At 61.0% G+C, this 56,631-nt stretch carries 53 protein-coding genes, 1 tRNA gene and 2 rRNA genes (2 of these 56 only partly in view); 31 read left to right on the top strand and 25 right to left on the bottom strand.

The features are described 5' to 3' along the window. Positions 1-255 carry the final stretch of an SDR family NAD(P)-dependent oxidoreductase gene (locus V9L13_RS04890; protein ID WP_338801678.1) on the top strand. It extends 441 nt beyond the left edge of the window, so 255 of the gene's 696 nt are visible here — the last part of the coding sequence; the start codon falls outside the window, past its left edge; it ends in the stop codon at positions 253-255. Positions 256-345: 90 nt separating this feature from the next. After that, positions 346-1,365: an AraC family transcriptional regulator gene (locus tag V9L13_RS04885; protein WP_338801677.1), complete on the top strand. Its 1,020-nt coding sequence runs from the start codon at positions 346-348 to the stop codon at positions 1,363-1,365. Positions 1,366-2,274: 909 nt separating this feature from the next. On the opposite strand, the gene V9L13_RS04880 is transcribed toward V9L13_RS04885, so the two are convergent. From V9L13_RS04880 to V9L13_RS04860, 5 genes are read right to left on the bottom strand one after another with little or no spacing between them, the layout of a single operon-like run. Further along, positions 2,275-3,297 (bottom strand): GlxA family transcriptional regulator, encoded by a 1,023-nt coding sequence (locus V9L13_RS04880; protein ID WP_338801676.1) that lies wholly within the window; start codon positions 3,295-3,297, stop codon positions 2,275-2,277. A gap of 50 nt (positions 3,298-3,347) precedes the next feature. Continuing rightward, complete coding sequence (locus V9L13_RS04875; protein ID WP_338801675.1) at positions 3,348-4,469, bottom strand: agmatine deiminase family protein; 1,122 nt, start codon at positions 4,467-4,469, stop codon at positions 3,348-3,350. A 47-nt stretch (positions 4,470-4,516) separates the two neighbouring features. Further along, entirely contained in the window at positions 4,517-5,620 is a 1,104-nt protein-coding gene (locus V9L13_RS04870) for an extracellular solute-binding protein (protein WP_338801674.1), read from the bottom strand. 2 nt (positions 5,621-5,622) lie between these two features. Beyond that, positions 5,623-6,531 carry an N-carbamoylputrescine amidase gene (aguB, locus tag V9L13_RS04865; RefSeq protein ID WP_338801673.1) on the bottom strand — a complete coding sequence of 303 codons (909 nt, stop codon included), beginning with the start codon at positions 6,529-6,531 and terminating at the stop codon, positions 5,623-5,625. A 3-nt stretch (positions 6,532-6,534) separates the two neighbouring features. Beyond that, positions 6,535-7,587: an agmatine deiminase family protein gene (locus V9L13_RS04860; RefSeq protein ID WP_338801672.1), complete on the bottom strand. Its 1,053-nt coding sequence runs from the start codon at positions 7,585-7,587 to the stop codon at positions 6,535-6,537. A gap of 135 nt (positions 7,588-7,722) precedes the next feature. Here V9L13_RS04860 and V9L13_RS04855 point away from each other — a divergent pair, with 135 nt between their 5' ends. Beyond that, positions 7,723-8,583: a LysR substrate-binding domain-containing protein gene (locus V9L13_RS04855; RefSeq protein ID WP_338801671.1), complete on the top strand. Its 861-nt coding sequence runs from the start codon at positions 7,723-7,725 to the stop codon at positions 8,581-8,583. On the opposite strand, the gene V9L13_RS04850 is transcribed toward V9L13_RS04855, so the two are convergent. Continuing rightward, positions 8,561-9,487, bottom strand: coding sequence for a LysR substrate-binding domain-containing protein (locus V9L13_RS04850; protein WP_338801670.1), 927 nt, complete (start codon positions 9,485-9,487; stop codon positions 8,561-8,563). The genes V9L13_RS04855 and V9L13_RS04850 overlap by 23 nt on opposite strands. Positions 9,488-9,609: 122 nt before the next feature. Here V9L13_RS04850 and V9L13_RS04845 point away from each other — a divergent pair, with 122 nt between their 5' ends. The 7 genes from V9L13_RS04845 (at position 9,610) to phnE (ending at position 14,742) form a co-directional block, all read left to right on the top strand. Continuing rightward, entirely contained in the window at positions 9,610-10,008 is a 399-nt protein-coding gene (locus V9L13_RS04845) for a RidA family protein (protein WP_338801669.1), read from the top strand. Between the two features lie 75 nt (positions 10,009-10,083). Continuing rightward, a complete protein-coding gene (locus V9L13_RS04840) occupies positions 10,084-10,641 on the top strand; it encodes a helix-turn-helix transcriptional regulator (RefSeq protein ID WP_338801668.1) in 558 nt (185 codons plus the stop codon). 77 nt (positions 10,642-10,718) lie between these two features. Then, positions 10,719-11,309, top strand: a complete 591-nt coding sequence (locus V9L13_RS04835; RefSeq protein WP_338801666.1) for an HD domain-containing protein — start codon at positions 10,719-10,721, stop codon at positions 11,307-11,309. A gap of 190 nt (positions 11,310-11,499) precedes the next feature. Continuing rightward, positions 11,500-12,363: a putative selenate ABC transporter substrate-binding protein gene (locus tag V9L13_RS04830; protein ID WP_338801665.1), complete on the top strand. Its 864-nt coding sequence runs from the start codon at positions 11,500-11,502 to the stop codon at positions 12,361-12,363. Continuing rightward, positions 12,360-13,157, top strand: coding sequence for an ATP-binding cassette domain-containing protein (locus V9L13_RS04825; RefSeq protein ID WP_338801664.1), 798 nt, complete (start codon positions 12,360-12,362; stop codon positions 13,155-13,157). Before V9L13_RS04830 ends, V9L13_RS04825 begins: the two co-directional genes overlap by 4 nt. After that, entirely contained in the window at positions 13,151-13,978 is an 828-nt protein-coding gene (locus tag V9L13_RS04820) for an ABC transporter permease subunit (RefSeq protein ID WP_338801663.1), read from the top strand. The genes V9L13_RS04825 and V9L13_RS04820 overlap by 7 nt, the downstream gene beginning before the upstream one ends. Next, a complete protein-coding gene (gene phnE, locus V9L13_RS04815; protein WP_003224391.1) occupies positions 13,975-14,742 on the top strand; it encodes a phosphonate ABC transporter, permease protein PhnE in 768 nt (255 codons plus the stop codon). Before V9L13_RS04820 ends, phnE begins: the two co-directional genes overlap by 4 nt. Before the next feature lie 10 nt (positions 14,743-14,752). Here phnE and V9L13_RS04810 read toward each other — a convergent pair whose 3' ends face one another. Next, the gene (locus tag V9L13_RS04810; protein ID WP_338801662.1) at positions 14,753-15,526 is read right to left on the bottom strand and encodes an AraC family transcriptional regulator; all 774 of its coding nucleotides are present in this window, start codon (positions 15,524-15,526) and stop codon (positions 14,753-14,755) included. A gap of 200 nt (positions 15,527-15,726) precedes the next feature. Here V9L13_RS04810 and V9L13_RS04805 point away from each other — a divergent pair, with 200 nt between their 5' ends. From V9L13_RS04805 to V9L13_RS04780, 6 genes are all read left to right on the top strand, one after another. Beyond that, the gene (locus V9L13_RS04805; protein ID WP_338801661.1) at positions 15,727-17,355 is read left to right on the top strand and encodes an APC family permease; all 1,629 of its coding nucleotides are present in this window, start codon (positions 15,727-15,729) and stop codon (positions 17,353-17,355) included. Positions 17,356-17,377: 22 nt separating this feature from the next. After that, a complete protein-coding gene (locus V9L13_RS04800) occupies positions 17,378-18,304 on the top strand; it encodes a 4-hydroxyproline epimerase (protein WP_338801660.1) in 927 nt (308 codons plus the stop codon). 49 nt (positions 18,305-18,353) lie between these two features. Further along, the gene (locus tag V9L13_RS04795) at positions 18,354-19,301 is read left to right on the top strand and encodes a dihydrodipicolinate synthase family protein (RefSeq protein WP_041072540.1); all 948 of its coding nucleotides are present in this window, start codon (positions 18,354-18,356) and stop codon (positions 19,299-19,301) included. Positions 19,302-19,359: 58 nt separating this feature from the next. Further along, complete coding sequence (locus V9L13_RS04790; protein ID WP_338801659.1) at positions 19,360-20,937, top strand: aldehyde dehydrogenase (NADP(+)); 1,578 nt, start codon at positions 19,360-19,362, stop codon at positions 20,935-20,937. 2 nt (positions 20,938-20,939) lie between these two features. Further along, complete coding sequence (locus V9L13_RS04785) at positions 20,940-22,205, top strand: FAD-dependent oxidoreductase (protein ID WP_338801658.1); 1,266 nt, start codon at positions 20,940-20,942, stop codon at positions 22,203-22,205. Positions 22,206-22,273: 68 nt separating this feature from the next. Further along, on the top strand, positions 22,274-23,242 hold the full coding sequence (locus tag V9L13_RS04780; RefSeq protein WP_338801657.1) for a Dyp-type peroxidase: 969 nt from the start codon (positions 22,274-22,276) through the stop codon (positions 23,240-23,242). Positions 23,243-23,269: 27 nt separating this feature from the next. On the opposite strand, the gene V9L13_RS04775 is transcribed toward V9L13_RS04780, so the two are convergent. The 5 genes from V9L13_RS04775 to mug all read right to left on the bottom strand — a co-directional run bounded on the left by V9L13_RS04775 (position 23,270) and on the right by mug (position 27,214). After that, complete coding sequence (locus V9L13_RS04775; RefSeq protein ID WP_003224378.1) at positions 23,270-25,258, bottom strand: U32 family peptidase; 1,989 nt, start codon at positions 25,256-25,258, stop codon at positions 23,270-23,272. Between the two features lie 217 nt (positions 25,259-25,475). Further along, positions 25,476-25,856 (bottom strand): RidA family protein, encoded by a 381-nt coding sequence (locus V9L13_RS04770; RefSeq protein ID WP_003224376.1) that lies wholly within the window; start codon positions 25,854-25,856, stop codon positions 25,476-25,478. A gap of 171 nt (positions 25,857-26,027) precedes the next feature. Next, positions 26,028-26,102, bottom strand: a tRNA-Gln gene (locus V9L13_RS04765). Between the two features lie 137 nt (positions 26,103-26,239). Beyond that, positions 26,240-26,623, bottom strand: a complete 384-nt coding sequence (locus V9L13_RS04760; protein WP_338801656.1) for a DUF1801 domain-containing protein — start codon at positions 26,621-26,623, stop codon at positions 26,240-26,242. A 72-nt stretch (positions 26,624-26,695) separates the two neighbouring features. Then, complete coding sequence (gene mug, locus V9L13_RS04755; protein ID WP_338802825.1) at positions 26,696-27,214, bottom strand: G/U mismatch-specific DNA glycosylase; 519 nt, start codon at positions 27,212-27,214, stop codon at positions 26,696-26,698. An 86-nt stretch (positions 27,215-27,300) separates the two neighbouring features. Between mug and V9L13_RS04750 the strand changes: the two genes are divergently transcribed. Then, positions 27,301-28,245: a LysR family transcriptional regulator gene (locus V9L13_RS04750; RefSeq protein WP_338801655.1), complete on the top strand. Its 945-nt coding sequence runs from the start codon at positions 27,301-27,303 to the stop codon at positions 28,243-28,245. Positions 28,246-28,289: 44 nt separating this feature from the next. Here the strand turns inward: V9L13_RS04750 and V9L13_RS04745 are convergent, their stop codons facing one another. The 4 genes from V9L13_RS04745 to V9L13_RS04730 all read right to left on the bottom strand — a co-directional run bounded on the left by V9L13_RS04745 (position 28,290) and on the right by V9L13_RS04730 (position 31,675). Then, a complete protein-coding gene (locus V9L13_RS04745) occupies positions 28,290-28,541 on the bottom strand; it encodes a DUF2790 domain-containing protein (protein WP_103485918.1) in 252 nt (83 codons plus the stop codon). A 367-nt stretch (positions 28,542-28,908) separates the two neighbouring features. Beyond that, the gene (locus tag V9L13_RS04740; RefSeq protein WP_338801654.1) at positions 28,909-30,177 is read right to left on the bottom strand and encodes a DUF1479 domain-containing protein; all 1,269 of its coding nucleotides are present in this window, start codon (positions 30,175-30,177) and stop codon (positions 28,909-28,911) included. A 117-nt stretch (positions 30,178-30,294) separates the two neighbouring features. Beyond that, positions 30,295-31,167: an AraC family transcriptional regulator gene (locus tag V9L13_RS04735; protein ID WP_103485916.1), complete on the bottom strand. Its 873-nt coding sequence runs from the start codon at positions 31,165-31,167 to the stop codon at positions 30,295-30,297. A gap of 55 nt (positions 31,168-31,222) precedes the next feature. Next, a complete protein-coding gene (locus tag V9L13_RS04730) occupies positions 31,223-31,675 on the bottom strand; it encodes an Lrp/AsnC family transcriptional regulator (RefSeq protein ID WP_045122414.1) in 453 nt (150 codons plus the stop codon). 179 nt (positions 31,676-31,854) lie between these two features. On the opposite strand from V9L13_RS04730, the gene V9L13_RS04725 reads away from it, so the two are divergent. The 4 genes from V9L13_RS04725 to V9L13_RS04710 all read left to right on the top strand — a co-directional run bounded on the left by V9L13_RS04725 (position 31,855) and on the right by V9L13_RS04710 (position 34,564). Beyond that, positions 31,855-32,472, top strand: a complete 618-nt coding sequence (locus V9L13_RS04725; RefSeq protein WP_098968506.1) for a LysE family translocator — start codon at positions 31,855-31,857, stop codon at positions 32,470-32,472. A gap of 25 nt (positions 32,473-32,497) precedes the next feature. Then, positions 32,498-33,340: a 3-methyl-2-oxobutanoate hydroxymethyltransferase gene (gene panB / locus V9L13_RS04720; protein WP_003224363.1), complete on the top strand. Its 843-nt coding sequence runs from the start codon at positions 32,498-32,500 to the stop codon at positions 33,338-33,340. 26 nt (positions 33,341-33,366) lie between these two features. After that, positions 33,367-33,840: a MaoC family dehydratase gene (locus V9L13_RS04715; RefSeq protein WP_098968367.1), complete on the top strand. Its 474-nt coding sequence runs from the start codon at positions 33,367-33,369 to the stop codon at positions 33,838-33,840. 361 nt (positions 33,841-34,201) lie between these two features. Next, positions 34,202-34,564, top strand: coding sequence for a hypothetical protein (locus V9L13_RS04710; protein WP_123588099.1), 363 nt, complete (start codon positions 34,202-34,204; stop codon positions 34,562-34,564). A 159-nt stretch (positions 34,565-34,723) separates the two neighbouring features. Here V9L13_RS04710 and V9L13_RS04705 read toward each other — a convergent pair whose 3' ends face one another. Continuing rightward, a complete protein-coding gene (locus tag V9L13_RS04705; protein ID WP_338801652.1) occupies positions 34,724-37,141 on the bottom strand; it encodes an arylsulfatase in 2,418 nt (805 codons plus the stop codon). A gap of 50 nt (positions 37,142-37,191) precedes the next feature. Then, positions 37,192-38,478 (bottom strand): anaerobic sulfatase maturase, encoded by a 1,287-nt coding sequence (locus V9L13_RS04700; protein ID WP_338801651.1) that lies wholly within the window; start codon positions 38,476-38,478, stop codon positions 37,192-37,194. A 349-nt stretch (positions 38,479-38,827) separates the two neighbouring features. On the opposite strand from V9L13_RS04700, the gene V9L13_RS04695 reads away from it, so the two are divergent. Further along, the gene (locus tag V9L13_RS04695; protein ID WP_338801650.1) at positions 38,828-39,808 is read left to right on the top strand and encodes an AraC family transcriptional regulator; all 981 of its coding nucleotides are present in this window, start codon (positions 38,828-38,830) and stop codon (positions 39,806-39,808) included. A 197-nt stretch (positions 39,809-40,005) separates the two neighbouring features. Then, positions 40,006-41,529 (top strand): EAL domain-containing protein, encoded by a 1,524-nt coding sequence (locus V9L13_RS04690; protein WP_338801649.1) that lies wholly within the window; start codon positions 40,006-40,008, stop codon positions 41,527-41,529. 133 nt (positions 41,530-41,662) lie between these two features. Here V9L13_RS04690 and V9L13_RS04685 read toward each other — a convergent pair whose 3' ends face one another. After that, on the bottom strand, positions 41,663-43,582 hold the full coding sequence (locus tag V9L13_RS04685; RefSeq protein ID WP_338801648.1) for a tyrosine-protein phosphatase: 1,920 nt from the start codon (positions 43,580-43,582) through the stop codon (positions 41,663-41,665). A 378-nt stretch (positions 43,583-43,960) separates the two neighbouring features. Here V9L13_RS04685 and V9L13_RS04680 point away from each other — a divergent pair, with 378 nt between their 5' ends. Both V9L13_RS04680 and V9L13_RS04675 read left to right on the top strand, forming a co-directional pair. After that, positions 43,961-44,437: a hypothetical protein gene (locus V9L13_RS04680; protein ID WP_338801647.1), complete on the top strand. Its 477-nt coding sequence runs from the start codon at positions 43,961-43,963 to the stop codon at positions 44,435-44,437. 57 nt (positions 44,438-44,494) lie between these two features. Then, a complete protein-coding gene (locus tag V9L13_RS04675; protein ID WP_338801646.1) occupies positions 44,495-45,019 on the top strand; it encodes an AAA family ATPase in 525 nt (174 codons plus the stop codon). A 104-nt stretch (positions 45,020-45,123) separates the two neighbouring features. Here the strand turns inward: V9L13_RS04675 and V9L13_RS04670 are convergent, their stop codons facing one another. Continuing rightward, positions 45,124-45,612 (bottom strand): ATP-binding protein, encoded by a 489-nt coding sequence (locus V9L13_RS04670; RefSeq protein WP_338801645.1) that lies wholly within the window; start codon positions 45,610-45,612, stop codon positions 45,124-45,126. An 88-nt stretch (positions 45,613-45,700) separates the two neighbouring features. Here V9L13_RS04670 and V9L13_RS04665 point away from each other — a divergent pair, with 88 nt between their 5' ends. Both V9L13_RS04665 and V9L13_RS04660 read left to right on the top strand, forming a co-directional pair. Beyond that, a complete protein-coding gene (locus V9L13_RS04665; RefSeq protein ID WP_045122746.1) occupies positions 45,701-45,982 on the top strand; it encodes a hypothetical protein in 282 nt (93 codons plus the stop codon). A 105-nt stretch (positions 45,983-46,087) separates the two neighbouring features. After that, positions 46,088-46,924: an SDR family oxidoreductase gene (locus V9L13_RS04660; RefSeq protein WP_338801644.1), complete on the top strand. Its 837-nt coding sequence runs from the start codon at positions 46,088-46,090 to the stop codon at positions 46,922-46,924. Positions 46,925-46,932: 8 nt separating this feature from the next. Here the strand turns inward: V9L13_RS04660 and V9L13_RS04655 are convergent, their stop codons facing one another. Together V9L13_RS04655 and V9L13_RS04650 are read right to left on the bottom strand one after the other, a co-directional pair. After that, the gene (locus tag V9L13_RS04655; RefSeq protein ID WP_338801643.1) at positions 46,933-47,373 is read right to left on the bottom strand and encodes a hypothetical protein; all 441 of its coding nucleotides are present in this window, start codon (positions 47,371-47,373) and stop codon (positions 46,933-46,935) included. Between the two features lie 171 nt (positions 47,374-47,544). After that, on the bottom strand, positions 47,545-49,749 hold the full coding sequence (locus tag V9L13_RS04650) for an OsmC domain/YcaO domain-containing protein (protein ID WP_003224337.1): 2,205 nt from the start codon (positions 49,747-49,749) through the stop codon (positions 47,545-47,547). Between the two features lie 238 nt (positions 49,750-49,987). Between V9L13_RS04650 and proP the strand changes: the two genes are divergently transcribed. Next, positions 49,988-51,490, top strand: coding sequence for a glycine betaine/L-proline transporter ProP (gene proP, locus V9L13_RS04645; RefSeq protein WP_003224336.1), 1,503 nt, complete (start codon positions 49,988-49,990; stop codon positions 51,488-51,490). Positions 51,491-51,538: 48 nt separating this feature from the next. Here proP and V9L13_RS04640 read toward each other — a convergent pair whose 3' ends face one another. Next, on the bottom strand, positions 51,539-52,405 hold the full coding sequence (locus tag V9L13_RS04640) for a LysR substrate-binding domain-containing protein (protein ID WP_338801642.1): 867 nt from the start codon (positions 52,403-52,405) through the stop codon (positions 51,539-51,541). A 99-nt stretch (positions 52,406-52,504) separates the two neighbouring features. Between V9L13_RS04640 and V9L13_RS04635 the strand changes: the two genes are divergently transcribed. From V9L13_RS04635 to V9L13_RS04625, 3 genes are all read left to right on the top strand, one after another. Beyond that, positions 52,505-53,473, top strand: a complete 969-nt coding sequence (locus tag V9L13_RS04635) for a DMT family transporter (RefSeq protein ID WP_338801641.1) — start codon at positions 52,505-52,507, stop codon at positions 53,471-53,473. Positions 53,474-53,525: 52 nt separating this feature from the next. Beyond that, positions 53,526-54,758 (top strand): MFS transporter, encoded by a 1,233-nt coding sequence (locus V9L13_RS04630; protein WP_338801640.1) that lies wholly within the window; start codon positions 53,526-53,528, stop codon positions 54,756-54,758. A 95-nt stretch (positions 54,759-54,853) separates the two neighbouring features. Then, entirely contained in the window at positions 54,854-55,783 is a 930-nt protein-coding gene (locus V9L13_RS04625) for an alpha/beta hydrolase fold domain-containing protein (protein WP_338802824.1), read from the top strand. Positions 55,784-55,865: 82 nt separating this feature from the next. On the opposite strand, the gene rrf is transcribed toward V9L13_RS04625, so the two are convergent. Together rrf and V9L13_RS04615 are read right to left on the bottom strand one after the other, a co-directional pair. Beyond that, positions 55,866-55,981, bottom strand: a 5S ribosomal RNA gene (rrf, locus tag V9L13_RS04620). Between the two features lie 155 nt (positions 55,982-56,136). Next, a 23S ribosomal RNA gene (locus V9L13_RS04615) occupies positions 56,137-56,631 on the bottom strand; it runs 2,397 nt beyond the window's last position.

The following is a 56,631-nucleotide window of genomic DNA, read 5'->3' as shown; positions in this document are numbered from 1 at the left end:
GCTTACGCTGCGTCGAAATCCAGCGTACTGCGCCTGACCGAAAGCCTCGCCGAAGAGCTCAAGGACATGAGCATCACGGTCAATGCCGTGCTGCCGAGCATTCTCGACACCCCGCAAAATCGTGAGGCCATGCCCGACGCCGAACATCAGCGCTGGGTGACACCGGCGCAACTGGCGGCGGTCATTCTGTTTCTGATCTCGGAACAAGCGTCGGCCGTCACCGGCACCGGCATTCCGGTGATCGGACGCATGTAGGGTCTATTGACGCCGCGCGCCTTGGCGACGTCGCTTTCTTCACCTTTCGGAAAAGCAAGATCACCGGATTACCGGACTTCCCCTCCCCCCATGCGACCCGCCACTTCCAGCGCTGCTTTCGTTAACCACGTCCTTGATGTCGCCGAACAATACGGCTGCGATGGCGATTGGCTGTTGCAGCAGACCGGACTCTCACGCGAGCAGTTGTCCGACTCGATTGTGCGCATTCCCATGCGCCAACTGCGTGCCTTGCTGGAACTGGCGGCACTCAGCAGCAACCTGCCGCATTTCGGTCTGTTGGTCGGCACCGCCGTGCGCCCGGGCACCTACGGTGTGCTGGGTTATGTGCTGATGACCAGCGCGACGCTCGGCGAATCGCTGAACATGATTCTGCGCTTCGGCAAGATCGTTTACGACAGCCCTGCCAGCCAGACCCGGATCGTCATCGGCGACGGTCGCGTGACCCTCGAAGATCAGCGCATCAGTGAACTGGAGCCTTACTGCGCCCTGCATCAGGAAGCCCTGATGGTCGGCTGGGCAGCGTTCGGCCGCTGGTTGATCGCGAGTAACCAGCCGATGCTGGAGGTCCGGATGATGCATCCGGCGGTCGGCGAACCGGCGCTGTACGAAGACTTTTTTGGCTGTCCGGTGCAGTTCGAGGCCGGGAGCAATGCACTGGTGTTTGCCGAGTCGACACTCTCGACGCGAATCCAGGGCGCCGACCCGCGCATGCATCGCAACATGCTGCTGGAGGCCGACTGGCAGTTGTGTCTGACGTACCCGGCATTTTCCGTAACCGATCGCTTGCGTGCATTGCTCACCGAACAATTGCCGACCGGCGATTTCAGCTTGAAAAGCCTGGCCCGGCAGTTGGCGATTTCGCCGCGCACCTTGCAGCGCAAACTGGCGGCCGAAGGCGAAAACTTCAATCAGGTACTGGAAACCATGCGCATGGAACTGGCCGACCATTACCTGCGCCGCACCGAGACCAGCATCATGAACATCGCCCTGATGCTGGGCTACTCGCAGGCCAGTTCTTTCAGCCACTCCTTCCGACAGGCACGCGGGATCTCACCGGTGGATTACCGCAAGTTGCTACGGGCCCGATGAAGCGTCACTGGCCTATAGCTTGATTGGCCTGCGCTAAACCAGTGGACCTGACACCACCCAATTAAACATGTGGGAGCGGGCTTGCCCGCGAAGAGGCCGCGTCAGCCACTTCATATGCTGAAGGACACACCGCTTTCGCGAGCAAGCCCGCTCCCACATTAGCCTGCGCTAAGCCAGTGGTTCTGACACCACCCAATTAAAACTGTGGGAGCGGGCTTGCTCGCGAAGAGGCCGCGTCAGCCAATTCATATGCTGACTGACACACCGCCTTCGCGAGCAAGCCCGCTCCCACATTGGTCTGCGCTAAGCCAGTGGTTCTGACACCACCCAATTAAACCTGTGGGAGCGGGCTTGCTCGCGAAGAGGCCGTGTCAGCCAATTCATATGCTGACTGACACACCGCTTTCGCGAGCAAGCCCGCTCCCACATTGGTCTGCGCTAAGCCAGTGGTTCTGACACCACCCAATTAAACCTGTGGGAGCGGGCTTGCTCGCGAAGGGGCCATGTCAGGCACTTCATATGCTGACTGACACACCGCCTTCGCGAGCAAGCCCGCTCCCACATTAGTCTGTGCTAAGCCAGTGGTTCTGACACCACCCAATTAAACCTGTGGGAGCGGGCTTGCTCGCGAAGGGGCCATGTCAGGCACTTCATATGCTGACTGACACACCGCCTTCGCGAGCAAGCCCGCTCCCACATTAGTCTGTGCTAAGCCAGTGGTTCTGACACCACCCAATTAAAACCGTGGGAGCGGGCTTGCTCGCGAAGAGGTCGCATCAGGCAATTCATATGCTGACTGACACACCGCTTTCGCGAGCAAGCCCGCTCCCACATTGGTCTGCGCTGAGCCAGTGGTTCTGACACCAACCACAGGGGTCGGTCTGTGGCTGGCAATAGAAACAGCGCGGGTTATTTGACCAGGCGTTTTTCCCTGGACGGTCGGTAGCCAAAGAACGCGCTGTAGCATTTGCTGAAATGGCTCGGCGAAACGAAACCACAGGCCACCAGCACTTCCATCTGCGACAGCTCGGTGTGTTGCAGCAGGCGCCGGGCTTCGGTGATGCGCAATTCCAGGTAATAGCGCTGCGGCGTGGTTCCCAGTTGCTCCTTGAACAAACGCTCCAGCTGACGCCGCGATCGGCCGGCATACACCGCCAATTGCTCCAGCTCCAGCGGCTCTTCGAGGTTGGCGTCCATCAGTTTGACCACCTCGCGCAAGGGCGCGCTGACGCAGAGGTTTTCGTCCGGTTTGATCCGCCGGTACCGCGACTCCTCGAACGCCAGAATATCCTCGATGCCTTCGACCAGCGCCTTGCCGTGCAGGCCCTTGATCCAGTCCAGCGCCATATGGAACGCCCCGGACGGACTCGACGCGGTGAGTCGATCACGATCAATCACATACGGCTCGCTGCTGACCTGGGTGGCTTTGGCAATCTCCGTAAGCGCCGGACGATGTTCCGGGTGGATCGCACAACGATAGCCATCAAGGAGCCCAGCGCGGCCGAGAAACCACGCACCGTTCCACAATCCGGCCAGACCGACACCGCGCTCTGCGGCGCAGCGCAACAGGCTGATCAACTCCTCGCTGGCCTTCAGCTCGGTGCGGTAGCCGCCGCACACCACCAGCAGATCCAGTTGCGCAAGACTTGCCGGGTCAATCCGCGCGTCCGGACGAATCACCAATCCCAGATCGCTGATCACCTCTCCCTCGCCCAGACCGAACGTGCGCGAGCTGAACAGTCCGCTGCGCAACAGATTGGCGGTGATGATGGTATCCAGCGCCTGGGTGAAGGCCGGCAGTGAAAAGTGTTCCAGCAACAGGAAACCGGTGCGGGTGATGCGGGTCTCGGCGGCTTGCTCATTCAGATAGCGGAGGTTTTTGCCCTTCATGCCTCCGCTGAATTGACGTCGTTCGATCAAGGTCTGGCCCATCGGTCATGTTGTTATCCGCCGATAGTTGGCTTGCCGGGCCAAAGAGTCAATCACGCTTGCGGCTGATGACTGGTCACGCAGTGAATCCCGCCGCCACCGGCAGCAATCGCATCGATGTTCAGCAACTCGACTTTGCGCTCCGGATACAGCTTCGACAGCAGGTCGTAAGCCTTCTGGTCGGCGGCCTTGTCGCCGAATTCCGGGGCGATGATCGCGCCGTTGATCACGAAGTAGTTGATGTAACCGGCAGCGAAATCCGGGTTGTTCTGATTGAACTTGCTTTTGCGCGGCTTGAGCGGCGGCGAAATCGTGTGGATCTGCAGTTTGCGACCATCAGCGTCGGTGGCTTTCTTGAGAATCTCCAGGTGCGCCAGCGTGACTTGGTGATCGTAGGATTCAGGGTCGCTGTCGAGGTTGGCGATCACCACACCGGGCTTGATGAACCGCGCATAGAAATCCACGTGAGCGTCGGTGATGTCCTTGCCCTTGATCCCCGGCAGCCAGATGATTTTGCGCAGCCCCAGACGCGCCTTCAATTCAGCCTCGACCTCGGCCTTGCTCCAGCCCGGATTGCGGTTGCTGTTGATCCAGCTGCTCTCGGTCATGATCCCGGTGCCGTGACCGTCGACTTCAATGCCGCCGCCCTCGCCCACCAGCTCGCTGCGCAGGTAAGTCGCCTGTGCGTCGGCGGTCACTCGCGCGGCGATTTTTGCATCCTTGCTGTGCCGCTGTTTGTCGCCCCAACCGTTGAAATTGAAGTCCACGGCACCGAGTCCGCCCCTGTCGTCGATGACAAAATTGGCGCCGATGTCACGCATCCAGATGTCGTCGAGCGCGGCGGTCACGTAGGTGACGTTGCGGGTGCCGCAGTACTCTTCGGCAAGGCTGCGTTCGCCGCTGCGACAAAACACCGTGAGCGGTTCATAACGGGCAATGGTGCGAGCAATGCGGCCCAGCGCAGCCTGCACATCCGCGGTGAAATCTTCCCAGATCGCATCCTGTGCGCCGAAAGCGATGAAGGCGCGCTCGTGCTTGTCGCCCTCGTCCGGCATGAACCAATCCCCCGCGCTGGCCGCCAGCAATTTGCCCGGCGTCAGGCCAAGGCCCATGACCGCGGCGCTGACACCTGCGGCGACTGATACCTGTTTGATGAACTCTCGACGCGTCGACATATCTGGTTTTCCTGAAAAGAGCCGGCGACCGGGCGCCGGCGGTTGAATCATGGCTGAGTGGCGGTTTTGAATTTGGTCCAGGTGCGCATCCGTGCACGCATATCGGCCTGAGGAATGTCCTTGCCCGGGATCAATCGAGCGTAGGTCACCTCATCGAGATAGATGTCCGGGTTGTTGCGCATCGCCGCATCGACGCTGGCCCGCGTCTTGACGTTGGAAGTCGGGTAACCGGTGAAGTTAGTGATCGCCGCCATGTTCTCCGGGCGCATCACAAAGTTGATGAATGCGTAGGCGTATTCCGGGTGTTTCGCATCGACCGGAATCGCCATCGTGTCCATCCACACCGTGGTGCCCTCGCGGGGGATGCGGTATTCGAATCGGGTGGTCTTGCCGGCGCTGTCCGAGGTGCGCTGGGCCTGGGTCATGTCACCGCTGTAACCCAGCGACAGGCACAGGTTGCCGTTGACCAGATCGGTCACCGGTTGCGACTGGAACTTGCGCACGTAAGGCCGCAGCTTCATCAGCACCTCACTGGCCGCTGCTAGATCCGCCGGTTTCGCGCTGCGCGGATCGCGGCCCAGATAATTAAGCACCACCGCCAGCACTTCATCCGGCGAGTCGATCAGCGAAATTCCACAGTCGGCAAACTTCGCCGCCAGCTCCGGTTTGAACAGCATGTCCAGGCTGTTGACCGGTGCGTCGGCCATGCGCTGCTGGATCTGCGCCGCGTTGTACGTCAGGCCGATGGTGCCCCAGGTGTAGGGCACGGTGGCCTGGCTGGAGTGTTCGTAATGGCTGCGCAATTTCTGCAAACCGGGTTCGATGTCGGCCAGCGCCGTCAGCTTCGATTGATCCAGCGGCAACAGGCTGCCGGCCCGCATCAGGCGCTCGGCCACGGTGTCGCCGGGGAAGATCAGGTCATAGCCGCTGCCACCAGAGAGCATCTTCGCTTCGAGGGTTTCGCTGCCGTCCATGACGTCGTAAATCACCTTGATCCCGGTTTCCGCGGTAAAACGGCTCAGGGTGTCTTCGGCAAAATAATCGGCCCAGTTGTACAGCCGCAGGGTTTTGTCCTCGGCGTGCAGCGACGGGATCACGCATGTCAGCGCCAGACCCAGCGCGCCCAGCAGTCTTTTGTGGTGCGTAGCCATGTTCAAACCCCTTGAGTGTTCCAGCGTGCATGGAGGTGGCGGCCGTCCTGACTGAGCAGCGCGCCGTACATGTCCGGCCGGCGGTCGCGGTAGATGCCCCAGCTCAGGCGCTCTTCGCGCATCGCGTCGAGATCGAGGCGGTGCACCAGCACGCCGCTGCTGTCGCGATCGGCTTCGGCGAGCAACTGGCCTTTGTGATCGCTGATAAACGACGAGCCGTAAAAGCTCATTTGCAGCGACGAATCAGTGGTTGCCACTTCTCGCCCGACCCGGTTGGCGGCTACCACCGGTAGCAGGTTGGCGGCAGCATGACCGCGCATGGTCATCTGCCAGTGATCGCGGGAATCCAGCGCCGTGCATCCCGGCTCGGAGCCAATGGCCGTGGGGAACAGCAACACTTCAGCACCCATCAATGCCAGACAGCGTGCGGTCTCGGGGAACCACTGATCCCAGCAGATACCCACGCCGAGGCGACCGAACGCGGTGTCCCAAACGCGGAAACCGCTGTCGCCGGGGCTGAAATATTCCTTCTCCTGATAGCCGATGGCATTGGGAATGTGGGTCTTGCGATACACCCCCGACAGACGCCCGTCGGCATCGGCCACGCTCAACGAATTGAAGTAGGCGTTGCCGGCCCTCTCGAACCAGCTCAGCGGCAACACCACGCCCAGCTCTTTGGCCAGGGCAGCAAAACGCTGCAGCACACGGCTGTCGCGGTATTCCTCGGCCAGCGCCAGATGTTTGTGGCTCTGTTCGATGCAGAAATACGGCGTGGCGAACAGCTCCTGCAACAGGATCACCTGCGCGCCCTTCGCGGCGGCCTCACGCACCAGTTGCTCGGCCTGATCGAGATTACTCGGCAGGTCCCAGGTGCACGGCATCTGGGTGGTGGCGATGGTCAGATGGCTCATTGCTCAACCCTCCACTGGCCAGGCGGGTTGCTGCTGGGTGATGCAATGCACCCCTCCGCCGCCATGGGCCAGATGATTGATGCGCACCGGCACCACTTCGCGTCCGGGGAACGCCTGCGCCAGCACTTTGGCCGCCACCTCGTCGGCCTCGATGCCGTAGGCCGGCATGATGATCGCGCCGTTGGCGATGTAGAAATTGGTGTACGAGGCGCAGAACACTTCGGCGTCGCTGTCCACCGCTTCGCTGGCTTCGAACAGTTCGATCAGCTCGAACTTGCGCCCTTGGGCGTCGGTCGCCAACTCCAATGCGCGGCGATTTTCCCGCACCACTTCGGCGTACACCGAACTCTGGTCATGCGTCGCATCCACCAGCAACACGCCGGGACGGGCGAAGGCGCAGACACCATCGACGTGGCCGTCGGTCATGTCGCCGGTGACGTAATCCGGATCGCCCGGCAACCAGATGGTTTTCTTCACGCCCAATAGACGGCGGAAGATTTCTTCCATCTCGGCCTTGCCGATCCCCGGGTTGCGATTGGGGTTGAGCAGCACCGATTCGGTGGTGATCAGCGTGCCCTCGCCGTCGACATGAATCGCCCCGCCCTCGTTGCTCAACGGTGTACCGAAGCATTCCAGCCCCAGATGATTGAGTGCGCGCCGCGCGAGGCTTTCGTCCAGCTCATGCGCCGACTTGCCGCCCCAGGCATTGAAGCGCCAGCTGACACCGGCCAGCCCTTGTTGCGGGTGGCAGACGAAGCTCGGGCCAGAGTCGCGGCACCAACTGTCGTTGACCGCCAGCGGGATCAGCTCGATGTTCGGCCCGCACAGGGCTTTGGCGCTCGCTACCGCCGAGGGATCAACGACCATTTTCACCGGTTCGAAGCGTGCGATGGCGTTGGCGACCCGGGCGAAATCCTCTTGCACCAGCGGCAAGGTCACGCGCCATCCCGATTCCCACAGCGCCTGGTTATGCGGCCAGACCATCCACGTCGCGGCATGCGTCACCCATTCGGCAGGCATCATCCAAGCGTTGTTGTTATTCTCGTTGCGCGGCATGACAAGCACCTCTCGATTAAGCCATTGTGTTCAATGGAAATTGCCGTGATTTGGCTTGAGGTGAATGCTACTGAGCTGAAACCGCGCCAACAAACGATGGATTTAGCGCACAACTGATTAGAGGAACTTATCGATATGCTCAAGCACTGGCCGCCGCTCAGCTCGCTGCGCGGCTTCGAGGCAGCTGCGCGCCTCGGCAGTTTTCACAAGGCGGCCGATGAGTTGAGCCTCACTCAATCGGCGATCAGCCAGCAGATCCGCAGCCTCGAGGCGTACCTCGAACAGCCACTGTTCTTTCGCAACGGTCGCAGCGTCGCCCTGACCGACGCCGGCCACGATCTGCTCAGCACCACCCAAGCGATGCTGCAGCAACTGGCGGTTGGCATCCGGCGTCTGGGGCAATATCAGAAGCCCAACCAACTGGTGCTCAACACCACGCCGGCGTTTGCCCGGCACTGGCTGCTGCCGCGTCTGGCGGATTTTCGGCGCCAGCATCCGCAGGTCGATCTATGGATTTTCAGCACCGACGAAGTGCCGGACATGGCCACGCAAACCATCGATCTGGCGGTGCGCGACGACATCAGCTCCCAGGCCGAATGCAGCTTCAAGGTGCTGCATGCCGACCGCCTGTTTCCGGCGTGTCATCCCAGCGTGTTGGCGCAACCTGCCGCGCAGCGCACCACCCTGCATGGTGAGCGGGAAATGGACTGGAGCCACTGGGCGGTGGAGGCTGGCGTCGATGTCGGGCAGCAGGATCAGGGGCTGAATTTTTCCGATCCAGGCTTGTTGCTCGATGCCGCTGCGGCGGGGTTGGGGATTGCGCTGGTCAGTCAGTTGCTCAGCCGTCAGGCGCAGGAAAACGGGCTGCTGCAACCCTTGGTCGAGCAAACCATTCGTGGCCCGAACTGGGCGCTGCTGACGCATCGCGACAGCGAGAATGACCCGATGGCGCGATGCTTCAGCGAGTGGCTGATCAAAAACCTCGGCGCTCGATGACCGGTGCATGCTGCGCCATCAGCTCGATGATCCAGTCGATGAACACCCGCAGTTTCAGGCTGACATGCCGGTTCGGCGGATATGCCACATAAAGCGGCATCGGTTCGAGTTGCCAGTCCTCGAACAGCGGCACCAACTCACCCCGGGCCTGATGTGCGTGCGACATGTACCTGGGCAACCACAGCACGCCCATGCCGGCCAGACCTGCCGCAAGGTAGGCATTGCCGTCATCGACTGCGAGGATGTGACGGCCCTTGATCTGCAGATGTTCGCTGCCGTTGTGCAAGGCGTATGGCACCGGTTTTCCGGTGCGCGCCCAGAGAAAGCCGACCACCCGATGATGCGAGTCTTCCAGCTCCCGTGGATGCAGCGGCGTGCCGGCGCGGGCCAGATAACTCGGCGCGGCGAAGACCCCAAGCTGAAGATCGGCAACCCGCCGCGCCATCAGTGACTGATCGAGCAATTCGCCGCCGCGCACCACGCAATCGACGTTCTCATCGATGATGTCGACGATGCGGTCGCTGACGCCCATGTCGATCTGAATATCCGGGTAACGCGCGTGAAACTCAGGCAACGCCGGCACCAGGATCAGCCTCGCCAGCGGACTTGGCACATCGACGCGCAAGCGCCCTCGGGGTAACGCCGAGGCGCCGGACAGACTGGTTTCAGCGTCGTCCATATCGGCCAATAACTTGATCACTCGCTCGTAGTAAATCGCGCCATCGGCAGTGACGTTGACCTTGCGTGTGGTGCGGTTGAGCAACTTGACCCGCAGCCGAGCCTCCAGTTGCTGCACCCGTTGCGTCACGGTGGTCTTGCTCATGTGCAAGGTCTCGGCAGCCTTGGTGAAACTCCCCGCCTCGACCACCCGGGCGAACGCCTGCATTGCATCAAAACGGTCCACTTCTCGCCCTCGGATTGTTTGGGTTTTGCAAACAGTGAACGCCAAGGTTGCGCGTTTATCGCGGCTGCGCAAGTCCCTAAAGTCACCCCATCGTCAATGACCAAACAATGATGGAGACACCCATGACCCAGCGCGACGTCGTTTTCCCGCCAGCCCGCCATGCGCTTTACGAGCGTCATCGCTATTCGCCGGCGATTCGTTCCAACGGTTTCCTGTTCGTCTCGGGACAAGTCGGCAGCCGTGAAGATGGTTCGCCCGAGCCGGATCTGCAGGACCAGGTGCGCCTGGCCTTCAACAACCTCAATGCGATTCTCGACGCCGCCGGTGGCAGCTTCGCCGACGCGGTCGACGTCACGGTGTTCATGGTCGATCCACAATCGACCTTCGAAACCATCTGGGAAGTGGTACCGGAGTTCTGGGGCAGCGCACCGTATCCGACGATTACTGCGGTCGGCGTGACCTGGCTGGCCGGGTTTCAGTTCGAGATCAAGGTAATCGCCAGGCTGCGCGAAACGGCCTGATCGTCTGGCGGATTTGCACCGGGGGTCGGCAGTCTTCAGACTGTCCGACCCGCCTACCCATTTTCCACAACCGCCATGTCAGACCTGTTATTGAAGCCCGCCCTGCCCGGTATCGCCTTGCGACGCTGGCGCCTGCTGCATCGCGTCAAACAGACGCATGCGGCGCAGTTGTTCAACGTCACTCAGTCGACCATTTCTCGCTGGGAAAGCGGTGTGCAGGCGCTGGAGCCTGTCGCGCAGCAACAGCTGGAGCGCTTGCTGGCTGCGCGCCTGGACAGCGCCGCCGATCAGGTATTGGCGCGTCTGGTCGGGGAAAGTCAGCGGCCGATGCACCTGATCTGCGACCTCACCCACCGTTTGCTGGCCTGCTCTCCTGCGCGTGCTGCCGAGTTCACCCAGCCCTTGAGTACGTTGCTGGGACAGTCGCTGTGGCACTTCGCAACGCCGGAAATTGTGCTTAGAGAGTCGGCCCTGACGAGCAATGGCTGGCACGAGATTCAGGCGCCGCCGGCCGTGGAATTCAGCACCGGCAGCAATGCCTCCGACCTCGTACCGATTCGTCCCAGCCTGTGCCGCTGGACGCGCATTGCGCTGTCTGACGGCAGCGCCGCGCGTCTGGTGGAAACCCTCTGAACGCATATTTTATGCGTGGACGCCAAGTGTCTTCAGTTCTAGGCTGAGCTTTTCGGCGTATTCAGCCAGGCAGACACATGAACCTCGAAATCATCAAGGGCCGCCTCGAATTTCTGCGCGAAGCAGAAAAACTCAAGGACGTCCTGCGCAGCGCGCACACCTCCAGCGGCCGCACCGAAAGCACCGCCGAACACAGCTGGCGCCTGTGCCTGGTGGCGATTGTCTTCGCCGATCAACTGGCCGGCCTCGACCTGCTCAAAGTCCTGAAGATGTGCGTGATTCACGATTTGGGCGAAGCCATCAATGGCGATATTCCTGCGGTCAATCAGGCCGCGTTCCCCGACAAGGGCGAACAGGAGCGCAACGACCTTTTGCTGCTGACCCGTTCGCTCGATGAAGCACTGCGCAACGAGATTCTGGCGCTGTGGGACGACTACGAAAATGCGCAGTCCGCCGAAGCCAAAGCGGTCAAGGCACTGGATAAGCTGGAGACCTTGTTGCAGCACAATCAAGGTTTGAACCCGGTGGATTTCGATTACGGTTTCAATCTGGGCTACGGCAAGAAATACACCAGTGCCGACCCGGTTTTCGCCACCCTGCGCGAGCTGATCGACCAAGACACCCGACAGCGCATCAGCGACCGCCAAAGCGGCACCGAGCGATACTGAATCAGTTGTTGCATCTCAGCCCCAACCGCCGGCATGAAACGTGGAGCAAAACATCCCCGGGCACCCGCGCTGGCCTTTGACTGCCCGGCTGCGTATAACCTCGCCGTTTCGTCTAACCTGATTGAGCGCCCGAGCGCGACACCTCGCGCCCTGGCACTTAGAATGCGACGCTCATGAAACGGAGATTTCCATGCTCAAACGAACCCTGGCACTGACTGCTGGTCTGGCCCTGTCTTTTTCTGCTCTGGTGGCGCATGCCGCCGATGTGTTGCGGGTCAGCGCGATTCCCGATGAAGCCCCGACCGAATTGCTGCGCAAGTTCGAGCCGCTGGGCGCGTATCTGGAGCAGCAGTTGGGCATGAAAGTGCAGTTCGTTCCCGTTGCCGACTATCCGGCGGTGGTTGAAGCGCTGGCGACCGATCGCCTCGACATGGCCTGGCTGGGCGGTTTCACTTTTGTTCAGGCGCGCCTGAAGACCGACGCCACCACCCCGGTTATCCCGCTGGTGCAGCGTGAGCAGGATGCGCAGTTCACCAGCAAGTTCATCACCGCCGACCCGAACGTGAAGAGTCTGGCCGACCTCAAGGGCAAGACCTTTGCCTTCGGCTCGGTGTCGTCGACGTCCGGCAGCCTGATGCCGCGTTATTTCATGCTGAAGAACGACAACATCAAGCCTGAAGCCTATTTCAGCCGCGTTGCCTACTCCGGCGAGCACGACGCCACCGTGGCCTGGGTCCAGGCCGGTAAGGTCGACGCAGGTGTGCTGAATGCCAGCGTCTGGCAGAAACTGGTGGATGCCGGCAAGGTCGATACCAACAAAGTCCACGTGTTCGCCACCACCCCGGCCTACTTCGATTACAACTGGACCGTGCGCGGCACCCTCGACCCGGCGCTGGCGGCGAAGATCAAGAAAGCCTTCCTCGACCTCGATCCGGCCAACCCTGAGCAGAAGAAGATTCTTGATCTGCAGGCGGCCAGCCGCTTCATCGACACCAAACCCGAGAACTACAAGGGCATCGAGGAAGCCGCTCGCGCTGCCGACCTGCTGAAATGACCCTGAGCCTCAAACACGCCAGCCTGCACCACGCCAACGGGGTCGACGCGTTACGCGGCGTTGACCTGCAGATTGGCGTGGGCGAACAGGTGGCGATCATCGGCCCTTCAGGGGCCGGCAAGTCGAGTCTGTTGAATCTGCTGGCCACCGCGTTGCGCCCCAGCAGCGGTGAAATCGAGGTGCTGGGCGAGCGTCCCTGGCACCTATCCGCCCATCAACGGCAACGCCTGCGTGCGCGCATCGGCCTGGTTCACCAAGCACCGCCGCTGCCGCCGCGCCAACGGGTGGTGACGGCGGTGCTGGCCGGCAAACTCGGGCAGTGGAGTCTGGGCAAAAGCCTGCTGAATCTGCTGCATCCCACGGACATTCCCGGCGCCCGTGCCGCCCTCGCCCTGTTGGATCTGGGCGATAAACTCTTCGCTTACTGCCAGCAATTGTCCGGCGGCCAATTGCAGCGCGTGGGCATTGCCCGGGTGCTGTATCAGGCGCCGGAGGTTCTGCTGGCGGACGAACCGGTATCGGCGATGGACCCGGTGCTCGCCGGGCACACCCTGTCGATCCTCGCGCAGCACGCGCGGGCGCACAACGTCACACTGGTGGCGAGCCTGCACGCGGTGGAACTGGCGCTGGCGCATTTCCCGCGGGTCATCGGCCTGCGCGACGGCCAGATCCTGTTTGACAGCCCAGCCGGACAGGTCAGCCGCGAAATGCTCGACACGCTGTACGCCAACGAGCAATTGCAAAGCCCGACGACGCCCAGTGCGCCGCTGATTGTGCAGATCCCGCGATGCTGAGGGCTGATTCACGCGACCCGGCCGCCGTGCCGCGATTAATGCTGACCCTGCTGGCGCTGGCCTTGTTGTGGCCGGGCATCCAGCTCAGCGAACTGGATCTGGGGGTGTTGCTGCACAGCGACAGCCAGACCGAAATGGGCCGCTTCATCTCCGGATTCTGGCCACCGGCGCATGACCACGACTTTCTCCAGTTGCTGTTCAAAGCCACTCTGCAAACCCTGGCCATCGCCACCGCCGGCATGGCTCTGGCGCTGCTGCTGGCGGTGCCGGCCAGCCTGATTGCCAGCCGCGCGCTGTCATTGTCGGCGGCATCCCGGAGCGGCATTCCCAGTCGGGTCGGGCGCTTGCTGCGCTGGCCGGTGCGCGGGTTGCTGATCTTCTTGCGCAGCGTGCCGGAGATCGTCTGGGCGCTGCTGTTTGTGCGTGCCGTGGGCCTCGGCCCGGCAGCCGGTGTGCTGGCGATCGCCATCACCTACAGCGGCATGCTCGGCAAGGTCTACGCGGAAATTTTCGAATCCACCGACCAACGCCCGGCGCACGCCTTGATGCAGGCCGGCAGCGGACGACTCGCGGCGTTCGCCTACGGGATTCTGCCGAATGTCGCGGCCGAGCTGCTGTCGTACACGGTGTATCGCTGGGAGTGCGCGATTCGTGCGTCGGTGGTGATGGGATTCGTCGGCGCCGGAGGCCTCGGCCAACAGATCGACCTGTCATTGCGCATGTTCGCCAGCGGTGAAGTGGCGAGCATGTTGCTGACGTTCCTGATTCTGGTGCTCGGTGCCGACCAACTCAGCCGCCTGCTGCGCTGGAGGCTGACATGAATCGCCTGATCAATCTGTTGCTGATCGTTGGCATTGGCGTCGCAGTCATCGCCTCGTTCGGTTACCTCGAACTCGACCTCGGTGAACTCGGCAGCGCCACCAGCCTCAAGCAGATGGGTGCCTACGCGCAGCGCTTTCTCAGCCCGGATCTGAGCGCCACGCATTTGCAGGCGATCCTCAAGGGCTCGCTGGAAACCCTCGCCATGTCGGCCCTCGGCACCCTGCTCGCGGCGGTGTTCGGCATTCTCCTCGCGCTGCCCGCGGCCGGGCGTTTCGGCTGGCCGTTGCAAAGCGCTTCGCGCCTGTTGCTCAACGGCCTGCGGGCGATTCCGGAACTGGTGTGGGCGGCGCTGATGGTGCTCGCCGCCGGCCTCGGCCCGAATGCCGGCACCCTCGCGCTGGCCTTGCACACCACTGGCGTGCTCGGCCGGTTGTTCGCCGAAGCACTGGAAAATACGCCGCCGGAACCTGCCGAAGCGATCCGTTTGCAGGGCGGCAATCCGGTGCTCGCGTTCTGCTACGGCACCCTGCCCAACCTCGCTCCGCAACTGCTCGCGTATTGCCTGTATCGCTGGGAAAACAACATCCGCATGGCCAGCGTGCTGGGCTTCGTCGGTGCCGGCGGTTTGGGGCAGATGCTGTATGTCAGCCTGAGCCTGTTTCAGGAAGCGCAGGCGAGTACGGTGATTCTGGCGATGCTGATTCTGGTGCTGGGCGTGGATTCGCTGAGCGCCTGGAGCCGGCAGCGCTGGGTCAAGGCCTGACGGGCAAACCTCACTGCGCCGTCGCCAACCGATACTGGCGCGGGGTAAATCCGGTCGACGCCTTGAACTGCCGGGTGAACGCGCTGTGATCGGTATAGCCGCATTGCAGCGCCACTTCGGTGATCGGCAACTCGCCGTGCAACAGCCGATGTGCATGCTCAAGACGCACTTTCTGGATCATCTGCCGCGGCGTCAGGTGGAACACGCGCTTGCAGTAGCGCTCCAGTTGCGCCACTGAAATCCCGGCGATGCGCGTCAGTTCGCCGAGGCTGACCCGGCGATTGAAATTCGCCCGAATGTATTCATCCACCGCCGCCAGTCGCTGATACGCCGGATGGGTTTCGCTGGCGGTTTGCAGGTCGACGGAAATTCCCGCCAGGCCAATGATCCGATTATCCCGGTTGTACAGCGGACGCTTGTGCGTCAGGCACCAGCCCGGTTCGCGGCTGCCGTACAGATGCAGCTCCAACTGATCCTCCAGCACAAACCCCTCTTCCAGCACGCGCCGATCCTGCTCGGTGTAGCCCGGGCCCAATTGCGCCGGAAACACCTCGGCGCTGGTCTTGCCCAGTAACGGTCGCAGGTCTTTCAAACCGCAGCGCTGCACCAAAGTCTGGTTGGCCATGACATAGCGCGCCTGCAGGTCCTTGATGAAGATCGCCGCGTTGGGAATCACGTCGAGCATGGGCAACAGCAGCGCCACGCTGGCGAGCAGATCGTCGAGACTCTGCGGTCGGCTCGCTTCGTTCTGCTGGCTCAGGATCGCAAACGCATTCTGCGTCATGACTGTCACTCCCCACGGTGCGCTTTGGCTTGCGCGCAGATTGCCCGATGGCCGACAGCCTGTCGAGCCGGGCCTTTGCCGTTGGCCATTGTGCTGATTTCGTCATCGTCACCGGCAAAAAACATCAATCGCGCATCGCCTGATGAGTTCACTGTAGCGCCACTGCACGCCCCTCCAACAACCAACAAGAAGGCGACGCTATGACAGGCCAAGGCAAGTTCAAGAAACAACTTTCACTGATAGACCTCACGTTCATCGGGCTGGGGGCGATCTTCGGTTCGGGCTGGTTGTTCGCGGCCAGTCACGTGTCGGCCATCGCCGGCCCGGCAGGGATCTTTTCCTGGCTGCTCGGCGGCTTCGCCGTGTTGCTGCTGGGCATCGTCTACTGCGAACTGGGCGCCGCACTGCCCCGTGCCGGCGGTGTGGTGCGCTACCCGGTTTACTCCCACGGCCCACTGCTCGGCTACTTGATGGGCTTCATCACGCTGATCGCGTTTTCCAGTCTGGTGGCGATCGAAGTGGTTGCCTCGCGACAATATGCGGCGGCGTGGTTTCCCGAGTTGACCAAGGTCGGCTCCAGCGACCCGACCGTGCTTGGCTGGTTCGTGCAGTTCGGGCTGTTGTGCCTGTTTTTCCTGCTCAATTACCGCAGCGTGAAGACCTTCGCCATGGCCAACAATCTGGTCAGCGTGTTCAAGTTCATCGTGCCGCTGCTGGTGATCGGCGTGCTGTTCACCTTCTTTAAACCGGCCAATTTCGAAGTGCATGGATTTGCGCCGTTCGGTCTGTCCGGCATCGAAATGGCCGTGTCGGCCGGCGGGGTGATCTTCGCTTATCTGGGCCTGACGCCGATCATTTCCGTGGCCAGTGAAGTGAAGAATCCGCAACGCACGATCCCGATTGCGCTGATCCTTTCGGTACTGCTGTCCACCGCGATTTACGTGTTGCTGCAAACCGCTTTCCTCGGCGGCATCCCGACTGAAATGCTCGCCAATGGCTGGGCCGGCGTCGCCAAGGAACTGGCCCTGCCGTATCGCGACATCGCCCTGGCCCTGGGCGTCGGCTGGCTGGCGTATCTGGTGGTGGCCGACGCGGTGATCTCGCCCAGCGGCTGCGGCAACATCTACATGAACGCCACGCCACGGGTGATCTACGGCTGGGCGCAGACCGGGACCTTTTTCAAGATCTTCACCCGCATCGATGAAAAATCCGGCATTCCGCGCCCGGCGCTGTGGCTGACCTTTGGCCTGTCGGTGTTCTGGACCCTGCCGTTCCCGTCGTGGGAAGCGCTGATCAATGTGGTCTCCGCCGCGCTGGTGTTGAGCTATGCGGTGGCTCCGGTGACGGTGGCCGCACTGCGCCGCAACGCGCCGGACATGCCGCGTCCGTTCCGGGTCAAGGGCATGCGTGTGCTCGGGCCGCTGTCGTTCATCATCGCCGCGCTGATCGTCTACTGGTCGGGCTGGGGCACCGTGTCGTGGTTGCTCGGTTTGCAGATCCTGATGTTTGTCATCTACCTGTTGTGTGGGCGCATGGTGCCGACCGCGCACTTGAACCTCGGCCGGCAAGTTCGCTCGTCGGCGTGGCTGATCGGCTTCTACGCGGTGACCATCGTCCTCTCCAAACTCGGCAGTTTTGGCGGTATCGGCGTGCTTAGCCATCCGTTCGACACCGTGATCGTCGCGGTCTGCGCACTGGGCATCTACTACTGGGGCGCCGCCACCGGCGTGCCGGCACACCTGATTCGTCTGGAAACCGAGGACGACGAAAGCGAAGCCGCTGAATCCTCCACCCATTCGGCACAGGGCCAGCGCCCTGCTCACGCCTGACTTTGATTGAAGGGACGCGTTCATGAAACGACTGCACATCATCGATTCCCATACCGGCGGTGAACCCACGCGCCTGGTGATGAAAGGCTTCCCCGAGCTGCCCGGCAACAGCATCGCCGAGCAGCGCGACGCACTACGCGAAAGCCACGATCAATGGCGCCGCGCCTGCCTGCTCGAACCGCGTGGCAACGACGTACTGGTCGGCGCGCTGTACTGCGCGCCGGTCTCGCCGGATGCCACTTGCGGGGTGATCTTCTTCAACAACGCCGGCTACCTCGGCATGTGCGGCCACGGCACCATCGGCCTGGTCAACTCGCTGCATTACCTGGGGCAGATCGAACCGGGCGTGCACAAGATCGACACCCCGGTCGGCCCGGTCAGCGCCACTCTGCACGAGGACGGCGCCGTGACGCTGGGCAACGTGCCGGCATGGCGCTACCGCAAACAGGTGCCGGTGGACGTGCCCGGTTACGGTCGCGTGGTCGGCGATATCGCCTGGGGCGGCAACTGGTTTTTCCTCGTCTCCGAGCACGGCCAGGACCTGCAGATGAGCAACGTCGAAGCCCTCACCGATTACACCTGGGCGATGCTCAAGGCTCTGGAAGCCCAAGGCATTCACGGTGAGGACGGCGCGCTGATCGACCACGTCGAGCTGTTTGCCGACGACGCCCACGCCGACAGCCGCAACTTCGTCATGTGCCCGGGCAAGGCCTACGACCGCTCGCCCTGCGGCACCGGCACCAGCGCCAAACTCGCTTGCCTCGCCGCCGACGGCAAACTCGCCGAAGGCCAGGTCTGGACGCAAGCGAGCATCACCGGCAGCCAGTTCGAAGGCCGCTTCGAATGGCATGGCGAGCGCGTGCGCCCATTCATTACCGGCCGCGCCTACATGACCGCCGACGCCACCCTGCTGATCGACGAGCAGGACCCTTTCGCGTGGGGCATCTGAGTGCCCCGCTTTTTTACCGATTGAATGAATGTCCCGAGGAGCTACAACAATGAGCGATAACATCTTCACTGGCTGCATTCCCGCGCTGATGACTCCGTGCACCGCCGCGCGCAAACCTGACTTCGACGCACTGGTGGCCAAGGGTCGCGAGCTGATCGATATCGGCATGAGCGCGGTGGTTTACTGCGGCTCGATGGGCGACTGGCCGCTGCTGACCGAGGCCGAGCGTCAGGAAGGCGTAGCGCGTCTGGTGGCCGCCGGGGTTCCGACCATCGTCGGCACTGGCGCGGTCAACAGCCGTGAAGCGGTCTCCCACGCTGCACATGCGGCGAAAGTCGGCGCCCATGGCCTGATGGTGATTCCGCGCGTCTTGTCCCGTGGTGCCTCGGCCACCGCACAAAAAGCCCACTTCGCCGCGATCCTCAACGCCGCGCCGAACCTGCCGGCAGTGATCTACAACAGCCCTTACTACGGCTTCGCCACCCGCGCCGAGCTGTTCTTCGAACTGCGCCGCGAACACCCGAACCTGATCGGCTTCAAGGAGTTCGGCGGTGGCGCCGATTTGCGCTACGCCGCCGAGAACATCACCTCGCAGGACGATGCCGTGACCTTGATGGTCGGTGTCGATACGCAAGTGGTGCACGGTTTCGTCAACTGCAACGCCACCGGCGCGATCACCGGCATCGGCAACGCCCTGCCCCGCGAAGTGCTGCAACTGGTGGCGCTGAGCAAGCAAGCGGCCAAGGGCGATGCCAAGGCCCGACGTCTGGCGCGCGAACTTGAAGCGGCGCTGGCAGTGCTGTCGTCGTTCGATGAGGGCTGCGACCTGGTGCTGTATTACAAGCACCTGATGGTGCTCAACGGCGACCGCGAATACGCCTTGCACTTCAACGAAACCGACGCCTTGAGCGATGCCCAGCGTCGTTACGCCGAGACCCAGTACGCGCTGTTCCGCCAGTGGTACAAAAACTGGTCCGCCGAACAGAACCTCGCCTGACCGCAGTCCCTGCCCCGGTGTGATGCCGGGGCTTCACCTCTTTTATCAAGGAAGCGCCATGACTCTGACAGGCCACATGCTGATCGGCGGCCAAGCCATTGCCGGCAGCCGTGAAGCGATCCGCGCGATCAATCCCGCCACTGACGCGGTGCTGGAACCGGCCTATGCCGGGGGCAGCAGCGAGCATGTCGAACAGGCCTGCACACTGGCGTGGCAAGCGTTTGATCGTTATCGCGAGACGTCCCTCGACGCTCGCGCCGAATTTCTCGAAACCATCGCCAATGAGATCGAAGCCCTTGGCGATGCGCTGATTGACCGTGCCGTGGCCGAAACCGGCCTGCCACGCGCCCGTATCCAGGGCGAACGCGGACGCACCTGCGGGCAACTGCGCATCTTTGCCCGCACAGTGCGTGCTGGCGAGTGGCTGGACGTTCGCGTCGATCAATCACAACCCCAGCGCCAGCCGCTGCCACGTTCTGATTTGCGCCAGCGGCAGATCGCGCTGGGGCCAGTGGCCGTGTTCGGCGCCAGCAACTTTCCGCTGGCGTTCTCGGTGGCGGGCGGCGACACCGCTTCGGCATTGGCCGCCGGTTGCCCGGTGATCGTCAAGGCGCACAGCGCGCATCCCGGCACCAGTGAACTGGTCGGCCAGGCGCTGACGCGTGCAGTGAAAAAATCGGGTTTGCCCGACGGCGTGTTCTCGCTGCTGTTCGGTTCGGGCAACGAAGTGGGCATCGCCCTGGTCAGCGATCCGCGCATCAAGGCGGTGGGCTTCACCGGCTCGCGCAGTGGCGGTCTCGCCCTGAGTAAAGCGGCACAGGCACGGCCCGAGCCGATTCCGGTGTACGCGGAAATGAGTTCGATCAATCCGGTGCTGCTGTTTCCCGCAGCGCTTGCCGCTCGCAGTGAGGCGTTGGCGCAGGGTTTTGTCGCCTCGCTGACGCAGGGCGCCGGGCAGTTCTGCACCAATCCCGGGCTGGTCATTGCTCGCCAAGAGGCGGCGCTGGACGCTTTCATCGCCACCGCCACCGAAGGGGTCCAGCGCAGCCCGGCGCAGACCATGCTCACGCCGGGAATCTTCCGCGCCTATGAAACTGGCGTCGGCGCGCTGGCCGAACATCCGCAAGCGCAACGCGTGGCCATCGGTCTAGCGGCTGAAGGGCCAAACCAGTGTCAGGCGCAGCTGTTCGTGACCCAGGCGCAGGACTTCCTCGCCGACGCACGCCTGCAAGGTGAAATCTTTGGTGCAGCATCACTGATCGTCCAGTGCGCCAACGACGATGAAATCCGTCAGGTCTGCGAACGCCTCGAAGGCCAACTGACCGCCACCCTGCACCTGGATGACGCCGATCTGGATCGCGCCCGGGCCTTGCTGCCGACACTGGAGCGCAAGGCTGGACGCCTGCTGGTCAACGGCTGGCCGACCGGGGTCGAGGTGTGTGATGCGATGGTGCATGGCGGGCCGTTTCCGGCCACCTCGGACTCGCGCAGCACCTCGGTCGGTACGGCGGCGATTCTGCGTTTCCTGCGTCCGGTGTGTTATCAGGATTTTCCCGACAGCCTGCTGCCGCCGCCGCTGAAACAGGCGAATCCGCTGCAATTACGACGCTTGCTCGACGGTCAGAGGGAAGCCTGACCATGCCCGACAACCTCACAGCGGACAACGCCGATATAGCGGTGATCGGCGCCGGCATCATCGGCGTCGCCTGTGCCCTGCAGCTGGCGCGTCAGGGTCAGCGGGTGGTGGTCATCGACAAGCAGCCGCCCGGTCAGGGCGCCTCGTTTGGCAACGCCGGGCATCTGGCCACCGAGCAGGTGTTTCCGATTGCCGATGCGTCGATCCTCATGCGTCTGCCAGCGATGCTGATGGACCCGATGGGGCCGCTGCGCCTGGACTGGAAGTACATGCCGCGCGCCGTGCCGTGGTTCAGCCGATTGTTGCTGAACCTGCGTCCGGCGCCGTTTCAGCGCACCGTGGCCGGTTTGCGCGCGCTCAACGAAAGCAGCCTCGATGCCTGGAAGCGACTGCTGCAGAGCATCGCCCGCCCCGACCTGCTCAAGGAGGACGGCTCGCTGCTGGTATTCGAGCGCGCCGAATCGCGACAAGCCGTCGAAGCCTTGCAGGCGCGCATGCGTCAGCAACAGGTGCCGGTGGATTTCTGGTCGGCCAGCGCCGTGCGAGAAAGCGCGCCGCAGCTCAGCGAACAGATTCAGGGCGGGTTGTTCTACCCGCGCACCGGGCATTTTCTCGACCCGTATCAAGTGGTGTGCGAACTGGTGAGTGCGGCCAAAACGGCCGGCGTGCAGTTCTTCCGGCAGGAGGTTCAGGGCGGCCAGTTGCAGGCGCATGGCGTGTCGCTGATCACCGATCAGGGGCGTTTCACCGCGCGGCAGGTGCTGATCGCCTGTGGCGCGCATTCGGCGAAGCTCACCACTGCACTGACCGGTAAACGCGTGCCGCTGGACACCGAACGCGGCTATCACCTGATGTTGCCGCATGAGCAAGGGCGCCTGCCGTTCGCCGTCACGTCGCTGGAGCGCAAGTTCATCATGACGCCAATGACCGGCGGCCTGCGCTTGGCCGGTACGGTGGAGTTCGCCGGCCTGCAGCGCCCGCCGTTCATGAAGCGCGCCTGGCAGTTGCATCGCTTGAGCAAAGGTTTGTTTCGCCGTGATTTGAACGCTGAAGACGCGACGCCGTGGATGGGCTTTCGTCCGTCGCTGCCGGACTCGCTGCCGATCATCGACAAGGTCTGCGACGGCAAGGCACTGCTCGCGTTCGGTCATCAGCATCTGGGGCTGACTCAAGCGGCGATTACCGCAGAGATGGTCGCGCATCTGGTATCACCCTCAGCGAACTCCGGCTTGCCGGCACTGGGTGCCTATCGACTCGGTCGCTTCTGAGATATCGATGAAACGTTTTTGGTTTCATACTGAGCGCCGACCTTGGCCCCGCGCATATGGAACCGACTATGACCTCATCAATGGATAACCAGACACCCGAGCCACAAGCAATCTGCAACCCGATCACCAGCAGCGCGATCTTCATCGTCGCCACGCTGCTGCCCGGGAGCGACGCCGCCAGTCAGGTGCGCGGCTGGTGCGGCGACATCGCCGCCCTCACCCGCTCTGTCGGCAAGCGTGTGCCCAACGGTAACCTGTCGTGTGTCTGCGGGTTCAGCGCCAACGCCTGGGACGCCCTGTTCGGCAGCCCACGCCCAGCCTCGCTGCATCCGTTCCGTGAGTTCGGCGTCGAGGGCCGTCGTGCCGTCGCAACGCCTGGCGACATCCTGCTGCACATCCGTGCTGACCAAATGGACCTGTGTTTCGAACTGGCAACGCAGCTGTGCAGTGCACTCAATGGCGCGATCACCGTGGTGGATGAGGTGCAGGGTTTCCGCTACTTTGACATGCGCAGCATCATCGGTTTTGTCGATGGCACCGAGAACCCGGTGGGCCGCAAGGCAGACCACTTCACCCTGATAGGCAACGAAGACCCGGCGTTCGAATCCGGCAGTTATGTGCTGGTGCAGAAGTACCTGCACAAGATGGACGCGTGGAATGCCTTAAGCGTCGAAGCTCAGGAGAAGGTGATCGGCCGGACCAAACTGGCCGATATCGAATTGGGTGAAGAGGTCAAACCGAGCAATTCCCACAGCGCCCTGACCACCATCACCAAGGACGGCCAGGAGCAGAAGATCCTGCGCGACAACATGCCGTTCGGTCGTCCGGGGGCTGGCGAGTTCGGCACCTATTTCATCGGTTACGCGCGTTCGCCGGAACCGATCGAGCAGATGCTGGAGAACATGTTTGTCGGCAAACCCGTCGGCAACTACGACCGTTTGCTGGACTTCAGCACCGCAGTCACCGGGGGATTGTTCTTTGTGCCGTCAGCCGACCTGCTCGAAGAGCTGGCCGAGCGAGAGCCCGCGCAGGCGTGACACCGTAGCGCCACGCCTGCCCGTCACTCAGTGTGGCGCGCGCGGGATGGTTTTCAGCAGGTCTTCCGGGCTGATGTGGCCGACCACGCTGCCCGGTTGCGGCATGTTGAGGATGTGGCCTTTCATCTTGCCGATGATGTGCATCTCGCACGGCTTGCAGTCGAACTTCAGGGTCAGCACTTCGTCGCCGTGAATCAGCTGCATCGGCGCGACCTTGGTGCGCACACCGGTCACGCCTTTGGCCTGTTTCGGGCACAGGTTGAACGAGAAACGCAGGCAGTGCTTGGTGATCATCACCGGCACTTCACCAGCCTCTTCGTGCGCCTCGTAGGCCGCATCGATCAGCTTCACGCCGTGACGGTGATAGAAGTCGCGCGCCTTCTGGTTGTAGACGTTGGCCAGGAACGACAGGTGCGACTCCGGGTACACCGGCGGCGGCGTGGTTTCAGCCTTGCGGCTGCCACGCGGATGCGCCGCGACACGGGCGGCGGTCAGCGCTTCGATCACTTCGCGGCGCAGGGCCTTGAGCTGCGAGTTCGGAATGAAGAACGCCTGCGGTGCATCGAGCTTGATGTCGGTGGCGTGGTACTGGGTGGTGCCGAGCTGACCGAGCAGATCCTGCAATTGCTCCAGCGCCTGCTCCGGCTTGTTGGCTACACCGAACGGACCGTTCAGGGTCACGCTGGCGCTGATCCCCTCTTCACTGGTCGCAGTCACTTCCAGCTGTTCTTCACGCAGGCGAGCAACCCAGCTCAGGGCCACACGACGCTCGGCAGACGTCTTCTGCAGCGCCTGTTGCCAGTTGTGGTCGAGGTTGCGGTTCAGCGGATGGTTCGGCCGCAGCTTGTACAGGCCTTCGGGCATTTCGTTCGGCTCGACACGGTAGCGATAGCGCTTCTCGCCGTCTTCTTCGAACTCGCCCTTCGGCTCGGCGATATTGGCGCGGAAACCCACGACTTCACGCTTGACCAGCACGTTGAGGCCATCGCCGTTGGACAGCGGCTCCTGAGTCACCACCTGCATGTCACGCTTGCCGACTTTCTCGACGGTGCCCACCGGCAGACCGGTGAAGGTCGGCGAGTCGAACGCGCCGATGTCGATCTTGCGATCAGTGACGAAGTAGTCGGTGCTGCCACGGTGGAAGGTCTTTTCCGGGTCCGGCAGGAAGAAGTGCGCGGTACGGCCGCTGGAAGCGCGGGCCAGGTCCGGGCGATCTTCGAGCACGTCGTCGAGGCGCTGGCGGTAATAGGCAGTGATGTTCTTCACATAGCCCATGTCCTTGTAGCGCCCTTCGATCTTGAACGAGCGCACACCGGCCTCGACCAGCGCGCGGATGTTGGCGCTCTGGTTGTTGTCCTTCATCGACAGCAGGTGTTTTTCGTAGGCGATCACCCCACCCTTTTCGTCTTTCAGGGTGTACGGCAAACGGCAGGCCTGGGAGCAATCGCCACGGTTAGCGCTGCGCCCGGTCTGCGCGTGGGAAATGTTGCACTGCCCGGAGAACGCCACGCACAGCGCACCGTGAATGAAGAATTCGATGGCCGCATCGGTTTCGTCGGCGATGGCGCGGATTTCTTTCAGGTTCAGCTCGCGGGCCAGTACCAGTTGCGAGAAACCGGCCTGATCGAGGAACTTCGCCCGCTCAAGGGTGCGGATGTCGGTCTGGGTACTGGCATGCAGCTCAATCGGCGGGATGTCCAGTTCCATCACGCCCAGATCCTGGACGATCAGCGCGTCGACACCGGCATCGTACAACTGGTGGATCAGCTTGCGCGCCGGCTCCAGTTCATTGTCGTGCAGGATGGTGTTGATGGTGGTGAAAATGCGCGCGTGATAACGGCGGGCAAACTCCACCAGCTCGGCGATTTCGCTCACCTCGTTGCAGGCGTTGTGGCGCGCGCCGAAGCTCGGGCCACCGATGTACACGGCATCGGCGCCGTGCAGGATCGCCTCGCGGGCAATCGCCACGTCACGGGCGGGGCTGAGCAATTCCAGATGATGCTTGGGCAAGGACATAGTTTTTTTAGTCAGGCTGTCACGGTTAAGGCGCGCATTGTAGCCGCGAAACGCCCGAGCGGCACGCCTGTGCTGCCAAGTGGCAGATGACCTCGCTCCAATCCGACACGAGAGTCTCCTGTAGGAGTGAGCCTGCTCGCGATGATGGTGGCACAGTCAACGTTGATGGTGGCTGATTTACCGCTATCGCGAGCAGGCTCACTCCTACAGGGGGCGGTCAGGCCTTGGCAGCCATCGCGGTGACTTCCACGCGCATGCCTTCCACTGCCAGCGACGCCACGCCCACAGCCGCGCGCACCGGCCATGGCTTGGCGAAGAAGCGCTTGTAGACTTCGTTGAATGCCGCACGGTCAGCCATGTCGGTGAGGTAGATGGTCAGGTGCATGACCCGATCCATCGAACTGCCGGCCCGCTCCAGCGCCACTTTCAGCGCCTGCAGGGTGCATTCGCTTTGCAGGGTGATGTCGCCCAGCTCCAGGCTGCCGTCGGCACGGGTCGGGATCTGGGTCGAAACCAGAATGCCGTTGAAACCGACAACATCGGAGGAAATCGAATCTGCATCCGGATCAGGGGTGAAGCTGAGGTCTTGATTAGCCATGAAAGTCTCTTGTCTGGAGAGATTGAGGGTCGCCGGCCAACGACGCACCGGGACTTTTGCGCGGGCAGTTTACATCAGTCCCCGCTCCGGCTCAGGCCACTGTCGATGCCAGACCCAAATCGCGCGCATAAAAAAACGCCAGCCCTTTCGGACTGGCGTTTTTTCTGAATATGGCAGGGGCGGCTGGATTCGAACCAACGCATGGCAGGATCAAAACCTGCTGCCTTACCGCTTGGCGACGCCCCTGTATCTCAAGCTCTGTAACAAGCTCTGCGAGAATGGGCCGCAATTTACCAACCTTTTTTTGATCTGGGAAGCCCTGAATGCAAAAAAATTTGTTTTAAAACAGCCAGTTATTTCTGAGCCAAGGCAAACGCCGCGATTCACTTCGACAAATTCAGCTTGATCGCCTCGCGAATCAGCGTTTTCAAGGCCTGCTCATCGACCGGGTCGCTCTCGTGAAAATCAATCGCCCGGCGGGTGTTGCCCTCAAGGCTGGCGTTGAACAACCCCGCTGGATCGGCCAGCGCCGCGCCTTTGGCGAAGGTCATCTTCACCGCCGCCTTGTAAGTCTCTCCGGTGCAAATGATCCCGCCCCGCGACCACACCGGAACGCCGCGCCACTTCCACTCCTCCACCACCTCGGGATCGGCCTGGCGAATGACCTTGCGAATCTCGCCGAGGATCGCGCCGCGCCAATCGGCGAGTTCGGCGATTCGAGCGTCGATCAGCGCCGAGGCGTCGATGTTTGGGTTTTCGGGCTTCATGGCGGGCGTCCTCCTCGGCGATTTGACTGCATCAATCGTAGCTGGCCAACCGAAAAACGCTGGACGCATGATTTACCCGCTCGCGATCAATGCCTCATGCAACTCCTGATATGCCGCGACCAGTTGCTCAAGGGAGAACGCCCGATTGCGCCCACTGGGATTGGGCAACACCCACACGTGCGCGCCGCCGAAGGTCCTTGCCTGCGGCCCCCACGCCACCACCTTCTGCCCCGACAACGCCGCATACGCAGCCTTGCCAAGAAACGCCACACAGCGCGGCGCATGGCAGCTGATTTTCTGCTCAAAGCCCAGGGCCGCTGCGGCAAACTCCTGCGCCGCCAACTGATCCGCCCGCGCCGTCGGCCGCTCGACCACCGCCGTCAACCCGCAGCCAAATTGCAGGAGGCTTCGATCATCCTCCGCCCGCACTTCATACGGGGTGAACCCGGCCAGGTGCAAGGTGCGCCAGAAGCGATTGCCGCGTCCGGCAAAATGATGCCCCTGCGCCGCCGCGAGCAACCCCGGATTGATCCCGCAGAACACCACCGAAAGCCCCGGCGCCAGAATGTCTTCAAGCCCTTCACCCGCCATGCGCCCGCCCTCGTTCGCAAACATTTGCAACACCACCCACGGCAAACCCTAGAATGGCCATCCCAGCCACAGAGCCAACAACAACGATGGACGTCATTCAGACCCTGCGCTGCTTCGTCGCCGTGGCCCAGAGCGGCAGCTTCACCGCTGCGGCCGACGTGCTCGACACCACCACGACCAACGTCTCCAAAGCCGTCTCCAGCCTCGAAGCCCGGTTGCACACGCGCCTGATCAACCGCACCACTCGCCGCCTCGCCCTGACCGAAGCCGGTGTGCGTTATTTGCAGCGTGCCGAAAAAATCCTCGATGACCTGCGCGAAGCCGACGAAGAAGCCGGCACCGCCCAGACCCTGCCGGTCGGGCGTCTGAAGATTCACGCCATGGCCGCCATCGGCAACCACTACGTGATCAATGCAATCGCCCGTTACCGCGAGATTCACCCCACGGTGATGTTCGACCTGACCCTGAGCAATCGCCTGCCCGACCTGCTCGAAGAAAGCTACGACATGTCGATCGTCCTCGCCCGCGACCTGCCCGATTCCGGCTTCGTCGCGCAACGCCTGGGCACCACCTACAGCATCCTCTGCGCCTCACCGGCGTACCTGGCCAAACGCGGCCATCCCGCCACACCCGCCGACCTCGCCGCGCACGACTGCCTGCGCATCGTCAACACGGTGATGCCTGCAGAAAACTGGGTGTTCGAAGGCCCACAAGGCATGGAAACCCAGAATATCCCCGACTCGCCCTTCCACATCAACACCGCCGACGGCATGGCCACGGCAATCAGAAATGGCATGGGCATCGGCATTCAGCCGCTGGCATCAGCCGTCGAAGGATTGGTCGGAGGCACACTGGTGCGGGTACTGCCGCAGTACCGCCTGGAGGAATACAACCTGTTCGCGATCTACCCGTCGCGCAAATTCGTCGACGCCAAAATCAAGACCTGGGTGGAGTTCCTGAAAACCGCCATCCCGCAACTGCTGGCATCCGATGAAGACATGGCCGGCGCCAGACCACTCGCCAACGCTTAGTGCCGCAGACCTGGAGTGTCGACCCTCCAGCGCTTGCACCGACATTAACCGTTGGAACAACCGCTACCCATCACCTGGTATTGCACGACATGCCGCGCACCGGTCGAGTCTTCATAAGTCATCTGCACCGGCACCGCGCCGCACTGATTGGCCGCTTCGGAGATCGACACCACGTGGGCGATGTCTGCTTGAGCGGCGGCGTTGTACGCCTCGACTTGCGCGGTTTCATCCGCCGCAAAGGCTTGCGCGCCGATACCACCGAGGACCAGAAGAAGAGCGATTTTTGCAAGTTTCATGATGTTCACCGTCTTGTGGGGAACCGTGTTGGGTCACGGGTTGCAGACGATGTTAGGGGTTCAGGCGCACGGCAAAAATCGGTCGGTTGGACAAACACTGTGTCCAAAAGGGTAATGAATAGACTTGAGTACCGTGGATATCCGATTCGCGAGCAGGCTCACTCCCACAGGTTTTGTGCCCGCCACCACATTCGCGAACACCGCAAGACCATTGTGGGAGCGGGCTTGCTCGCGAAGGCGCCAGCTCAGCCAACAAACTACCCGAGACCACCGCCAGCGATCAGACAACACAACACCCATGGCGAAAGGTTTAACGAAACATCACACCGTCCGAAGGGGCCGCGAATCGGCCGCAATTTCCAAATACCTACTCCAGCCCAAGTCCCGCGCGCCCCAACGGATTCAGACTCTCCACAGCAAAACGCTCCACCCACGAGCGCTCATAATCCTCCCGCGGAAAATCATCCGGCGAAGCACCCCGCTCAAACGCCCTGAACACATCCCGCGCATAGCGCAGATTCTTCGGACACATCGGCGCTGCCGGCACGTACATCACGTTGCCCCAGCCCTGCTGGTTCTGCACCGGCGCAACGCTATGGATCACATCGCAATGCCACCACACCGAATCACCGGCCTGCACATCCGGAATCGGACTCAGCCCCTCGATCAGCAGCGGATGCCATTGCCGCGACACCGGCAGCACCTTGCCCGGCGCCACTCCACACAACTCGTCTTCGGGCACATCATCGAGCAGCGGCCGCAACAGCAAGTAGGCCATCGCCTTGGGGATCGGCAGGGTGTGCAGCACGCCTTGATCGGCCTGCATGTCCGACAGCGCAGTCCAGCCCTGAAACGTGCGAAACGCCGAACACTTCACCGTGTCCTTGTAGGCGTATTCATCCACCTCGGTACGAAACGCCGCATCCCACGGGTCGTAGGCCGCGAAGTCGTTGCTGTAGATTTTGTCGAAGACTTTCAGATACGCCGGATGCAGCCAGCGCTCCAGCGCCCCGGAATCGGTGTGCGGGCCAAGGCCTTTCGAGTGCGTGCCCGGCGGACGCCGACGTACCCGATCCGGATACAGCGCGTTGATGTCCGGATTGAACCAGTCCTGACCGTGCGAATGAGTCTTCCACAACCGATTGAGAAACGCCTGCGCCGTGCCCATCCGCTCATGCTGACGCAACTGCATTTGCGCCGCCGACCAATAGATCGGAAAAATCTCCGGTCGCGAAGCCTCCAGGTTGCCAAAAAACTGGTCGACCGGCCCACGGTAAAACGCATCGAACCGGTTCTTGTCGAGGTAATCCAGTAACCCTTGGTCCCACTGCAGCACCTGCTCGCGGGGGAAGTGATTGCGGATCACCACGCTACCGCGACGCTTGATCAAAGCCAACTGCTCGGCAGTCACTGTGCCAGCGGCGATATCAGCGAACTCCAGCACCGGCCAGCCCGACCCGGTCTGCGCCTCCTGGGCTTTGACCGACGCAATCTCGCCGGCAATAAACTCACTGACCTCGGCGAACAGCCCCTGCACATCGCCGATCTGCGCGCGCAAGGTGCGTTTCATTTTTACGATACTGTCGCGGTAACTCTCCGGAAGCGTTGCGCTCTCGAATGCTTGATATTTGCTCATCGGGGGACCTGCAGACCTTGTTGTTGGTGCAGGTATGGGACCACTTCCGATGGTGTCGGCGGCAGCCTGAATTGCCGCGTCGAGTAATACGATTGTGGCGTTGTAGCGGCGCGCTGCTTACTGAAAGTGATGACCGTGCTGACGACGAAACTCCGAAGGCGTCAGCCCCTTCAACGCCTTGAACTGCCGATTGAACAGCGCCAGCGACGAATATCCCACTGCCTCGGCAATCAGCGAAACCGTCGAATGTCCCTGCATCAACAGCGCACAGGCATGTCCGACTCTTAGCCGTACGATGTAGTCCAGCGCCGTGCAGCGCGTATGCCGACGGAACATTCGATGAAACGCCGACACGCTGACGCATGCCATCTCAGCCAACGCCGGAATGCTGATGGCTTCGGCGTAGTGTCCATGCACGTAATCCAGAACCCGATGTATACGGGGATCCTCAACGATCTGACTGCCAATCTGAGAGTCCGGCGCCGACAGGATTTGCCTGGCATCAACGTCCCGTGTCAGTTTGCTCAACACGGTCAGCAGCGCGATCAAACGCTCGGGCAGCTCCTGCTCGACCATCGCCTCAATCAGCGGCCGAATCTCCCGCGACGCCGCCGCACTGAAACTCAATGCCTGCCGCGCCGCCACAAGCAATTGCCGCAGCGACCCCATCTCCGGAAACAACGTCACCAGCGACTCCGCCCACGCCGCCGAAAACCAGATCACCAACGCCACATGCGGTTGCCCGGCGTCGACCCGCTCCGCCGACGACCAGCTATGCGGCACATTCGGCCCGACCAGAATCAGATCGCCGTCATCGTAAGCCGCGACGTCATTGCCGATATAGCGATGGCCACGACTGTTCAAGGTCAGCGTCAGTTCGTACTCGGGATGGTGATGCCATTCAAACGGAATTGCCCCTGGCAGGCGCCGGTTCAGCAGCGTCCAGGAGGCAGTGGCTTCGGTGGGGATTTTTTCGAAACTGGGTTTCATGGTGGACGATTCTGCTCTGTGGCGTGGGAGGCACGCCCCGATCGTATCACTCTGTTTACAACGGCAACGGTCGATCCTGCACCACGCGCTTCATCACCAGCGTCGAGGTCAGCCGCTGCACATTCGGCAAAGTCGAAAGGCACTCGTCATACAGGCGCTGAAACGCTGGCAAATCCTGAGCGATGACGTGCAGCAAATAATCCGGTTCGCCGAACAACCGTTGCGCATCCACCACCTGCGGAATCTCCACCAGCGCCGCCTCGAACGCCTCCACCGCTTGCCGGTCGCCTTCGCGCAACGTGGCGAAGACCATCGCGGAAAAGTTCAGGCCCAGCGCGGCGGGGTCGAGTTTTGCCCGGTAGCCGAGCAGCACCCCGGACTCTTCCAGCGCCCGCACGCGGCGGTGGCAGGGTGAAAGGCTCAGGCCCACGCGATCGGCCAGTTCGGTGACCGACAGGCGACCATCCTTTTGCAGCTCAGCAAGAATCTTCCGATCAGTTCTGTCCACGCAATAAAACCTTCTAATCTGATGCGCCATGACGACCATCTTTGGAAATATATTCTAGCCGAGTTTGCTTATTCTCCCTCAACCAAAAACTGCCGCACCGCTGCAACCGGCGCGGCACTTGATTGATGGAAAACCAACATGAGCAAAGCAACGCCACGTCAACGGCCATGGGTGACGCCATGACCTTCAGCGTATTCGCCGCTTTCTGGGCGGTATCGATTCTGTTTGTGATCACCCCCGGCGCCGACTGGGCCTACGCGATTTCCGCAGGCTTGAAGCACCGCGTCGTACTCCCCGCCGTGGGCGGTCTGCTGTCCGGGCACTTACTCGCGACGCTGATTGTGGCGGCCGGGGTAGGCACGCTGATCGCCGGACATCCGCTGGCCCTGACAGCACTGACCGTAGCCGGCGCCGGTTACCTGCTGTGGCTGGGCGCCAATCTGTTCGCCCGCCCTTCCACTCCGCACGCCGCAGCGAGCCAGACCAGCGACTCATGGGCGCGCTGGGCCTTGAAGGGTCTTTGCGTGAGCGGGCTCAACCCGAAAGTGTTCTTGCTGTTTCTCGCCCTGTTGCCGCAATTCACCGACGCCGGCGCGCCGTGGCCCGTGCCGCTGCAAATGGTCGCGCTCGGCCTGGTGCATACCGCCAGTTGCGCGGTGATCTATCTGCTGGTCGGGTTTGGCTCACAGGTGGTACTGCGCGCCCGGCCTGCAGCGGCACGCAGGGTCAGTCGAGTTTCAGGGCTGATCATGATTGCGATTGCGCTGGGGCTGCTGATCGAACAGCTGCACGCCTGATTCTTCCTCCTGACGAGATCTGCCAATGACCGAACACACCTCACCCTACGACACCACTGCCCTAACCAAGCCGGCAACACGCCTGCGCATCCCGCAGCTCAAACAGATGAAAGTCGAAGGGCGCAAATGGGCGATGCTGACCGCGTACGACATGTACAGCGCAGTAATTTTCGAGGACGCCGGCATTCCCGTCCTGCTGGTCGGCGACTCAGCGTCCAACAACGTGTTTGGCAACGACTCGACCTTGGCCGTGACCGTCGACGAACTGCTCCCGCTGGTGCGCGCCGTCACCCGATCAACCCGGCGGGCCTTGGTCATCGCCGACCTGCCCTTCGGCTCGTACCAGGTTTCACCCGAACAATGCCTGCAAACCGCCGTGCGTTTCATGAAGGAGGCTGGCGCCCATGCGGTGAAGATCGAGGGCGGTGTCGAATTGCTGCCACACATCGCCAAGCTCAGCGTCTCGGGCATCCCGGTCATGGCCCACATCGGTTTCACCCCGCAGATGGAACATCAATTGGGCGGCTATCGTGTACAAGGCCGGGGCGAAGACGGGCAGCGCCTGATCGACAGCGCCAAAGCGCTGGAAGCCGCCGGCGCGTTCGCCCTGCTGATCGAAATGGTGCCCGGCGACGTTGGCGCAGCGATTACTCAAGCGGTGGCGATCCCCACTGTGGGCATCGGCGCCGGCAATCAGTGCGACGCGCAAGTGCTGGTCTGGCAAGACATGGCCGGCCTGCGCCAGGGACGTCTGCCGCGCTTCGTCAAACAGTACGCCGACCTGCGCAGCGTCCTGCAAACGGCGGCCAGAGACTTCGCCGACGACGTACAGGCCGGCACCTTCCCCGGCCCCGAACACACCTTTTAACCAACCGCCAGCAGCAGGAGGCCCCCATGCAAACCCCGAGACAACGCGCCGCCGAAGGCCTCAAGGTGGGCGACCGCTTCAACGTCGTCCGCCGTTTCACACCCGACGACGTCCATCACTTCGCGCAACTGTCCCGCGACTACAACCCCGTCCACTGCGACGCGCACTATGCGCAACTGCGAGCATTCAAAGCGCCGATCACCCACGGCCTGCTCACGGCCAGCCTGATGACCGAAATCGGCGGCCAGATCGGCTGGCTCGCCACCGGCATGAACCTCCAGTTCAAGCGCCCCGTCTATCCCGGCGAAACCATCACCTGCCACTGGCTCATCACCAGCATCGACGAGCGAGGCCACGCAACAGCCGAAGTCAGCGTCTTCAACGAACAACACATCACCGTGCTCGAAGCTATCACCACCGGCGTCCTGCCCGGCGCGCCAGAACGCGAATACATGAAACACATGCTGGCCGAGGGCGACCCTACCAATGGCGCGCGATGACGCGTTTAAACAGAGTTGTTTATATGACACCCGGTGTTACGTCCCCAAGGCTACAACGCCTTGCGCCATTGCCTACGACTACGCCAGAATCCGCCGGCTTGTGCGCCCAGGGTGCGGGTTCTATCGTGGGTCGGTCGCTGAAAAGCAGCGATCGGGTTTGGTAGCCCGGTTTCACACATGGCGCAAAACGTCACCTTACGCAGATGCTTTCTGGCGCCTGTGTTTTATGGTGGCCATGCGCAGGGCGCTTTCGAGCGCGCCGGTTTTTCCATGTGTGCCGGTCTACCAACCTTCGTAATGGCCACCACCCTCGTTTGGTAGCGAATGTGATGGTTCCCTTAGCCACATATGGAGCGTCACTATGTTCAAGGTCACACCAAACCCACCCGAAACCGAAACGGTCTCCCCCTACGAATCCCCCGATTCCCGAAAACTCAGCGAAGCCGCCGAACGCGCCCTCGACCACTACCTGAACCCCGCCAGCCAAATCATGGCCACGCCCTACACACCCAACGCCATGTTCCTCGCCAACCCCAAAATTGCCACCGAGGAATTATTGGCGAACGCCAGTGAATCACTGGGTTCGGCGACGGTGATGTTGGGGGATGTCGCGGCGCTGGTTGAGGGGCCGATTCGCAAGACGCTGCTGGGCATTGCGCAGGTGGTGATGCTGGGGGAATTGGCGGTGAATCAGGCGTTGGATAATGTTGTGCCGATGGCATAACGAACGCTCTCTCCTTGGCGCTCTATGGTGAGCGCCCAAGGAGGGATCTGCCAGAAACCGAAACGCGAGAATCGACTGCTTTCGGCCAGAAACTGCCATCCGCATTTAGAAATAACGGAACAAACCGAAGCCTGACTCAGGCTCCGGTATAACTGCTCCTTATTGCGTAGCGATGGCTGCGTCACGTTCCAGCTTTTTAGTTTTTTCTTGAGCCTCTGCACTTAACTGCTGTGGCTGGATGTTGATGTCCACTTTTTCGAGAGTGCCGGTAAACGGGAACGGCCCCTCGTAGTCGTTGGAGACTGCTTCGCCAGTATCGCGACCAATGTCGAAGGTCTCGGTTGCGCTGTAGCGGATCGGCGGCACGTGGGCAAAATGGGCGCGCCCGACCTCCTTGCCATTGATCAGCAGCACACCAGTACCGCCACCGCCAAAGGTCTTGTCTTCATGCGTGTACTGGAATTCGGCGACCACCTTACCGGCAGGCAGTTTTTCCGGGGATTTGATCTGGTCGCGTTCCTTGCCAAAGAAGTTGTTCTCGTACACCAGGTAACCGTCCTTGACGAACAGCGTGTATCCCGCGCTGCCACCTTGGGCGACGATGACGCCCTCGGTTTTCGCGTCGACTTCAAACACAGCTGTCACCGTGTGAGAGCGAGCCTTGACGTTCGGCGCGGTCCCTTCCGGCACACGCACAGTTCCTGGATAGAACGTGAAATGGTCACGCCCGCGTGAGAGGCTCGGGCGGTCCGGAACATTTCCACGCTCCACGAAACGGTCGTCCAGCGGCAGTACGTTGTACTTCCTGGCCTCGGATTCGAACAACGCCTGAAGCTGTTTGAGTTTGGCCGGATTCTTCGCCGCCAGGTCATCCGCCTGACTGAAGTCCTTGCTCAAATCGTAAAGCTCCCACTTGTCGTTCTCGAAGTCACCCTTGCGCCCCAGCAATTCCCACGGCAAACCGTGGCGGGCGGCCGCTACCCAGCCGTCATGGTAGATCGCGCGATTGCCCATGATTTCGAAATATTGGGTGGTGTGCCGGGTCGACGCTTTGGCATCGTTGAAGCTGTAGAGCATGCTGACACCCGCCAGCGGAACCTGTTTCTGCCCGTTGACGGTCTCCGGCATTTTGATACCGGCCGCCTCGTAGATGGTCGGCGCCACATCAATCATGTGATGCCACTGATTACGCACCTCTCCATGCGCTTTGATACGTGCAGGCCAACTGACGGTGAAACCGCTGCGCGTGCCGCCGAAGTGACTCGCCACCTGCTTTGTCCACTGAAACGGCGTATCCACAGCCCATGCCCAGCCCACTGAGAAATGGTTCTCATGTTTGGGGCTGCCGATTTCGTCGATGACTTTCAGCATGTTCGGCACGTTGTCCGGGATACCGTTTTGCGTGGCCATGTTGTTGACCGTGCCATTCAATCCGCCTTCGGCAGAGGCACCGTTGTCACCCAGTGCCAGCATGACCAGAGTGTTATCGGCATTCGGGCTTTTAGCCACGGCATCCAGTACTCGCCCTACTTGCTCATCAGTCTGAGTCAGAAAACCGGCGAAGACTTCCATCTGCCGACTGTACAAGCGCTTTTGATCGTCGGATAACGTGTCCCAGGCCGGCAGTTCTGCGGGGCGCGGGGTGAGCTTGGCTGAAGCAGGGACAATCCCCAGTTTTTTCTGTTGGGCAAACACCATCTCGCGATAGCTGTCCCAGCCCATGTCGAACTTGCCTTTAAACGGTTCTATGTAGGACGCAGGAACTTGATGCGGCGCATGCATGGCACCGGGAGCGTAGTAGACGAACCAAGGTTTTTTGGGGGCTACCGATTGTTGCTCGCGCAGCCAGTTGATCGCGTGATCGGCCAGGTCTTCGTTGAAGCTGTAGCCCTGTTCCGGAGTTTTTGACGGCTCTACCGGCACGGTATTTTCAAAAAGCTGAGGGTAGAACTGACTGGTTTCGCCCCCCTGAAAACCATAGAAATAACCGAAGCCCTTGCCCGTTGGCCAACGATCAAAAGGCCCGGCCGAGCTGGTCTCCCAGTCCGGCGTGTCATGCCACTTGCCGAACGCAGCGGTGGTGTAGCCGTGATCTTTGAGCACTTGACCGATGGCGGCGTTGTTGTCCTCCCAGACGCTGTTGTAGCCCGGGAACCCCGTTGCGCCTTCAGTGATGCCGCCCATCCCGACCTGATGATGATTGCGCCCAGACAATAACGCGGCGCGAGTCGGTGAGCACAACGCGGTGTTGTGCATCTCGTTGTAACGCAGGCCTTGCTCGGCCAGTCGATCAAAGTTGGGCGTTGGCGTCAGGCCGCCGTAAGCCGAAGTACCGGCGAACCCGAGATCGTCGATCAGGATGACCAAAACATTCGGTGCATCCTTGGGCGGGGTCACAGGTTGCGGAAAGTCGGACTTGGACGTTTTGTAGGTTTCACCGACGGTGCCACCGAACGGTGCTGTCGGCAGCGGCAGGCTGGCGCCCGCTGTTGCGGGGGCGGCTTGGGCGGTCAGCGAGCCGACACTGCCAAGTAACGCGGTGGCCAGCATGAATGACGGTTTACTCGGTTTGGACATGCATCAACTCCCTTTGCATTCAAAAGTCTCAGGCAATCAGCTGATAAAACTCAGCCAAGCCTGGTAATCATCAACGTGGCACCCACGATCTCGCTGGGTGAACGGCCTTGAGCAATCAATCCGGACATGGCTCGCAGATAAGGCGCTGTATGGGCAAAGAACTGGTAGTAGCCTTTACACAAATAGTTGAGCCCCGGTTCGCCTTCATCTGTTTCGATGAAACGATGTTTTGGGCAGCCGCCCCAACACCCTTTCAACATGTTGCACTGCTGGCACTGCTTGGGGAGTGAGGTCAGCTTGTCCTGGCCGAACTTCTGTTGCTCCGGGGATTGCAGCAAAGTGGACAGGGACTGCTGGGTGAGATTGCCCAAGCGGAATTTTGGATACACGTAGTGATCACAGGAAAAAACATCGCCGTTATGCTCGACGACCACCGCCCGGCCACAGGTGGGCTGGTGGTGACAGGCCGCGCCGGGCTCGCCCATGTAGTTCGCAAGCGCCCACTCGAAATTCATGACGTAAATCCGGCCCACATCACGCTTGATCCAGACATCGAAGATCGCGTTGAGAAACGTGCCGTAGTCTTCCGAGCCAACAGACCAGGAGGTCAGATTTGGTTCGGCCTTGTGCGAAGCACTCAAAACCAGATCACTGTCCGGACCGTGCAAGGTGAAACCCATGGCGGCATCCGCCACGTCGGGAAGCCTTTCGACGATGGGGATGAACTGGATGTACTCGACGCCGAGCTGACGGAAGAACTCGTACACCCTGAGGGGATCCTGGGAGCTGCGTCGGTTGACGCATGCGAGGATGTTGAAACGAACCTTATATTTTTTCAGCGACTCAAGGGCACGCAGGACCAAGGCATGGCTTGCATGACCGCTGGAGGTGACACGGTACTCATCGTGAATATCGGCCGGACCATCTAGTGACAAGCCCACTAAAAAATCATGCTCGGCTAAAAATTGACTCCACTTGTCGTCGATCAATAACCCATTGGTCTGGAAGCTGTTGGTGATCTTGCGGCCAGCGCCATGAACCGCCTGCATTCTTATCGCATGCTGGTAGAACTCCAACCCCATCAGTGTTGGCTCGCCGCCCTGCCAAGTGAACGCTACTTCGGTCTGGTCGGTGTGCGAAGCGATGTAGTTTGCGACGTAACTTTCCAGCACATCCAGATTCATTCGGTGACGACGCTCGTCACGATACAGCGCGGCCTTTTCTAGATAGAAGCAATAATCGCAATCCAGATTGCAATCAGCCCCGCTGGGCTTGGCCATAACATGAAACGCGTAGGGTGGCGCAGGAACATTACGAGCGTAGAAGACTGCTGACATCGACTTGACCTTTCTACCTGTGCGAAATGCAGCATTGACTATAGACGGGTTTCTCGAGTGGGCAATTGACAAGAGTGTCGATCAAACGGACAGATTTGCGAGCAGCAATAGCTGACAGAATCTGATCATGTCCTCTATCCCGTTCGGTGGGAAACCACTGCTGCTACGACGCATTACTTTCAAAGCCGCGGAATTGAGTCCGATCAAAACTTGGCTGAAAGGCTGCTTTTGGCCGAAAGCGTACCTATTTCCAGTGACTCATTTTCGGTCACAAATCTGTCACCCCCAAACTGCTAACATCCCTCCGCCTCCCTTATCCAAGAGCCCCCAACCCAAGGTGCCCCCCAAGGTGTCCCCAAGCCCCCACCAAAAAATCATCCTCCGCTCCGAAAACCTCCACTGCGAAGACTTCGGCGCCCTCTTCTCCCGGCTCTTCGGCAATCGCTACGCCGACACCCCGCCGATCCCCTCCAACATCATCATCAGCGGCGTCTACGGCAGGCACGACGGCGTCAGTTTCCGGCGCATGCATTACCACGGTGATTTCACCGTCACCTTCCCCGACCCGCAGGATGAGATCACGTTCGTGATTCCCACGGCGGGCAAGATTGTGTTCAACCACCGCACCGAGTCCGTCGGCATGGCCCAGGTGGGGTTGGCGATTGATAAGGCGGATATCCGTTCGATGCGGTTTCTCGACAATCATGCGCAGCACGGGATTTCGGTGAATCGGGGGCAGCTCACGGAGCGGTTGGCGGCGTTGTTGGGGCGGCCGATTGTGCAGAAGATTGTGTTTGAGCCGGCGGTGGATCTGCACTCGGCGGCGTTTCAGGGGATCAAGGCGTTGATTGATCTGGCGACGGGGACGGAGTTTGATTTGTTGCTCAACAGCGGCACGCTGATGCCGTCGCGGTTGCGCGAGATGTTGATTGATGCGGTGCTGGAGGCGTGGCCGCACAATTTTACCGAGGTGTTGCGCCAGCCCGCGCCGAGGGTGGCGCCGCGGCATGTGAAGTTGGCGATGGAGTTTATTCAGGCGCATCCGGAGCAGTTGGTGAGTGGCGTCGAGTTGGCGCGGTTGAGCAATGTCAGTCAGCGCGCATTGCAGGATGGGTTTCGGCGGTTTGTCGGGACGTCGATTGTGGCGTATCAGCGGCAGGTGCGATTGGAGCGCGCTTTCGAGGCGCTGAGGCAGCGGCATTCGGCGTCGGTGACGGAGGTGGCGCTGCGCTTTGGCTTCAGTAATGTCGGGCGGTTTTGTCAGTATTTTCAGCAGGCGTATGGGGTGAGTCCGGCGGATTTGCGCTCGGGCACGCACCCGCGACGCTGACAGGCGTGGGCGGCAGAAATATTGATCTGCGGCAAGATCGGTCGACGGCGCCAGCGCTAATCTGTGGTCGCTGATTAACAGCCGTGCAGCCGCACGTCACGGGCCGTGGGCCAAGGTGGCGTCAAATGAACAAAAAACGCATTGTCTGGGGGAGCATTCTCCTGGGCCTTCCGTGTGTCTTGCTTCCAGTACTTTTGATGGGTTACGTCGCCTGGGTGTTGAACCTGGCAGCGGCGCAGCAACGTCTCGAATCGCTGGCGTCCGTGGCCTCCAGCCGCGCCAACAATACCTTCCAAGAAGCCGCCGGAGTGCTGAAGAGCGTCGCCGCGTCGAGCCTTGCGCCATGTACGCCGGAGAGCATCGACGAGATGCGTCTACTGACGATCAACACGTTTGCGGTGAAGTCGATCGGCTATGTCGAGGAAGAGATTTATGCCTGCGGTTCGTGGGGTGCGGTGGGCCATCGGGTGACGCCGTGGAAGGAAGATTTTGTCACCGCTGACGGGGTGCGCGTGTCGCTCGGCGTGCAGGCGCGGATTGTGCCGGCCAAGCCGATGATGGCGCTGCAGTATGCGGCGTTCAATGTGCTGGTCGACCCCGAGCAGTTTTTGCAGGTGATGGTCGAGGACGATGTGCACTTGATGGTCGGCACCGCTGCCGGGCAACTGGTCGGTGCGTCGCGGCCAGGGGCGGAGCGTTTCATGAGTCGCGTGCACCTGGGCCCCGCTTCGGCGCTGGAGGACGGTTATTTGTATACGCTGGTGCACAGCGGTGATTGGGTGGCGATTGCAGCGGTGTCGCGCCATGAGTTGCTGCAAGGTCTGGTGCGCCGGGAGATGCTGTTGCTGCCGATCGGCGGGTTGATTGCCGGGATGCTTGCGCTGGTGATTGTGCGGCGTACGCGCAAGCGTCTGTCGCCACTGGCCGAGCTGGAACTGGCGGTGCGTAATCGTGAGTTCATCGTGCACTATCAGCCGATCATTGATTTGAGCGATGGCGCCTGTGTCGGGGCCGAAGCGCTGGTGCGCTGGCGGCATCCGGACGGCAGCCTGGTGCGGCCCGATCTGTTCATTCCGCTGGCTGAGCAGAGTGGGCTGATTCTGCCGATCACTGATCAGGTGATCGATCACGTCATGCAGGATCTCGGGCCGCTGCTGGTAAAAGAACGCAGCCTGCATGTGGCGATTAATCTGGCGGCGGCGGATATCAGCAGCGGGCGGTTCCTGCCACGGCTCAAGTCGGCCATGAGCAAGGCTGATGTGTGGCCGAGCCAGATCTGGCTGGAGGCCACGGAGCGCGGTTTTGTGCAGATCGAATCGGCGCGGCAGACAGTGAATCAGGCACGCGAATTGGGGCATCTGGCGGCCATCGATGATTTCGGCACCGGGTTTTCCAGCCTGCAGCATTTGCAGCAGCTGCCGCTGGATGTGTTGAAGATCGATAAGTCGTTTGTCGACACTATCGGGCGTGATCCGGAGGCGAGTTCGGTGACCGCGCATATCATCGACATGGCCAAGAGTCTGCGCTTGAAGCTGGTGGCTGAAGGGATTGAGACGGAGGCGCAGCTGGATTATTTGCGCAGTCGTGGCGTGGATTTCGGGCAGGGGTGGTTGTTTGCGAAGCCGATGCCTGCAGGGGAGTTTGTGGGGTTTGTTGGGGAGCGGTATGGGGGGATTGCGGAACTGCATGGTCAGGTCGGTGAGCTGGTTGGGTGTGTTTGACAAGGCTTGTTTTTAGGGCTGCTTCGCGGCCCAGCGGGAGCAAGCTCCCTCGCCACAGGTTGGGGGGGCACCTTCTGTTTTTGGGGTGCCTTGAGGATTGAGGTCATCCTTGACCTGTTAGTCCTCCCCTTCTTTAGAACGCGTAACTGGCCTTCAGGCTGCCACTGAAACCGTGGCTGTCACCGCCGCCGCTGGCGCCGACTTCTGCGCCGACGCTGACGGCGCCGAGGCTGGCCATCAGGTTGACGCCACCGCTGAACTGGTCGCGGTTGTCGAAGGCGGCGCGTTGTTCGATGTCGAGGCCCAGCAGGTGACTTTGGCTGTTGACGTCGTTGTTGCCTAGCGTGCGTTCGTAGCCAACTTGCACGCCCGGCACCAGTTGCCAGGCGCCCATCGCGACCGGGGCGAACGCCACGTTGAGGTTGGCGACGGCGCTGCGGCGGGTGGCGGTGTTGTCGTCGACGTCGAGTGACAGTTCGCTGCCCTTCTCTTTGAAGCCTTTGAGGTCGAGGTGGCTGACGCGCAGGCCGAGGCTAGGTTCGAGGACCATGCCGTTGACCGGTGCGCGGTAACCCAGCGCCAGCGTCGCGCCGGTGAGGTTGCCGTGGGTGTCGCCCTTGGCCGTGCCGAGGCCGCCGCCCAGTTCGCGTTTGCTGTCGTAATCGACGTAGCCGGCGCTGGCGTTGGCGTCGACGAACAAGCCGCGTTCCAGGCTGGTGAAGGCGTAGCGCGCGCCGAGGTTGAAGAAGGTGAAGTCGGTATCGGCCTCGCCACCCGCGCCGCCGACGGTGCCTTTGCTGTAGCCGAAACCGCCGCGCGCGCTGAGTTGTTCGGAGAAGCGCTGGGTGACGCCGACCATCAGGCCCTGGCTGTGTTCATTGCTGCTCTCGGCGTGGGATGAGCCGTCGGTGCCGAGGTAGCCGGCCAGCGCGGTGGTCCACAAACGGTATTGGCCGACTTTCAGATCGGAGCCGCTGGCGTAGGGTGCGGCGGCTTGTTCGATCATTGCGTTCTGGCGCAGCAGGTAGCTGGCGGCGTCAGCGTGAACCTGACCGCCGACTTGGGATTCAACACCGCCGAGGGTGCCGGCGTCGATCGCCGATTGCAGGTAATAGTTGTAGGCGCTGTAGGTGCCGGACAGGCTGGTGTTCTGCAACTCGCGCAACAATTCGGCACCGGCAGCGGCGTTGCCAATCAACCCGGCCTGACCCGGCAGGCTGTTGTACTCAACCAGTTTGCCGCGCAGCACGTAGATAGTTGCCTGCGACAGACCGAGGCCTTGTTTGAGGTAGTTGTCCATGCTGCCGTATTCGGCGGTGACTTCATCGAGCCCGGCCTGCAAATAGCTTGCCTGCACGCCGAGCAACGGCGCGTAGACCGAGGCCATGCTTGGCGGCATTGCTTTAAGAGTCGCGGCGACGCGGGCGGCGGTGTAGTCATTGGTCGCCAGATAGTTGGCCATGATGGTCGCATTGTCGACCCCGGCGATGCTCTGCAACACAGCGGCGGTCCAGCCGGTACGGTCCTTGCCGGCGGTGCAGTGGAACAGTTGCGCACCGTCGGTGCTGGCCAGTTCGTTGAACAGCTTGCCGAACTGGCCGCGCATCCCCGCATCGCTGACGAAGGCACGGTTGGTCTGTTCCATCATGGCGATGGCGTCGGCCGCGCTTTTGAACGACACGGTGGTGATGTTCGCACCCGAGGTGGTGCTGCCGATAATGTCGATGTTCTGGTAGGTCGCGCCGGTCAGCAGCGTGTCTGGCGTGGCGGCGATTTCGCTCGGGGTGCGCAGGTCGTAGACGGCTTTGATGCCCAGGCTGTTGAGAGTCGCCAGATCCGCCGCCGACGGCGTGATCGCGTTGGAACGGTAGAACACACCGCCGCGCATCGTGCCGTCATGGGCCGTGGAGTACGCGGTGGTGAGGCCAGCGACATCACGGAAGTTGTCGATACTTTTCAGGCGTGGCGTGTCGAGCGCGACGGGCTCGGCAGCGTGAGCAGCAGCGATGGACAGGCTCAGAACGGACAGCGAACACACAAGACGTTGGAACACAGTGCAGCCTCATTGGAATTAGCGTTGGGCTGGCTAATATCTGCAATCAACTGATACTGAATATGACAGAACGACTGCGCACGCAAATGCCTGCGCGATTGGGCCGTGGGCTGCGTTTTTTGTCCGTCATGGATCAGTTTGTTTCGCGAATTGCGGGAGCAACAGATAACCCTGTGGGAGCTGGCTTGCCAGCGATGGCGGTGGATCAGCCGGGAAGGATGGAGACTGACACGGCCCCATCGCTGGCAAGCCAGCTCCCACAGTTGTTTGTGTTGGCCACAGGAATGATGTCTGCCGGTGATGAGTCTGGAGTTTTCGGTTGAAGGAGATTCCGTCCATAATCCCTCCCCCTAAATGGACTGACACAGGAAATGTGAAATGGACACCACTCAATGGCTCGGTTTGTTCGAGCGCGCCTTTCGCGGGATGGAAAAGAATCTTGAGCAAGTGCTGCAACTCAATAGTTGCCGCGAGCATTGGATTCAGGCCCAGATCAGTCTGCAAGCCTGGTTCGAAGATGAGGTCGAGATCTGGACGGATCTGCCGATAGGCGACCGACGCAAGGCGGACCTGTACTCATTGGACGACAACGGCGCGGCAAGGATGGTCGCCGAAATCAAATGTCTGGGCGATGTCTCGCAGGCCAAGTGCCTGGAAGGCGATTGGTCGGTGCGGGCCGATGTTGATCGGTTGCGCTCTTTCGAGTGCCCTACCCGCCTGTTCGTCCTGGTCATCGCCAAAGGCGAGCGCGAAACCAATACCGGACGCCGTCTACGCGAAGATGAATGGGTGGATGGCCGGACATGCGTCACTGTGGATCTGCAATTTGCCCTGATTCGGATGTGGGCGTTGTAAGTCAGGTCTTCATCCACTTCTGCGCACGACCTGGGCCGCTGCGAACAAGGACTGCCAATGCTAATTGTCTTCAGCGGCCTGCCGGGAACCGGAAAGACCACGATCGCCAGATCACTCGCGATCCGGCTGGATGCGACCTGTCTGCGTATCGACACGATCGAACAAGCCATCCGCAACGCCGGGGTTCTGGCCGATGATGTCGGTACCAGCGGTTACCGGGTCGCCAACGAGCTGGCCGTGAACAACCTGCGTCCTGGCCACAGTGTCGTGGTTGATTGTGTGAATCCGGTCGCTGAAAGCCGGCAAGCGTGGGCCGACATCGCGGCTCGCTCGGGAGCGCCGTTGCTCAACATCGAAGTGATTTGCTCGGATCGACGTGAGCATCGTCGTCGGGTTGAGCATCGGCAATCAGACATAACGGGACTGACTCCCCCGAGCTGGTCTTCTGTTGTGAATCACGAATATGAAGCCTGGACGCAGCCGATCCTTCGGCTCGACACCACGAGTCTCTCCGTGGATCAGGCGGTGGAGATCATTGTGGGAACTGGCCTTTTGGCGATTGGGGCGAGCCTGCCAAAGTGATGGAGACTGACACGGCCCTATCGCTGGCAAGCCAGCTCCCACAGTTTTTTTGCGGTGAGCTCAGGATTGGCGGCTGCCAGAGATTCAAAGTGGGAGCTAGCCTGCTAGCGATTTCGGTGCATGACGATCTCAAGCTCCTCGCCCGATTCCGGCACCTGAAAGTAGCTGGAGATCAAATCAAACTCTGCATCCGAAGCGGCAAACTCATGCTCCGCCAACGCGTTGCGTGCATGCAGCCGGGCGCGGCAAGTATCGTCATCCACCGCGAGATAGTGCAGGCAATGCGGCACTTTTGCAGTATCCGCCAGCCCTCGCAGCCATTGCCGATCCGCCACGGTATTGGCCGGAAAATCCAGCACCACACTCACCCCGGCCGTCAGCACATCGATCACCAACGGCCCCAGCACCCCGCGAATCTGCCGCGCACATCGAACGTAATCCGCCACGGATTTGATCTGCTCTGGATACAGCCGCGACAGCCACTGATCTTCACTGAGCACAAGCGCGCCGTGCTGCTCAGCCAGAGATTGGGCCAGTGTGGATTTGCCCGAGGCGATCTTGCCGCACATCAGGTGTAGGGTGGGTGCACGCATTGGGGACGCTTCCTTATGTCGATTGCTGGATAATGCCCAACGCCTGACAGACAGGCAATCAATGCGCCTGACCCAACGGGGAACCGTGATGACTGCAACAAACGTACGCCGATGCACCTCATGGCTGCTGCTCACCCTGCTCGCCACCACCCTGGCGCTGACCGCGGGATGTTCAAGCAAGCGCTACGCCACCAACGGTTCGAACTGCTACGCCAAAGCCGTACCCACTTCCGGCGAAGGGGGTCTGGCCTGGGGCGATACCTTGAGCATGGCGCGCAAGAAATCGCTGAATAACTGCATGCGTTACGCGAGCCGCTCCGGAGGTACGCCGAACACCTGCCAGGTTGTGCAGGCGCAGTGCAAACGCTGAGGGCAATTGATGAGTTCTGCTCATGAGCCCTAGCAATCAAAGCCGTATTGTTGAGCAATGAGCCGCCCTATAAGGTGACGCATCATCTGAAAAGAGCTGCCCACCATGAAAAATCCTGCGCAAGTGATCGTCGTCATTGGTCCCGGCTCTATTGGCCAGGCCATCGCCCGCCGGGTCAGTGCCGGCAAGCATGTGGTGCTGGCCGATCTGAAGCAGGAGAACGCCGATGCGGCGGCCAAAGTCCTGTTCGATGCAGGGTTTGAGGTCACCGCGACGGTTGTCGACATCGCCTCTCGCGAATCGGTGCAGGCACTGGTGCAGACCGCCACCGCCATCGGCGAAATCAGCGGCGTGATCCATGCCGCTGGCGTTTCCCCCTCGCAGGCGCCAGTCGCGACGATTCTTCGGGTGGATCTGTATGGCACGGCGCTGGTACTGGAGGAATTCGGCAACGTAATCGCCAACGGCGGCTCGGCGGTGGTGATCGCCTCGCAGTCTGGCCATCGCCTGCCGGCTTTGAGTGTCGAGCAGAACAAGGCGCTGGCCACCACGCCGGTGGAAGAACTTTTGGCGTTACCGATGCTGCAGGCCGATCAGATCAGGGATCCGTTGCACGCCTACCAGATCTCCAAACGCGGCAATTCCTTGCGGGTGATGGCCGAGGCCGTACGCTGGGGCAAGCGCGGGGCGCGGGTCAACACCATCAGCCCGGGCATCATCTTCACCCCACTGGCGCGCGACGAACTGAGCGGCCCGCGTGGTCCAGGCTACCAGCGCATGATAGACCTCAGCGCCGCCGGACGCGGTGGCACGCCGGATGAAGTCGGCGCGGTCGGTGCGTTGTTGATGGGGCCGGAAGGCACGTTTATTACAGGTAGCGATTTCTTGATGGATGGGGGTGTGACGGCGGCGTATTGGTACGGCGATCTGGCGCCGCAATAGACCAACGGCTAAACACCGCGCTTGAGCACCGCTGTCGAAACCCGTGGCTGGATCGACTTTTCGATCAGTGCAACGATGTCCTTCGCCCCATAACAACGGAACAGAATGCTGCCAGCATCCGTATCCAGGCAGACGATTTTGGTGATGAAGCCACCTTCAAGCGTGACCTTGCGGATCATCCCCAGCGGCACTCTGATGTCCAGTGTGCCGTCCTGAACCATGCGGTTCATGGCGTTGGCATTCAGGTACACAGCGGTATTGGTCAGGGTCATTTTGCCGCCGACCCACAGCCCGCCGTACACCTCTTTGAACCCCTCCAGCACACCGGCCAACGCGCTGACATGGCCACTGCCGGCAACATCATAGAAATCGCCGACACCTTCGTAATCCACCTCGACGTCAGCCACCAGAAAGTTGACCAGCTTCGACTTCACGACCTTCTCTTCCATCCTTGTATCTCCATGTCCCCAGAACACTCACCCGTGGCGAGGGAATTTGTCCCCGATGGACTGCGCAGCAGGCCGCTTCTTGATCGGTTGAAGAAGCCGGGCCCGCTTCGCGCGCCATCGGGGATAAATCCCCTCACTACAGGTTTACTCAGCAAAAGTGATCGTGTGCTATCAGCGATTCAACGCCGCCGCATTAGCCCGCGCCGCGTGCAGCTTCTTATAGCTGTCGATCAGACGCAGGTGACGATCCAGCCCTTCGAGCTTCATGCTGGTCGGCGTCAGGCCGTAGAAACGCACACTGCCGTTGACCGAACCAATCGCCGCGTCCATGCGCTCGTCGCCGAACATGCGGCGGAAGTTGGCCTCGTAGTCGGCCAGTTCCAGGTCTTCGTCCAGTTCCATTTCCAGACACACGTTTACCGCTTGATAAAACAAGCCGCGCTCGACGGTGTTGTCGTTGTACTGCAGGAAGGCTTCGACCAGATCCTTGGCCTGCTCGAATTTCTGCAGGGCGAGGTAGATCAGCAGGCGCAGTTCCAGAATGGTCAGCTTGCCCCACGGCGTGTTGTCGTCGAACTCGATGCCGATCAGCGTGGTGATGTCGGTGTAATCATCCAGCTCGCTGTTTTCCAGGCCTTGAGCGAGGTTGCGCAGGCCGACTTTGCTCAGACTGTGCAGGTTGAGGATGTCGGCGCGAAATTGCAGGGCCTTGTTGGTGTTGTCCCAGATCAGGTCGTCCACCGGATAGATTTCCGAGTAGTCCGGCACCAGGATCCGGCAGGCATTGGCGCCGAGGTCGTCGTAGACCGCCATGTAGGCTTCTTTGCCCATGTCTTCGAGGATGCCGAACAGGGTTGCGGCTTCTTCGGCGTTGGAGTTTTCGCCTTGACCTGAGAAGTCCCATTCGACGAATTCAAAATCAGACTTGGCGCTGAAGAAGCGCCACGACACCACCCCGCTGGAGTCGATGAAGTGTTCGACGAAGTTGTTCGGTTCGGTCACTGCCTGGCCCGAGAAAGTCGGCTGCGGCAGATCGTTCAAGCCTTCGAAGCTGCGGCCCTGCAGCAGTTCGGTCAGGCTGCGTTCCAGCGCCACTTCCAGGCTTGGGTGCGCGCCGAACGAGGCGAACACACCGCCGGTGCGCGGGTTCATCAGGGTCACGCACATCACCGGGAATTCACCGCCCAGCGACGCGTCCTTGACCAGCACCGGGAAGCCCTGCTCTTCCAGCCCTTTGATCCCGGCGAGAATGCTTGGGTACTTCTCCAGCACTTCCTGCGGCACGTCGGGCAAAGCCATTTCGCCTTCGAGAATTTCGCGTTTGACCGCGCGCTCGAAGATCTCCGACAGACACTGCACCTGTGCTTCAGCCAAGGTGTTGCCAGCGCTCATGCCGTTGCTCAGGAACAGGTTTTCGATGAGGTTGGACGGGAAGTACACCACTTCACCATCCGACTGGCGCACGAACGGCAGCGAGCAGATACCGCGCTGGGTGTTGCCGGAGTTGGTGTCGAACAGGTGCGAGCCCTTGAGCTCGCCGTCGCGGTTGTAAATGTCGAGGCAGTATTGGTCGAGAATCTCTGCCGGCAGTTCATCTTTCGGGCCGGGCTTGAACCAGCGCTCGTTCGGGTAATGCACGAACTCGGCGGTGGCGATGTCCTCGCCCCAGAACTGGTCGTTGTAGAAGAAGTTGCAGTTCAGGCGCTCGATGAATTCGCCCAATGCCGAGGCCAGTGCGCCCTCTTTGGTCGCGCCCTTGCCGTTGGTGAAACACATCGGCGAATGCGCATCGCGGATGTGCAGAGACCAGACGTTGGGCACGATGTTGCGCCACGAGGCGATTTCGATCTTCATCCCCAGATCGGCGAGAATCCCCGACATGTTGGCGATGGTCTGCTCCAGTGGCAGATCTTTACCGGCGATGTAGGTACCCGCTTCAGAGGTCGAGTGCGGCATCAGCAGCGCTTGCGCATCGGCGTCGAGGTTCTCGACTTCTTCGATCACGAACTCGGGGCCGGTCTGCACAACCTTCTTCACCGTGCAGCGATCAATCGAACGCAGGATGCCCAGACGATCCTTCTCGGAAATGTCTGCCGGCAATTCGACCTGGATCTTGAAGATCTGGTTGTAGCGGTTTTCCGGGTCGACGATGTTGTTTTGCGACAGGCGAATATTGTCGGTCGGGATGTTGCGGGTTTCGCAGTACAGCTTCACGAAGTAAGCCGCGCACAAGGCCGACGACGCCAGGAAGTAGTCGAACGGCCCCGGTGCCGAGCCATCACCCTTGTAGCGAATGGGCTGATCAGCGATCACCGTGAAGTCGTCGAACTTGGCTTCAAGTCGAAGGTTGTCGAGAAAGTTGACCTTGATTTCCATGCGGGTTTACCAGAGAGCAGAAACGAATTGGCGGCCATTATCCGGGTTTTCAGCCTGACGTCTTGTGCTTTTGCGTAATCGCCGCCGTGTGGGCGGCCGCGTTGCGCCGGGCATCGGCACAGGCGAGCGACAAAAATGCCCTGAGCAGTGAATTTTTTCGTGTCTTCTTGTATCTGACGGAAAGAGCCTATGCCAGCAAAACAATGGCAGCGAATCCGATCAGCTATGAGTGACCCGCATGAAATCAAGGAAAAACACCGTCAATCCCATCGGATTGAAAGACATCACGATTGTCGACGACGCCAAGATGCGCAAGGCGATCACCGCCGCCGCACTGGGCAACGCCATGGAATGGTTTGACTTCGGCGTGTACGGCTTCGTCGCCTACGCGCTGGGCAAGATCTTCTTCCCCGGCGCCGATCCTGGCGTGCAAATGATTGCTGCCCTGGCGACCTTCTCGGTGCCGTTTCTGATCCGTCCATTGGGTGGTTTGTTCTTCGGCGCCCTGGGCGACAAGTACGGACGCCAGAAAGTCCTCGCCGCGACCATTGTGATCATGTCGCTGAGCACCTTCGCCATCGGCCTGATTCCGTCCTACGAGTCGATCGGCATCTGGGCGCCGATCTTGTTGTTACTGGCGAAAATGGCTCAGGGTTTCTCGGTCGGCGGCGAATACACCGGCGCGTCGATCTTCGTCGCCGAATACGCGCCCGACCGTAAACGCGGCTTCCTCGGCAGTTGGCTGGACTTCGGCTCGATTGCCGGTTTCGTCCTCGGCGCCGGTGTGGTGGTGCTGATTTCGACGATCATCGGCGAAGAGAAATTCCTTGAATGGGGCTGGCGCCTGCCGTTCTTCCTTGCGCTGCCACTGGGCATGATCGGCCTTTATCTGCGTCATGCTCTGGAAGAGACACCGGCGTTTCAACAGCATGTCGAGAAACTCGAGGAAGGTGATCGCGAAGGTCTGGCGGGCGGTCCGAAAGTTTCGTTCAAGGAAGTTGCGACCAAACACTGGCGCAGCCTGATGACCTGTATCGGTGTGGTGGCGGTGACCAACGTCACCTATTACATGCTGCTGACCTACATGCCGAGCTATCTGTCGCACAACCTGCACTACAGCGAAAACCGTGGCGTGTTGATCATCATCGCGATCATGGTCGGCATGCTATTCGTGCAGCCGGCGATTGGTTTTATCAGCGACAAGATCGGCCGCAAACCCTTCATTGTGGTCGGCAGCATCGGCCTGTTCCTGCTGGCGATTCCGGCGTTCATGCTGATCAACAGCGGCAAGATCGGCCTGATCTTTTCCGGCTTGCTGATCCTCGCGGTGCTGCTGAACTTCTTCATCGGCGTCATGGCCTCGACCCTGCCGGCAATGTTCCCCACGCACATCCGCTACAGTGCACTGGCCGCCGCGTTCAACGTCTCGGTACTGATTGCCGGCCTGACGCCGACCGCCGTGGCCTGGCTGGTGGAAAGCACCAACAATCTGTACATGCCGGCCTACTACCTGATGGTGATTGCCGTGGTCGGCCTGATCACCGGCGTGACCATGAAGGAAACCGCCAACAAGCCACTGCGCGGCGCCGCACCGGCCGCGTCGGACCTTGAAGAAGCCAAGGAACTGCTCAAGGAACACCACGACAACATCGAGCAGAAAATCGAAGACATCGACGCCGAAATTGCCGAGCTGGAAGCCAAGCGCAAGGAGTTGGTGCAGCAGCATCCGCGGATAAACTGATGCGATGACTGACGGCGGCCCTGCCCAGGGCTGCCGTCGATCAACACCTCACAACACAAAGCCGTCACCGATCAAACGCACCAAAACCTCCCCCGCCTCACTCAATTCACCCGGTGCCCGCATCAGGCGCAACTCGTGCAGCGGCAACTCGGGAAGACCCTCCTCACTGCTCAGCACCCGCATGCCGGGTCGCACTTGCGCACGATCAACAATGCCCACCGCCAGTCCGGCCTCGATGGCTGTTTCCAGCGCGCTCGCACCGGCGCTGACAATCACTGCGCGCCACCGCCGACCCTGCTCGCTCAATGCATCCACGGCAACGCTGCGATAAGGACAACCCTTGCCGTGCAACGCCAGCGGTACCGGCCGGGTGAGATCCTGCGTGTAGTTGTGCGCGGCGACCCACACTGGCTGGGTCAGGCCCAGCATCCTTGCACAACGCGTCGATGGCGGCGCATTGGCGACGACCACCAGCAACGCCAGATCCAGTTGCCCACGCTCCAGGCGCGTACTCAGACGGCCGCTGGCACCGGTTTCGACTTCCAGCTCGATGTGCGGAAAATCTGCCGACAGGTGCGGCAACGTACAACCGAGCACCGCGCCGGCGTACTCCTCGGAAATCCCCAGGCGGACCCGCCCGCTTGCCAGCGGTGTGCTGAAACTGGCCAGTAATTGATCGTGATGGCGCAACAGTTCGGCGCTCTGCAGGGCAAAGCGTCGACCCAGCGGCGTGAGATTGACAGTCTGGTTATCGCGCTCCAGCAATCGCCCGCCCGCCAGCGCTTCCAGACGCCGCACATGCAGGCTGACCGCCGACGGACTCTTGTTGAGGAAAGTCGCGGCGGCGAGAAATTGCCCGAAGCGCACGATCGCCTGAAAGGTGCGCAACAGTTCGATATCAAGGGCTTCGGCCATGCTTGAGAATTCCTGCATCAGTGGTGCGAATCGTATCGTTTGAATGCATCAGCGGTTGATTCATATCATCGAACTCAGCCCTCTGTCAGGTGCCATTCGATGAACGTCATGCCGATTCGATTTTCACTGCTGAATTTTTGCTTGCTGATGGCGATGGTGGTCAGCTGGAGTTCCGGATTCATCGGTTATCGCTACATCGCCGATCAGGGCAGCGTGTACCTGGCCTCGTTGTGGCGATTTATGCTGGCGGCGTTGCTGTTGCTGCCCTTCGCCTGGGCTGGCTTGCGTGGTTTGCGCGGTTTGCGCGGTTTGCGCGGTTTGCGCGGCAAGGATGTGATGCATCAGGCACTGCTGGGGCTGTTTGCTATTGGTGGCTACATCGGACCGATTGCTGCCTCGATTCAACTTGGCGTCACGCCGGGCACCGCGTCACTGTTTGCCAATCTGTTGCCGCTGACCATTGTATTGTTGGCGGGCAGCGTCCCGGGTCAGCGCACGCGCGGCTGGCAATGGCTGGGTTTGGCGTTGTGTGTGATCGGCATGCTGCTGGCCAGCGCCGCGAGTGTCGAATGGGCCAGTGCGACGCTGTGGGTCTACAGCTTGCCATTGCTGGCGGTGCTGTCGCTGGCGGCGGCCACCTTGTTTGAAAAAGCCCGCGCCGGCGTGGCAATGCCGGTCACTACAGCGCTGTTCATTCAGGTGTGTGCCGTGGTGCCGCTGTTTGCGTTGCTGGCCGGTGTCGAGGGTGAACTGCGCCCGCCCATCAGTACGGATTTCGCCGGTGGCGTGCTGTGGCTGGTGATTTTCTCGACCTTCGGCGGCTATGGGTTTTACTGGCTTTGCCTGCAGCGTTTCAGCATGCAACGCATCAGTTGCGCACTGTTTCTGACGCCACCCGTGACGCTGCTGTGGGCGTGGCTGCAGTTCGACGATCCGCTGAGTGTCAGCGCCCTGTTCGGTATTGGCTTGACCCTTTTCGGGTTGCCATTGCTCGGGAGAACGTCGAGCGATTCGAGCCTGGCGCCTGCACCCTGCACGAAACTAAATCCGCGGGCGACTAGTCACTGACTTAGCGGAGGTTGAGGCATTTCGCCAAACCTCGTTTATTGAAGATGCCAGCGTGGTCACTCATAACGATCGTCGCAACAACCTCTCGCTGGACAGCCTGAACTTCTTCCTCGCCGATGTGCGCGACGGACTCGGGCCGTATCTGGCGATTTATCTGTTGGCGGTTCACCACTGGGAGCCGGCCAGCATCGGGCTGGTGATGATCCTCGCCGGGATCGCTGCGCTTGTCACCCAGACACCCGCCGGGGCCCTCGTCGACAACACCCGGAGTAAGCGGGCGGTGATTGCGGTTGCCGCGTTACTGGTGACCGGCAGCTGTCTGGTGTTGCCCTTCGTCACCTCCTTCAGTCTGGTGGCAATTACTCAAGCCTTGAGCGCCGCCACGGCGTCGGTGTTCGCCCCGGCCATTTCGGCGATCACCCTCGGCATCACCGGCCCACGAGCGTTCACTCGGCGCACCGGACGCAACGAGACCTTCAACCATGCCGGCAACGCCTGCGCGGCGCTGCTTGCCGGTGGTTTTTCCTACCTGTTCGGGCCGGTGGCGGTGTTTTATCTGATGGCGGTCATGGCGCTATGCAGTGTGATTGCCGTGAGCTTCGTCGATGCCAACGCGATCAACCATGATCTCGCGCGAGGCCTAGACCCCAGCGACGCTACACACGCCAAGGCGCCTTCGGGATTGGCGGTGCTGCTGACCAACAAGGCGTTGCTGATGTTCGCCATCTGTTGTGCCCTCTTCCACCTGGCGAACGCGGCGATGCTGCCACTGGTGAGCCAGAAACTGGCGCAGGTCAATCTGCAGATGGCGACGCCACTGACTTCGGCCTGCATCGTCGCCGCGCAACTGGTCATGGTGCCGGTCGCGTTGCTGGTCGGGGCCAAGGCCGAGTGGGGACGCAAGCCGCTGCTGCTCGCAGGCTTCCTGATTCTGCCGTTGCGCGGCGTGCTCTATACCTTGTCCGCGGATCCTTACTGGCTGGTGGCGGTACAGATGCTCGACGGCATCGGCGCGGGGATCTTCGGCGCGCTGTTCCTGGTTGTAGTGAAAGACCTGACCCTGGGCACCGGACACTTCAACATCAGCCTCGGCGCCCTTTCGACCGTGTTTGGCCTGGGCGCGGCATTGAGCAGTAGTGTCGCGGGGATTGTGTTACAAGAGGCCGGATACAACGCGGCGTTTTTGACCCTGGCGGTGATTGCCGGGCTGGCGTTTGTGCTGTTGTGGCTGGCAGTACCGGAGACATTGGCAGACCGACGCGACGCAGTTATCGCCACGGTTTGAGAGGCGCAATTTTTCGATCCTGCGCAACAACCCTGACTCGAGGAAGGAATTTGGCCAATAACACGCTTGAGTTCAGCGACAGTGATCTGGCGCAGATGCAACGCTTTAACCGCAAGCTCGCCTGGCTGCCACGGTTTCGCATCCGCAATCGACTGACGCCACGTCTGGTCCAAGGGCTGCTGCGTGCCAGTCAGATTGTCAGCGCGGACAAGCCGGTCAAACATGACCTTCAAGCGCAGAACACAGTGGTTTTTTCGCAAGGTGCTTCGGTGCCCGTCCGAATCATCCGCCCGCAAGGAAACGCTCAAGGCGTGGTGCTCGATTACCACGGTGGCGGCTGGGTGATTGGCAATGCACAGATGAACGACGACCTCAACATCGCCATGGTCAAGGACTGCAATGTCGCCGTGGTCTCGGTCGACTATCGATTGGCGGTCGATACGCCGGTTGAGGGGCTGATGAAGGACTGCCTCTGCGCCGCTCGCTGGCTGCTGAGCGACGTCTGCACAGAGTTCGCCGGCCTGCCGGTGATCGTTGTCGGCGAATCGGCGGGCGCGCACTTGGCCGCCGCAACGCTGTTGGCGCTCAAATCATCACCCGGTTTGCTGCAGCGGGTCCGCGGTGCGCTGCTTTTTTACGGTGTCTACGACCTCGCGGGTACTCCGAGCGTGCACGCAGCAACTGCTGAAACTTTGGTGCTCGACGGCCCGGGCATGGCCCAGGCGCTGCGCTTGCTGACACCGGGATTGAGCGATGAGCAACGCCGACAGGCACCGCTTTCCCCGCTGTACGGCGACTTCAGCGGGTTGCCGCCGGCACTGATGCTCACCGGTGAACTGGATCCGCTGCGCGACGACACGCTCGAACTGGCTGAGCGCTGGCAGCATTCTGCGCCGGTTGAAGTACATCTGCTGCCCTCTTCCGCCCATGGCTTTATCCATTTCCCGACTGACATGGCCAGGCGTGTTCTTGCCTACAGTCGTGCGTGGCTTTCACGCCAGATCGAGGCAAAAACACTCAGTTAGCACCTGAATTGGCGATCAAACCACTTTCCTGCGGGCAAAACAAAACCCCAACTGCTTTCGCAATTGGGGTTTCGGAATTTAATCTTGACGATGACCTACTCTCACATGGGGAAACCCCACACTACCATCGGCGATGCATCGTTTCACTTCTGAGTTCGGGATGGGATCAGGTGGTTCCAACGCTCTATGGTCGTCAAGAAATTCGGGTACTGACTCGCGACCTGTTGGCCTCGCTTCAGCAAATCGGGTATGTGATACAGGTGTCTTGTGAGCATCGCGAACTTTCGGTTCATTGCGTCTTCACACACCGCAATCTGATGCTCTTTCGAGTAGTCAAATTGCTTGGGTGTTATATGGTCAAGCCTCACGGGCAATTAGTATTGGTTAGCTCAACGCCTCACAGCGCTTACACACCCAACCTATCAACGTCGTAGTCTTCGACGGCCCTTCAGGGAACTCAAGGTTCCAGTGAGATCTCATCTTGAGGCAAGTTTCCCGCTTAGATGCTTTCAGCGGTTATCTTTCCCGAACATAGCTACCCGGCAATGCCACTGGCGTGACAACCGGAACACCAGAGGTTCGTCCACTCCGGTCCTCTCGTACTAGGAGCAGCCCCTCTCAAATCTCAAACGTCCACGGCAGATAGGGACCGAACTGTCTCACGACGTTCTAAACCCAGCTCGCGTACCACTTTAAATGGCGAACAGCCATACCCTTGGGACCGGCTTCAGCCCCAGGATGTGATGAGCCGACATCGAGGTGCCAAACACCGCCGTCGATATGAACTCTTGGGCGGTATCAGCCTGTTATCCCCGGAGTACCTTTTATCCGTTGAGCGATGGCCCTTC

Source organism: Pseudomonas sp. RSB 5.4, assembly GCF_037126175.1.
GTDB classification, from domain to species: domain Bacteria; phylum Pseudomonadota; class Gammaproteobacteria; order Pseudomonadales; family Pseudomonadaceae; genus Aquipseudomonas; species Aquipseudomonas fluorescens_H.
This window is presented reverse-complemented; position numbering and strand designations above follow the sequence as displayed.

Bases quoted from the DNA above. Each gene is read 5' to 3' on its own strand.
- V9L13_RS04625 (WP_338802824.1), top strand. From the start codon at position 54,854: ATGCAACGCTTTAACCGCAAGCTCGCCTGGCTGCCACGGTTTCGCATC.
- V9L13_RS04710 (WP_123588099.1), top strand. From the start codon at position 34,202: ATGTTCAAGGTCACACCAAACCCACCCGAAACCGAAACGGTCTCCCCC.
- aguB (WP_338801673.1), bottom strand. From the start codon at position 6,531: ATGAGCCATCTGACCATCGCCACCACCCAGATGCCGTGCACCTGGGAC.
- V9L13_RS04785 (WP_338801658.1), top strand. From the start codon at position 20,940: ATGCCCGACAACCTCACAGCGGACAACGCCGATATAGCGGTGATCGGC.
- V9L13_RS04750 (WP_338801655.1), top strand. From the start codon at position 27,301: ATGGACGTCATTCAGACCCTGCGCTGCTTCGTCGCCGTGGCCCAGAGC.
- V9L13_RS04725 (WP_098968506.1), top strand. From the start codon at position 31,855: ATGACCTTCAGCGTATTCGCCGCTTTCTGGGCGGTATCGATTCTGTTT.
- panB (WP_003224363.1), top strand. From the start codon at position 32,498: ATGACCGAACACACCTCACCCTACGACACCACTGCCCTAACCAAGCCG.
- V9L13_RS04705 (WP_338801652.1), bottom strand. From the start codon at position 37,141: ATGTCCAAACCGAGTAAACCGTCATTCATGCTGGCCACCGCGTTACTT.
- V9L13_RS04670 (WP_338801645.1), bottom strand. From the start codon at position 45,612: ATGCGTGCACCCACCCTACACCTGATGTGCGGCAAGATCGCCTCGGGC.
- V9L13_RS04715 (WP_098968367.1), top strand. From the start codon at position 33,367: ATGCAAACCCCGAGACAACGCGCCGCCGAAGGCCTCAAGGTGGGCGAC.
- V9L13_RS04825 (WP_338801664.1), top strand. From the start codon at position 12,360: ATGACCCTGAGCCTCAAACACGCCAGCCTGCACCACGCCAACGGGGTC.
- V9L13_RS04870 (WP_338801674.1), bottom strand. From the start codon at position 5,620: ATGGCTACGCACCACAAAAGACTGCTGGGCGCGCTGGGTCTGGCGCTG.
- V9L13_RS04880 (WP_338801676.1), bottom strand. From the start codon at position 3,297: ATGGGCCAGACCTTGATCGAACGACGTCAATTCAGCGGAGGCATGAAG.
- V9L13_RS04855 (WP_338801671.1), top strand. From the start codon at position 7,723: ATGCTCAAGCACTGGCCGCCGCTCAGCTCGCTGCGCGGCTTCGAGGCA.
- V9L13_RS04640 (WP_338801642.1), bottom strand. From the start codon at position 52,405: ATGGCCGAAGCCCTTGATATCGAACTGTTGCGCACCTTTCAGGCGATC.
- V9L13_RS04735 (WP_103485916.1), bottom strand. From the start codon at position 31,167: ATGAAACCCAGTTTCGAAAAAATCCCCACCGAAGCCACTGCCTCCTGG.
- V9L13_RS04675 (WP_338801646.1), top strand. From the start codon at position 44,495: ATGCTAATTGTCTTCAGCGGCCTGCCGGGAACCGGAAAGACCACGATC.
- V9L13_RS04780 (WP_338801657.1), top strand. From the start codon at position 22,274: ATGACCTCATCAATGGATAACCAGACACCCGAGCCACAAGCAATCTGC.
- V9L13_RS04795 (WP_041072540.1), top strand. From the start codon at position 18,354: ATGAGCGATAACATCTTCACTGGCTGCATTCCCGCGCTGATGACTCCG.
- V9L13_RS04680 (WP_338801647.1), top strand. From the start codon at position 43,961: ATGGACACCACTCAATGGCTCGGTTTGTTCGAGCGCGCCTTTCGCGGG.
- V9L13_RS04700 (WP_338801651.1), bottom strand. From the start codon at position 38,478: ATGTCAGCAGTCTTCTACGCTCGTAATGTTCCTGCGCCACCCTACGCG.
- V9L13_RS04835 (WP_338801666.1), top strand. From the start codon at position 10,719: ATGAACCTCGAAATCATCAAGGGCCGCCTCGAATTTCTGCGCGAAGCA.
- V9L13_RS04860 (WP_338801672.1), bottom strand. From the start codon at position 7,587: ATGCCGCGCAACGAGAATAACAACAACGCTTGGATGATGCCTGCCGAA.
- V9L13_RS04690 (WP_338801649.1), top strand. From the start codon at position 40,006: ATGGGTTACGTCGCCTGGGTGTTGAACCTGGCAGCGGCGCAGCAACGT.
- V9L13_RS04875 (WP_338801675.1), bottom strand. From the start codon at position 4,469: ATGTCGACGCGTCGAGAGTTCATCAAACAGGTATCAGTCGCCGCAGGT.
- V9L13_RS04830 (WP_338801665.1), top strand. From the start codon at position 11,500: ATGCTCAAACGAACCCTGGCACTGACTGCTGGTCTGGCCCTGTCTTTT.
- V9L13_RS04800 (WP_338801660.1), top strand. From the start codon at position 17,378: ATGAAACGACTGCACATCATCGATTCCCATACCGGCGGTGAACCCACG.
- phnE (WP_003224391.1), top strand. From the start codon at position 13,975: ATGAATCGCCTGATCAATCTGTTGCTGATCGTTGGCATTGGCGTCGCA.
- V9L13_RS04745 (WP_103485918.1), bottom strand. From the start codon at position 28,541: ATGAAACTTGCAAAAATCGCTCTTCTTCTGGTCCTCGGTGGTATCGGC.
- V9L13_RS04805 (WP_338801661.1), top strand. From the start codon at position 15,727: ATGACAGGCCAAGGCAAGTTCAAGAAACAACTTTCACTGATAGACCTC.
- V9L13_RS04790 (WP_338801659.1), top strand. From the start codon at position 19,360: ATGACTCTGACAGGCCACATGCTGATCGGCGGCCAAGCCATTGCCGGC.
- V9L13_RS04635 (WP_338801641.1), top strand. From the start codon at position 52,505: ATGAACGTCATGCCGATTCGATTTTCACTGCTGAATTTTTGCTTGCTG.
- V9L13_RS04665 (WP_045122746.1), top strand. From the start codon at position 45,701: ATGACTGCAACAAACGTACGCCGATGCACCTCATGGCTGCTGCTCACC.
- mug (WP_338802825.1), bottom strand. From the start codon at position 27,214: ATGGCGGGTGAAGGGCTTGAAGACATTCTGGCGCCGGGGCTTTCGGTG.
- V9L13_RS04660 (WP_338801644.1), top strand. From the start codon at position 46,088: ATGAAAAATCCTGCGCAAGTGATCGTCGTCATTGGTCCCGGCTCTATT.
- V9L13_RS04655 (WP_338801643.1), bottom strand. From the start codon at position 47,373: ATGGAAGAGAAGGTCGTGAAGTCGAAGCTGGTCAACTTTCTGGTGGCT.
- V9L13_RS04885 (WP_338801677.1), top strand. From the start codon at position 346: ATGCGACCCGCCACTTCCAGCGCTGCTTTCGTTAACCACGTCCTTGAT.
- proP (WP_003224336.1), top strand. From the start codon at position 49,988: ATGAAATCAAGGAAAAACACCGTCAATCCCATCGGATTGAAAGACATC.
- V9L13_RS04770 (WP_003224376.1), bottom strand. From the start codon at position 25,856: ATGGCTAATCAAGACCTCAGCTTCACCCCTGATCCGGATGCAGATTCG.
- V9L13_RS04840 (WP_338801668.1), top strand. From the start codon at position 10,084: ATGTCAGACCTGTTATTGAAGCCCGCCCTGCCCGGTATCGCCTTGCGA.
- V9L13_RS04820 (WP_338801663.1), top strand. From the start codon at position 13,151: ATGCTGAGGGCTGATTCACGCGACCCGGCCGCCGTGCCGCGATTAATG.
- V9L13_RS04650 (WP_003224337.1), bottom strand. From the start codon at position 49,749: ATGGAAATCAAGGTCAACTTTCTCGACAACCTTCGACTTGAAGCCAAG.
- V9L13_RS04810 (WP_338801662.1), bottom strand. From the start codon at position 15,526: ATGACGCAGAATGCGTTTGCGATCCTGAGCCAGCAGAACGAAGCGAGC.
- V9L13_RS04845 (WP_338801669.1), top strand. From the start codon at position 9,610: ATGACCCAGCGCGACGTCGTTTTCCCGCCAGCCCGCCATGCGCTTTAC.
- V9L13_RS04740 (WP_338801654.1), bottom strand. From the start codon at position 30,177: ATGAGCAAATATCAAGCATTCGAGAGCGCAACGCTTCCGGAGAGTTAC.
- V9L13_RS04775 (WP_003224378.1), bottom strand. From the start codon at position 25,258: ATGTCCTTGCCCAAGCATCATCTGGAATTGCTCAGCCCCGCCCGTGAC.
- V9L13_RS04760 (WP_338801656.1), bottom strand. From the start codon at position 26,623: ATGAAGCCCGAAAACCCAAACATCGACGCCTCGGCGCTGATCGACGCT.